Raw genomic sequence first — 49,013 nt, forward strand, 5'->3', positions numbered from 1 at the left:
GATATAAACCGCCGTTTAGTCACATACGAATGACAGGCTGGAGAAGCTCTGCGAGTCCGTTATCGAGCTACGCTATGACAAATCAATGGTTCAATGAACTTGGTTTAGTCAATATTGAACATGTTGTGACAGGGCATGTGTTCAGCACTTACGCTGAATGGAAATGTACATGAGCCGTATACGAGGTCCGTACGTACGGTTCTGTGAGAGGGATGAGGCGGCGACGCCTCACCCTACTCGATGTTCACCGTTAAGATCTGATAAGCTAATACCCTGATTTCACCAGTTTAAGCGTTATGGATACCAATCTCTCAGGCCAAGAAAATCCGTTGATCTGGCCGTTATTAAGCTTGCTTCAACGACAGCCATGCGGCTGGAAAATCCACACCCTCGCAACGGCATTAACTGAGCAAAATATACTCAAAACACTCAGCGCAGAGCCCAGCCAGGATCTCTTCAAGAAAAACTTTTTACTGATGAATGGGTTATACCAGCTTCAAGCAATGCTATTACCTGAACAATGGTTAAACGTTGTCGCGATGGATATCAGGTTAATTAACAACCACAATGGGTTAGTGCAGATTACTTGTGAAGACCCACTGCGTGACTACTATCTTGATTGGCAGCACTTTAGCACTAAAGCATCGGAAATCGACGCACTCTTAACAGCGTTTTGGCAACGCTATCGCGGCATTATCGGAAATAGCAGCCAAGAATATTCTACCCGTGCAGAAGATCTCGCCCTGTTCGGGCTCAACACAGAAGCTTCTCCATCTGCTATTCGACGCCAATGGCGACAATTAGCCCTGCGTTGGCACCCAGATCGGCCAAAGGGTAATGCCGATCGTTTCCATCTCTTGTGTAATGCGTGGCAACGCCTGAAACCGTAATCCACTTTTTAAACACGGCGATGAACAGCCCCTAAGCAGACTTAATACAGGGATGATTCACCTTCTGGCCGAGTTTTAAAGCGTCGATGTAACCACATGTATTGCTCTGGCGCTTCCATTATCGAGCGCTCGATGGCTTTATTAACATAACGGGCTGCTGCGTCAGGGTCATTGTGTGGAAACGCATCCAATGGAGGGAAAACCTTTAACGTGTATTGACCTGAATCTGTGTTGCGGACCATCGCAAACGGCACAACCGCACAGTCAGATGCATCGACCAGCAAGCTGGTTCCTGTCGTGGTACACGCCTTTTCAACGGCAAATAACGGCGCAAATGTTGATCGTCTACGACCATAATCATGATCAGGGGCGTACCATACCAGCTCCCCTTTACGTAACGCACGTAGCATGCCTTTTACATCTTTACGATCAATCATATACCTGTTCGAACGGATACGGCCATTAAATTGGAAATAATCAAAACATGGATTATTATTCGGACGATACACGCCCACACCCGGTGTCTTTATACCGAATGCCCTTGCACCAAGCTCTAAATTTAAAGAGTGAATGGCAACAAGCAAAACGCCTTTTCCCTCCTCCTCTAGACGCTTAATATGCTCAAATCCCTCATACTGAACATGACGCTCCACACGAAGATCTGGCCAAAACCACGCCATACTGGTCTCAAACAGCGCAAGTCCGGTATTGTCGATATTCTTCTTGGTGATACGATCACGCTCCTCCTGCGTCAAATCAGGGAAACATAATTTAAGATTGCGAATAATTGTCAGCTTACGCTTTTTAACAATAGACATGCCTAAACGGCCAAATAACTGCCCCAATCTGAACTGAATAAAATAGGGAAGCCAACTGATCAGATACATCAATCCAACCATCAGCAGTGTCAGCCAATAGCGCGGGTGCAAGAGAGACTTAGTGAAAGTCGGCGCAGTGAATTTACTCATACGTATTAGTATCCCGTAACATTACTATTCCGTTTTTAATTCTTTTTTCAATGCGTTACACGCAAATTTTGATCTACAAAATTTATTTTGAACAGTGCATTCTATTGCCAGAAAAACAGTGAATCAAGCGCTGTGGTCGCCGTCTTGTCAAAATTCAGCATACATTAAGCCTGTGATGAGATATTCAGCAAATAATGAGACGATTATTGTAAGCACTGATCAAGTAAAGCAATTAGGCAATATACATGCTATTTGAGTATAGTAATGTATAGCTAAGCTATCTCAAAATGCATGATTCGGCATTGATGGTAGGGAAAGCGAGGAGTAGTTGAAGAATTGGCTTGCTGGTAAATAAAAATGGCGCTAATGCTTTCATTAACGCCACCTTAACACTACGCCGTGTGTGTTGTTAGATCAGCTTGCTTTGCATACAGCGAAGCTTCACCGTCTGGACGAGTCTTAAATCGACGGTGCAACCACATGTATTGGTCAGGCGCTGCCATAATCGACGTTTCTACCACTTTATTGACAAACGCGGCAGCTTGTTCAGGATCATTACGTGGGAAATCCTTATACGGTGGTGTGATACGAATTACATATTGACCAGAATCAGATTCTCTTATCATCGAAAAAGCCAACACCTCACAGTCACTGTTATCAACCAACAAGCTGGTTCCTGTTGTTGTACAAGCCTTCTCTACAGCAAAAAGAGGGGCAAATGTTGAACGACGCTTACCATAGTCGTGATCAGGGGCATACCAAACACGACCACCAGTACGCAATGTATGAAGCATCCCTTTTACGTCTTTACGATCGATCAATGTTCGATTTGAACGAGAGCGTCCCTTATACTGAACATAATCAAAACAGGGGTTGTTATTCGGACGATAAACACCACAACCTGACTTATGAATACCAAATGCCCTTGCACCCAGTTCCAAATTCAGCGAGTGGACAGCAATAAATAATCCACCTTTCCCCTCACGCTCAAGCTGTTCAATATGCTCTAAACCTTCAATTCGCACGTGACGCTTAACCCTGGCATCAGACCAAAACCACGCCATACCGGTTTCAAACAGGGCGAGGCCGCAGTTATCAATATTGCTGACAATCATCGCATCCCTTTCTTTAGCATCCATTTTTGGAAAACAAAGTTCAAGATTACGTTCTATAGTAAACCGTCTCTTTTTCATCAACCCTAAGGTTAAGCGGCCTATCCCTTTTCCCAGTAAACGCTGGACAACGTATGGAAGCCAACTAAGCAAGTACATTACACCGATCAGCAATAATGTTGGCCAGTAACGAGGGGTAAGAAACTTCCAAGAGAAGCGCGGTGCAATTATTTTGCTCATAAAAAAAGAGGATCACTCATTGAAGTCAACATTTTCTAGCACGTTGAAACGTAGGAATACGAAGCAGAATCATACGCCGAGAACCGCCAAAAAAATAGCTAATTTACTGTCAAAAGTTTTTTTTCTGACGATAAAGCTACAAATAGAATAATTATCAAATAACCACCTGAAAATAGAGACTTTTACTCCAGCGCCGTTCACAGCAAAAGAGACAATATTGACCCTATATTCACCGCGCAGTTTCATTTCATTATTAAAATCCAAATAAATCGCGAACAAACCAACTCAAAAATGAACATTATGATCAAAATACAAGCAATAAGTTGAGCGCCGCCTAGAACAAAATGTGATATTTAATGCATATCATAGTGAAAACAAAAGGCGTAATTATTATCGTATTGTGGATTGAGAGGCGATCAACAGAACGTGGATCGCCGATAAGCAAATAACATTAATCAATTGCTGAATTACTCATAATCCAGCAATAGCGGAGATGAATTATTTTTTCTTATCCATCATTGCCTTGAGGTCCGCAAACGGATTAAAGGTCGCTGCTTTATGGTCATTTTCACCCGCTTTCACCACGCTACCAAGCTGGTTGTCGTGCTCAGTGTATTTTTCATGTTCATGATCGTGACAAAACAAACACAATAACTCCCAGTTACTACCGTCAGCGGGATTATTTGTATGATCATGATCGACATGGTGGACCGTCAGCTCACGCAAGTTCGAATAGACAAATTCTCGAGAACAGCGGCCACATACCCAAGGGTAAATTTTCAAGGCTTTTTCTCGATAACCTTGCTCTTGACGGGCATAGGCCGCACTGGTTCCGTTGTAATCTGATGACATTTTCACACCTAAATAAACAGTATTGATCTCGGCGAGTGTAACCAATTTCTCGGCGGTTCGCCCTAACCTTGCAATAATTTCATGAATAATCTCACCAAACCAGCAAAGTTGCGCTAAAAATGAAAGACACCGTTGTAAAATCACGAGGATAACAAACGATCGTAGTTTCCTATTCATGATCCCACAATCGTCTTACGACAGCTCTGTGTCAGGCCTATGACAGAGTCATGTCAGACTTGGTTGCCTGATAATTAACCGACAAGAAAGTTAAATGCTTCAATTCGGGCAAAAAAATGGGAGGCTTAGGTGTAAAGCAATTTGATTATGATAATATTCGACATAATTTGTGAATAAATATCTCACTGGTATAGAGAAGACGGAATATGGCGTTTGATTTTTCTAAATTGACTGTAGATTTATCGGCGGTGCCGACAACGATTGACATGGGGCATGCGTGGCTTGGCGGTTTACTGCTTATCATGCTTGTGCTTTATGTCACGAAAAAAGGCAAACCGGTAGAAATCGAAAAAGTTGTCGAGAAAGAAGTCGAGAAAATTGTCGAGGTTGAAAAACCTGTCGAGAAAATCATCGAAGTTGAAAAGGTTGTTGAAGTCGAAAAAATCGTCGAGAAGATCGTTGAAGTTGAACCAAAGCTGAAAACATCAACGCCAGACTCTGCGCTTCAATTGCTTTCATTGCTTCAGCAAGAAGCTCGCTTTATTGACTTCATGCAAGAAGATCTCAAAGGCTTCGCTGATGCCGAAATTGGTGCTGCTGCCCGTGTAATCCATGAGGGAGGCCATAAAGTGCTAAACGAGTACTTCGCCTTTGCACCAATACGTAGCGAAGAAGAAGAAACCCGTATCACTTTGCCACAAGGCTTTAATCCATCGGAAGTACGCCTTACTGGTAATGTCGTGGGTGAAGCACCTTTTACCGGAACCCTAATTCACCGTGGCTGGAAAGTAACAGACGTTAAGCTACCTAAGTTAGCTGACGGTCATGATACACGAATTGTTGCGGCCGCTGAGGTTGAACTGTAATGCAAGAGACACAAGAACATCGCTACAGTGTTGGTATCGATTTAGGTACTACTCACTGCGTTTTATCCTACGTTGATCTACAAGACGAAACGACACAAGTTACCGTCATGCCCATTGCACAGCTAACAACGCCTGGCAATGTGGAAGAGAGAGATCAGCTACCGTCATTCATGTACCAAGCTCATGAATCTGAGCTAGCAGAAGGTGATACCGCTCTACCTTGGAGCAGCAAGCCGAATGCTATCGTTGGTGCTCTGGCCCGTAACTTGGGAAGCAAAACCCCTATCCGGCTTATTTCGAGTGCGAAAAGCTGGTTATGCCACGGTGGTGTCAACCGCCGCGACGCGTTTTTGCCGTTAAACAGCCCAGAAGAAGTTGCAAAGGTTTCACCTGTTGAAGCCACTCGTCAATACTTAGCACACCTTGCTAACGCTTGGGATTTCCAGCACCCTGACACACCGCTTTTCGAACAAGATGTTACCATCACGGTACCAGCCTCTTTCGATCCAGCGGCACGTGAACTGACAGCTGAAGCCGCACGAGAAGTCGGCTTCAAACACATGACCCTGCTTGAAGAGCCACAGGCGGCTGTCTACAGCTGGCTAAAGAACAACGAAGAGACCTGGCGCGATCAAGTTACCCTTGGTGACGTGATCCTTGTGGTGGATATCGGTGGTGGTACCACTGACCTCTCTTTGGTGGCGGTCACTGAGGAAGACGGCAACCTGACACTGAACCGTGTCGCGGTTGGCGATCATATCCTACTTGGTGGCGACAACATGGACTTGGCTCTAGCCTACCGTCTGAAGATGAAGCTAGCCCAAGAAGGTAAGCAACTTCAACCTTGGCAGATCCAAGCTATCACTCATGCCTGCCGTGATGCGAAAGAAGCACTACTTAGTGATTCAGAATTGCAAGCAGTGCCGATTGTTGTACCAAGCCGTGGCTCGAAGCTATTAGGTGGCACGCTACAAACAGAGCTGACTCAAGACGAAGTCCAGCAGACACTGGTTGAAGGTTTCTTCCCTCGCACTAGTGTCGAACAACACCCTGTTGAAATGCAGCGCGGTGCCCTAACACAAATGGGTCTGCCATATGCACAAGATGCCGCTGTGTCACGCCATGTCGCAGGTTTCTTAAGCCGTCAGTCTTCTGCTGTTGACGAGCTATTTGAAAAATACGACCAATTGCATGAGGGCTTTATTCGCCCGACTGCAATCTTGTTCAACGGTGGTGTTCTGAAATCAGATCTGCTGTCTGAACGTCTGCTTTCTATCATTAATAGCTGGCTGACAACAGCAGGAAGCCCTGAAGCGAAACGTCTGCAAGGACTGGATCTTGATCTAGCAGTTGCCAGCGGTGCTTCTTACTATGGTTCGGTCCGTAAAGGTAAAGGCGTGCGTATCCGCGGTGGTATCGCAAGCAGTTACTACGTGGGCATCGAAAGTTCTATGCCCGCTATTCCAGGTATGGAACCACCGATGGAAGCCCTGTGTGTGGCACCATTTGGTATGGAAGAAGGCACACACGCTGACGTTCCAAGCCGTGAATTCGGTTTGATCATTGGCCAGCCTGTGCAGTTTAAATTCTTCGGTTCAACGGTTCGCCGCGAAGATCCAGCGGGTACCCACCTAGATTGGTGGCAACCTGAAGAACTGGAAGAATTACCGGCTATTCAGGTTACCCTACCGGTTGCTGAAGGTCGTCAAGCCGGTCAAGTTGTTCCGGTACGCCTAGCCTCACGCGTCACAGAGCTTGGCACTCTTTGCTTAGAAGCCATTCCAACAGATGGTGGCGAAAAATGGCAAGTTGAATTTGATGTCCGTGACAATTAATTCATCTTCAAACGGCGCTTTATAGCGCCGTTTTTATATCCACCTGACTGAAATTAAATTCAACCAGCACAAGCCAATCTTGTGATGGTTCTCTTAATCAAAAACAAAATACGATCTGCACTGGAGTAATGCATGTCTTCCCCTCGCTATCTTGTCGGCATTGACCTCGGGACTACCCACACTGTTGTTGCCTATACCCCTATATCCGATGATCTCGAATCAAGCCCGATCAAGATATTTGACATTGACCAGCTCATCGCCCCCGGTGAAGTTGCTCGTAAGCCCCTACTCCCCTCTTTTCGCTATCACCCATCTGAAGGTGAAATAGATCCATCGCAGCTGGTTCTCCCTTGGGAGATAAAACCAGTTAATGGCGACATAGAACATGCCATTATTGGTACATTGGCCCGTGAACTTGGCGCAAAAGTCGAAGGTCGCCAAGTGGTCAGCGCCAAAAGCTGGCTCTCACATACTGGGGTAGACCGCAGCGAAGCGATTCTGCCATGGTCTGCCACTGGCAATGTCAGTAAAGTGTCTCCCGTTGTCGCCAGTGCCAGTTATCTCAATCATGTTCATCAAGCATGGGATTATCACCACCCCAGTGACAAACTTAATGATCAAGAAGTGGTTATCACTGTCCCTGCATCATTTGACGAAGCAGCACGCGCACTGACACTAGAAGCGGCCGCACTGGCAGGGCTTGATAACATCTTACTGCTAGAAGAGCCACAAGCCGTTTGCTATGACTGGTATGCCAATAATAAAGACCACGCCGAAGCATTACTAAAAGACATTCCCCTACTGATGGTTTGTGATGTCGGTGGCGGCACCACTGATTTAAGTTTGATTAAAGTCGGTACTCAAGACGAGAAACTGACTCTGGATCGTATCGGTGTCGGTGACCACCTTATGCTTGGTGGCGATAATATCGATTTAGCCTTAGCGCATGTAGCAGAACAACGCTTACATGGTAGCACGAAGAAACTCAGTGCGTCCGGTTTATCAAAACTTATTCAGCAAACCCGTAAAGTCAAAGAACAGCTATTATCAGGCAATGCACCTGACACCGCGAAAGTCACTATGCTTGGCGGCGGATCACGACTAATTGGTGGTGCAAAAAGTATCGACTTAACCCGTGACGAAGTACATAACATTGCACTTAATGGCTTTTTTCCACAAACCGCGTTTGATGACCAACCCAATCAGCGTCAGGCTGCCGTGGTCGAGTTTGGCTTGCCCTATGCGGCTGACCCAGCAATCACTAAACACATGGCTCAGTTCATTGAACTGCATGACAGCGTGTGTCGAGAGTCTTTTGCTGCACAGGGAATTACCTTATCTCCGAAGCAGCCCGCGATACCCGTTGCTGTACTGCTGAACGGTGGTGTATTTAACAGCCCATTACTCTCTGATCGCGTTCTGTCTACCTTTACACAGTGGCGAGGTGACACGGTCACAAATCTGCTTAATCCACACCCAGACCTAGCAGTTGCCTTTGGTGCCGTAGCGTATGCCAAAGCGCGTCATGGTGCCCAACTTAAAATCGGGGGTGGTTCTGCACGCTCATTCTTCTTGATGCTAGAAGACAAAAAGAAAAACCAGCAAGGCCTTTGTATTCTGCCCAAAGGCATTGATGAAGGAACTGAAATCCGCCTCAAAGACCGGAAATTCGCCCTCACTCTTGGCGAACCTGTTCGGTTCAATCTTGTCTCATCAACCGATGATAACCATACTCAAGCCGGTGAGCTATTTAGCCTTGATAATGACTGTTTTATTTCTTTGCCTCCATTTATCGCAACGCTAGATAGTGAACGAGATCGCGCTGAGCTTGCCGCAAACCAAAAAGATCGAGAAGAAGTCACTCTAGCCTGTCAACTCACAGAAGTCGGTACCTTACAAATAGAGTGCGTAAGTGTGAATGATGAGTCAAAACGCTGGAAAGTCGAATTTGCTATTCGCAAAGACTTAGCCAAACTCAATCAAAACAACGGATCTACGTTGGCAGAATCCGCATTGCCTAGCCGGATGGATGATGCTATCGCTCTGATTAAACAAGCGTATGGTGGCAGCACAAAGCATACCGACCCAACCACAATCAAAACCCTACGTAATACATTGGATAAAATGTTAGGCAAGCGTGATAACTGGGAGACTCCTTGTCTACGTGAACTCGCTAACTCGCTGCTAGACAGTAAAAAACGCCGACGTCGCTCCGACATCCACGAGCGTAACTGGCTGAAGTTAACAGGGTTTACCCTACGTCCAGGTTTTGGTTATCCATCCGATGAATGGCGAATGGAACAAGTTTGGGCACTCTATCAACACGGTATCCAATTTGATAACAATATCCAAACCTGGAGTGATTGGTGGACATTCTGGCGTCGTATCGCAGGAGGGTTAAACCAGCAGCAACAGTTAGTGATCTACAAAGACATCGCTAAGTATATCAATCCAAGCGCAAGCCGTGACAGCAAGCTGGCTAAAGAAATGCAGGAACGAAGCTACGAAGATATGGTACGTCTGGCGGCATCATTAGAAAATCTGCCGTTTGACAAGAAACTACAGTTGATCGAATGGATTTTCGGTCGACTGCAGAAAACACAGTTCTCACAGGCACACTGGTGGGCAATAGGCCGCATTGCTACCCGCTCGCCATTTTACGGTAGCGCACATAACCTATTAACACCGCAGCATGTGGCATTTTGCTTACCTGAACTCATGACATTTGATTGGCGAAAAGATCCCAATATTGCGTTTGCCGCCGTGATGATGAGCCGAATGACAGGCGATCGAACTCTTGATCTTGATGATACCAATAGAGCAATTGTCTTAGATAAACTGAAAGCCAGTAAGGTGCCGGAAAGTTGGATAGAAATGGTCGCTACCGTAAAAGTACTCACAGAGAGTGAAACGAAACGTGTCTTTGGGGATGCACTACCAACGGGATTACGCTTGCTTGATTAAGGTTCTGTTAGGGTTCAACTGGTAATCTTTTTAGTATCAATGATAACGAGTATTTATTCCTTTATGGCCTCATTCGGGAATACTTTGCCTAGCGAGAATTTACATATGAACCAGTCACAATATCAAATTATTGCGCAGCGGATTTTCAAATCTGATAACCAGCGGGTAGCAGTGGAAGCCGTTATCTTTGAAGGTCTGTCAAGTTACGAAGCCGAAAAACGTTTTGAAGTGCCCAAAGGCACCCTTTCGCGCAATGTTCGTAAGTACAAACGTGAAATTGAATACCTTCAATCAGTCGCAGCCGCATAACACGGTTTGATATTGACGAGAAATGAAAACGGAGAGTCTTGGAACTCTCCGTTTTGCTATCATGCGCCAATAATCGCAGTGCTATATCATTCTTGATGCGTCGTCACGGCCTCTCAGCCAACAGCTAAACAAATACATTAAGACACCGATGGTTAATAAGCTTACATTCGATAACAGACCAAAACTCAAGTAGACCACCATTGGCGATGATCCCGTCAGAATAGAGACAGGTAACCAATAAATATCAGAGAACATGCTCCCCGCGGCTCCTGCCCCTGTCGCTTGGAATAGAGCAATCTTAATGAGTACAACACCCATAATCACGGTCAATAATGGGTAACGCACTAACTGCGAGATAACTAAGAGAATGCAAGCCAGAGGAAAGAGTGCCAAACTCATGATTGATAAACGACCGATAAATTCAACCCAATGCACCATAATACCTGACAATGAAATCCCCATGGATGCCATCATGTCACCATGCAACCAGAATGACGCCATTAACCAGACTATAAAATCCGAAAATAAGAGTAATAATGATGCAATAAATGGCACTATCACTAAAACAAAGAGCAATTTAGCGAAAATCATTAAATGATCGGATACCGGAGCAGAACGCCAAAACAATAAGGTTCCCTCTTGTTTTTCCTTACGCAACGTCTTGGGTACATATATCAGAAACAGAGTCAGAGACAAAATACCAGCAACTATCTCATTCAGTTTGCCAATCAGCCCTGCGAACTGATCTGAGTTACCCCCCCAGTCAATCACCCCATTACCTGTTGACTGAATAGAAACTGATACGTTATCGCCACTCATTACAAGCATAAAATTAACGACAGCAAACAAGGCTAGAAATAACGGTAGTTTGATAACGATGCGGTATTCAATGAATTCTTTTTCAAGTAAAGTCAGTAACGTTTTCATTATGCCCCCTGCTGTAGCGCAACAAATACTTCTGCCAATGTGGGGGTTGATACCTTACCTAACGCCGCTAACTTTGTTACATCAATGTTATCGTAATATCCCACCATTTCGTTCACTCCAGATTGGACATACAGTGGTTTTGTTGCTTCAGCCGATTTTCGTTGCTCCGGTGCAATAGTGACTTTGCTAAATCGTGTTTGTACCTTTTCTATCTTGCCATCAAACACAGGCTTACCTTTTTTAAGGATAAGCACATCGGTTAGCAGATGAGCGATCTCATCGACTTCATGGCTAGCAATAATCAACGCTCTGTCACCTTGCTGAAACCATGCCATTAATTGCTGGTAAAATGTTTCTCTAAACATCAGATCCAGCCCCAATGTGGGTTCATCAAGGATCAAAATCCGCGCATCAGTTGACATGATCAATGCGAGATGAAGCTGCACTTTCATCCCCTTTGATAAACGAGATATTTTTGTTTGCTGTTTGATATCCGTCTGAGATAGGAATTTCGCCATTCGCTCATCATTAAATCCAGAATGAACACCTGCACTATACTTAATAATCTGCTTCACTGTCATCCATTCAGGAAGTACAGCAGCATCAGAAATATACGCTAAATCACGAACAATATTGACCCGATTTTTTTGTGGTTCTAATCCGAATATCGATAACTCACCATCATAGTCATGCATGCCGAGCAAGCATTTGATCAGTGTTGACTTACCTGCACCATTATGACCAAGCAAACCGAGAACTTGACCCGATTCTAATTGAAGATTGACCTCCATCAGCGCGCGAAAGCGACCATAAGATTTCCCTAGCTGATGCGATTGAACCAAGGTTTCCACTATTTTAAGCCTTTTAATTTTATGAACTGAAACAAGGAGGCATATTCTGGCCAATTAAAACTTATGACCTGCAATATCACACACTGAGGCCTACATTGCTCGTCAGTTTAGCCAAGCAGCCACAAAGAACCAAACTATACCATATCAAGCTTTAACGAATGGGGAGAGAGTGAGAAAATGATCGCTCAATTTCATATTAATTTAACAATAAGAAAGTACGCCAGATATTTCTAGCGCACTAAAGAGGCAGGATAATTACACTCTGTACTAATATAGAGTGATTTTCAGTAAAAACTGATTATTACAACCGAATACGACGATGCTCAATGTACAATCGACTTCATTTCTCAATTCAGCCTCGTATCAACAACCAGCATGCATACGTTTTAGATTATTCACTTTGTTCCATTAAATCTTCAGGGTGAACACCGTCTTTTTCCATTAGGGCTAGAATCTCGGTCATTCGAACCTGACGCGCTTCATCTTTAAATTCATGAAGTACTGCGATCAAATTATTAATCTTATGCAATGGCATACGCTTGATAACAGCCTTCTGACGACCTGGCACTTCATCAGCAAAATCAATTAGAATCTGACGATAATCAACACGCTCTTCTTTCACTGAACCTGTTTTTGTATCAACACTTTTTAGCATTGCTGATAACGCTTTTTCAGCAGCTGCAAAATTATCCATGAATATTACCTCTTAAACCGAATATCATGATTCGAGGTGCGATAAGTACGAATGACTAATAGTTGCAGTCTCTCGGTCATGATATGCGAAAATGAACAACGAATTTAAATATCTCAATGAAGAGATAAAATCTCTGTAATATTGAACCACATACGATGCAGATCACTGATTCGTTTTAAAGCAAAGATAGTGGCAATAGCTGAAGACTACATAAGGCAGTTGCGCTGATAATACCTCTTGTTCCTGATTATGTGAACTTAAATTTAACTGTAATTCGCACTTATTACGCATTTTTTGGGGAATGAGCACCTTACAATCAGTTTGGTTCAGAGTGAACAGTTTCGCAACTATCAAAACATTGCTTTTCTATTTTATAGTCAATCCAGCTTAAAACGGTTTTTCTGTGTAAACTACTGGCATTAATCAGGCCGCGTTTCAATAACATAGTTGTTCAGCATTTTGCAGCGGCACGATCAAAGCTCCTCATACAACGCGCCTCTGAGTGCACACAAACACCCTCAGCTCCCACATAGCGAGACAACGTGGGGATAAACGCCAGTCATTATTCCAACGCTTGTTTTTCATGGCTTGCCAGTATATAAGGGGGAATCTTATTCCTTTTTATCAACGCTTATGCCATTTCACAGAATACGCCGAATATCTGCCTATCTGCTACTCACAGCATGCTTACTCACCTCTCTTCACAGCGTTGCAGCCGTCAAGATAGAAGGAACATTTATCGCCACGCAATCCTGCCCGGCTTTCCAATCCATAAAAAAGAAAAGTAATCCAGGGCAACATAAAACAACTGTCGGCGAAAAATATCAAGCACGACTGTTAAACAAACCTAATGGCGATTGGGTACAACTGTCTATTCCTAATGCAAAACCATCATTGCGCTGGGTGAATATTCAGTGTGGTAAACAACCGTTATCACTGCACTCTACCACCGTCCCTACACCAAAGAAACAAACAGACAGCAAGCAGTGCCAAACTGCAGGTTTGTATGATTCATACGTTCTCGCGGTCAGTTGGCAACCTGGTTTTTGTGAACACGGTAAGTTTAAAACTAACAAACCGGAATGTGCAGCCATAAAAAACGCGCAACGTCCTGTTCATAACCTAACCTTACATGGCCTGTGGCCAAACCGACGCCAATGCGGTATCCAATATGGTTATTGTCGACCAGATAATAAGATGGAGCTATCCCAATCAACCATTGAAACTATCGCACCATGGATGCCCAATTTTTACTATCAGACAGATTTCGGCCAATACCAATGGAAAAAACACGGTTCTTGTCAATCTCGCCCAGATGACGAATATTTCCTTCTGGCGACAAACCTTGTTAAGCAAGTAGATAGCTCCCCGATTGGTGACTATATTAAAGGCCATATCGGCCGTACTATCTCCATTGCTAATTTCGAAAAAAATATGGTTCAAGCACTGGGTCAACAAGCAACTAAACGAATTCAATTGTCGTGCTTAAAAGGGCGATACTTACAGGAAATTCGATTTAACCTTGCAGAGGATTTTGAGAAATCCCCATCTTTGCGAGCAAAACTCGAAGCTGGTCCTCAAAGTCGATCATTCAAAGGCAATTGTAAGGCCTCGATACACATAGAAGATTGATTACTTTTTCAGCGTTTGAGTGCAGCAAATGTGTGAATATGGGATCGCACTAAAACTTCTGCTCTTTTGCTACTTGTTTTCTTCTCTAACTTTTGTAAACTGGCTTTGCATTCATAGTTAACATAATGAATACAAAGCTTTTTGGCGGACATTAGCGCAGTTTGGTAGCGCACTACTCTGGGGGAGTAGGGGTCGCTGGTTCAAATCCAGTATGTCCGACCAAAAGGTTTTAGTAATCCTCTGCTTTTCACTTCGATGTGCCACCTCCCTGGAATGAATATCAAACAATATCAGTGTTGTAGTTGGTAAATATTGACGTTATTTTTACATAACATTATCAATTAATTAAGGTATTATACTTTAGCTTGAATTACTTATTGTCTGCTTTTAGGTCTGTATGAAACTGCTGAATTTTTTCCGTATAAGCGCAGTTGTCTGTATCGTGATAATCTCATCCATCCTGCTGCTCGACCGCTGGTTGTCTGCGCAGGCAGCCTCCCGTATCTTTGATACGGCATCAGCGATACCACCACGTTCAATTGGGTTGGTGCTTGGCACCAGTAAATACATCGCAAAATCCCTCAATCCGTTTTATCAATACCGTATGGATGCAGCACTTACGTTATATCAGCAAGGTAAAATTGATGTGTTGCTACTCAGTGGTGATAACGCTCACCGCTCCTACAATGAACCCTGGACGATGAAGCGGGATTTGCTTAAAGCTGGACTACCAGAGCAAGACATTGTTTTAGATTATGCAGGGTTTCGCACGCTTGACTCTGTCGTTCGTGCGAAAAAGGTATTCGCGGCCGATCACTTTGTCATCATCACCCAACGCTTTCATTGTGAGCGAGCACTGTTTATTGCCGATCGCAATGATATTGATGCCATTTGTCTCGCGGTTCCCTCCCCCAAAGGGCTGTCTGGTTTAAAAATCAGAGCCAGAGAAGTACTCGCTCGCGTAAAGGCCATACTCGATCTCTATATTCTAAATATGCAGCCTAAATTTTCTGGCCCTAAAGAGCCGATCAGTCATGAATATCATGAATTAGAGGGCCCTAAGCGCCCTCATTAATCTATGCCCATTTTAACCATCCCCTGCCCCTCAGCTCAAGCATGCGCCCCTGCTGACAGATAAAAAATCGCAGTTAATGTCGGCTCATTCAAGCTTATTAAAACACGTGCTGACTACGTTATGACTTTTAATGTTTAACAGCTAGTTATCGAAAAATGTCACCTTTGTCTCGAGCCTTTTTCTTACGCTATTTATGATCACTTACTAACGGTGATTAGTATGAAGCGAACATCTTGAGGTTGCTTAGGTACCAGTTTACACGCCTGATAATTCGCCCATTTAAAGAAGATTCTGTGAGCTCGTCGATATTAACAAAAACAAAACAACTGTTAACATTGGCGCAAAGTTAGTGCTCAACTGACTGGAATATAACTAGAATCAAATTAAAGGAATGAATATGGCAGCCTTATCAATGACTCTGAGAAAGTGGCTTCTAGATCGAAACAGTCTAATTCTACTGGCCGACATTGCGCTTTTTACCCTTCTTCTAAATACCTTACCTTTTGAGAATGATGTTGTTATTGGTTTAAGCATACTGATTTTTGTCGCGGTTCTGTGGTTAACGGAAGCCCTTCATGTCAGTATTACCGCACTGCTTGTGCCAATTATCGCAGTAGGATTTGGTGTATTTGAAACGCCTCAAGCACTCAGCAGTTTTTCTAATCCCATTATTTTCTTATTTCTCGGCGGCTTTGCACTAGCGGCTGCATTACATAGACAAGAACTCGATAAGGCAATTGCAGATAAAGTCCTGCTCATTGCACAGGGGCGCATGTCTGTGGCTGTGTTTATGCTGTTTGGCGTCACAGCAGCGCTATCAATGTGGATCAGTAATACCGCAACAACAGCGATGATGTTGCCGCTTGTGCTGGGCGTGCTTAATAAAGTCAACGCAAAAAAAGAACGAGGTACATTTGTTTTTGTCTTACTCGGTATCGCTTATTGCGCCAGTATCGGAGGAATAGCAACGATTGTTGGCAGCCCGCCAAATGCGATTGCGGCGGCGGAAGTGGGCTTGAGTTTCACTGAATGGATGGCATTTGGCCTCCCTATTTCGCTGACTTTGCTCCCGATAACGGTTGGCTTACTCTACGTCATGCTTAAGCCTAATCTAAAACATACCTTTGAGTTAGACCATCAACCTGTTGAATGGAGTAATGGTAAGCTGATCACTCTGATGATCTTTGCTGTAACCGTATTACTCTGGATATTCAGCAAACCCATTAATGCCTACATCGGCGGATTCAGCAAATTTGATAGCTTAGTAGCATTAGCCGCAATCGTAATGCTTGGCGCTTCTCGTGTCGTTGAATGGAAGGATATTCAAAAATCCACCGACTGGGGCGTACTGTTACTATTTGGTGGTGGAATATGCTTAAGTAACATCCTAAAGGCAACGGGAACCAGTGTATTCCTTGCACATAGCTTAAGTGGTTTTCTTGAACAAGCGGGACTCTTTTTTACTATCTTGGTCATCGCGGCCTTCGTCGTGTTCCTCACAGAATTTGCCAGTAACACAGCCAGTGCTGCGCTCTTAGTGCCCGTTTTTGCAACGGTTGCTGAAGCGCTCGGTGTATCCCCGGTACTCTTGTCGGCACTGATTGCCGTCGCCGCATCTTGTGCCTTTATGCTTCCTGTTGCCACGCCGCCAAATGCGATTGTTTTTGGCTCTGGTCATATTGAGCAATCTGAAATGATGAAAGCGGGTATTTACTTAAACATGACATGTATCGGTGTACTAACCGTTTTCGCATACCTGTTTTGGTGATTCTAATTATCTCATTTCCATAAAAAAGGTGATCATCATGATCACCTTTCTACAAATCTACTCTGTGAGTTTCATCTTTAAACGAATACCCGGTTAGTGTTGGTCTGCCGGATAACGGACACCAATAATTTCACGGGCTTGGGTAATAATGGCACTCACAACACGCGTTCTATGCAACCCACCATATGCCGTATTGCTGGTTATAATAAGATCCGCAAACATGTCGGCCTCATAACGCATCGTGTTTTCATCTTGATCAACAGTTAGATCAACCACAGGCTCATCCCGACGATAAAGCCTAACCCCGCGACACTCTGAAATAAAATCAATCAGTAGTGTCCCCTGCTCACCTTGTATTTCACTCGGGATCACGCCATCACTTACTTTTGAATGGCTAATTGTGACATCAAAATCACGATAGTGGAGAACCAAGGTTCCATGGGCATCGACCCCCGAGTCAAGTAATACGCCCTGAGCAGTCATACTGTTCGGCTCACCGAACAGTGAGATTGCACAACTCAATGGATATATGCCGATATCCATCAATGACCCATTTGAAAACTCAGGATTAAAGGTATTAGGGTTGTCTCCATCAAGGTATTTCTGGTAGCGAGATGAATACTGACAATAGGTAAAATGTACTTTGCGTAATCGCCCCAGCTTGTCTAATGCGCGTTTTACTATGGCGAAATTAGGGGTATAAACCGTTTTCATCGCTTCAAACAATATCAGCTGCTTTTGCTGTGCCAATTCAATAAGTTCTTCAACTTCTGTATAGTTTGAAGCTAATGGTTTTTCACCAATCACATGCTTGCCTTGCAGCATAAACAATTTAGCTTGGCTGGCATGTAAAGAGTTTGGACTCGCAATATAGATCGCATCAAGCTCATCAGCCCGAGCCATTTCCTCGAGGGAATCGTAGCAATGACGTACCTGATACTTGGCAGCAAACCGCTCTGCGGTATCCAACTGCCGAGAATACACTGCAGTCAACTGATATTTTCCCGTTGACAACGCAGCGGCAATAAATCGGTCGGTAATCCAATTGGTCCCAATAACACCCAAGCGAATCATATTTTTATCCTTATTGAATTTTAGATTCAATCTCTACCCGATTACGCCCTGATCGTTTAGCTTTGTACAAAGCACTGTCCGCTCGCTGAATAAAAGAGTCAATACTTTCATCAGGCTGATATTCTGCCACACCGATACTACAGGTGATGGCTAAATTATTCCGCCACTGATAACTTTCAATGATCTCTCGAATCAGTTCTGCAAACTCTCTCGCACCACGCAAATCAGTGGCAGGACAAAAGATAATAAACTCTTCGCCCCCCCAACGCACAACGACATCTGTTTTACGGGAACGCAAATTTAAAACGCGAGCAAACTCTTTTAGTACCTCATCGCCCCCATGGTGACCTAAGGTATCGTTAATTTTTTTAAAGAAATCAATATCAAGATATACCATGGAAAACGCATGACAGTTCAATCGTGAGAACGAAATAATATCATTAAGCCAACTGTCTACCGCATGGCGATTTTGCGCTCCCGTCAAACTGTCTGTATAAGCCATTTCTTCGAACACTAATGACTGCTGATAAAGACTATCATTCACATCTTTTAAGTATTCGGCCTTAGCAACCACTTCCTGTAGCTGGTGATCTAATCGGCGTCGCTCTATCACAAGAAAGAAAACCGCCGCTAACATCCAAAGCATCATATTAATACGTAGCAGCATAGATTCCGTCATCCACTGCCCGTAGAATACTAACTTATTCAATCGCATGGAATATTTTGCATGCTTAACATAACTGCCTGTCGCAATTTCGATTTGCAAAATATTGTCTAACTGTGGCCCAGCCTTTTCTACTGGCAATTTATATTCAGCAATCCACCATGATAAAACCTGAAAAGACTTCAGGGGTATAATATGTAAACCATCACCTGGCGCATACTCTATAGCATTAAATTTAAGTGAAACAGGATCATCAGAACTAGAGTAGCTTGGGTCAAAGTTCCGTAGATAAATACGAAGGCGTTCACCCTCAACAGGGCTGAAGTAGTCAATGTCAATACCAACTGAATGGTAATTTGTCAGATCTAACCCCTTCATTTTTTTACTTAAATCAATAGCTATTTCGCAAAATGGCCAGCGTCCTTTATCTTTAAGCTCACAATTGAGAACAATAGAATGACCACTGATATCAATTTCAGATACAGAGTTGCCACCTTGAGAACTGTCATCGATACTGGAAAAATATGCATTTTTAGCATCAATAGTATATTCAGTATTAAACCCACCTAACGCATAACATAAATAAGAAACAAACGAAAAAGATAATAATGCGTATGCGGTATATCGTAACCGTCGCCTCAATTGATCCACGAAAACACCTATGAATAATAAAAACAAATCACACCGAATAGCTTTTGCTATAAAATTCAATTTATTCGATTGAAACCAGCGCCTTAGATACATTTTGAAACATTATCAGAATGCTATTCTAAGACCAAGCTGTATTTTATTAATGAAAAAGCCAGTTTATAAATCCATTTAACCTATCACATTTTCTGCAAATTAACGCAAATTTAATGTTAAGCATCATTATCAATGATGCTTAACATTTGTATTCAAATTGTCGCTAACTACGTCGTCCTCGGTTCTTATGTATTTTATGTTTTGCTTTAGCCCGACGTTTTTCACTAGAACGTCCACGTCGCAAATGATCTGGAGGGGCAATGGTTGGATCAGGCTCATACCCTTCCAACCATTGTTGAGGCAATTTTTTATCCAGTAAATCCTCAATCGCTTTTAATGCCCACTCTTCGTCGATACTCATCAACGAAATAGCATGACCCGTAAGACCAGCACGACCTGTTCGACCAATACGGTGAACATAATCTTCCGCTTTAAATGGCATGTCAAAATTCACGACATACTCTAGCTGTTCAATATCTAAACCACGTGCAGCAACGTCAGTAGCCACTAAGACGCGTACCTTACCTGATTTAAAATCATCCAGAGCGCGTTGACGAGCACCTTGACTTTTATCACCATTAATAGAGGCAGCTTTGATACCATCTTTACCCAGCTCTTTAGCTAATTCGTCAGATCCTTGCTTCGTTTTGGTAAAAACTAAAACCTGCTGCCAGTTTCTTGAACCAATTAAATAAGCCAGTAGTTCACGTTTACGATGCTTATCAACCGGATACACCATCTGTTCAACCGTAACTGCCGTTGTGTTAGCGGGCGTAACTTCAATTAACTTTGGTTCAGTCAAAATATCATAAGCCAGCTTCTTCACCTGCTTACCAAACGTTGCAGAAAAAAACAGGGTTTGGCGCGTTGTTTTCATCCGACGCATAATACGCTTTATATCATCGATAAAGCCCATATCAAGCATACGATCAGCTTCATCTAAGACCAAAAACTCAACATTTCGTAAATCCACCGTGCCAACATGGGCATGATCAAGTAAACGCCCCGGTGTAGCAACTAAGATATCCGCACCGTCACGAATGGCTTTAACCTGCACATTCATGCTAGTACCGCCATATGCTACCGCGGGTTTTATATCTAAATCTTTGCTGTAACTGCAAAGGGTATCAAACACTTGCTGAGCCAGCTCACGAGTTGGGGTCAGAATAAGCGCCCGAATCTGCTTATTACTTCGCTCTGCTAATGGCTTTTCAAGTAGCTGCTGGATAACAGGAAGGCCAAATGCAGCTGTTTTACCGGTTCCCGTCTGAGCCCCAGCCAGCACGTCATGGCCAGCAAGTATCATAGGAATCGCCTGTTGCTGAACAGGGGTTGGCTCTTTAAATCCCAAATCGGATACAATATCAACGAGTTGGCTTTGTAAGCCTAAAGAGAGGAAAGACATGAATGGTTCCGGCATTATATTAAGAGCCCGGATTCTATCAAATTTATCTATATCCAAGCTAGCTCAAGATTAACGTGCGTCTTGCGGTCGCTGAGGTATATTCATGAAAAAGAAAAAGCACCGCACAATGGCAGTGCTTTTCATCATAAACGCTATTATTGCTTAGTGATATTGAGGAATGCCGCGCCGCGTACCCCTCCCGCATCACCGTGTTTGGCTTTTAATATTTTTGGCACACGAGCAACAGAAAGCAAATGCTTAGGCAAGCGTTTTGGTAACTCACTGTAAATAAGCTCAAAATTTGATAGACCACCGCCTAACACTACAGCGTGAGGGTCAAGACCCGTTAGCAAGTTCGCTAAACAAATGGCTAATAGCTCCATAAAGCGATCAACATGCTCAACCGCTTTGGCTTCACCTTCTGCATGTCGCTTAATGATTTCAATGGCTTTCAGCTTCTCACCATAGTAGTGCGCATATAACTGCTCAAAACCACGACCGGATAAATAGTTGTCAATACACCCTTTCTGCGAACAGCCACAATCAAATAACGGTGCATTCTCACCTAAGTGAAACCATGCATCAATCGGTAGTCGCGCATGACCGAGTTCACCAGCAACGTGATTTTTACCAGAGAAAACTTGCCCATCAAACACAAGGCCACCACCAAATCCTGTACCAAGAATGAGCCCTAGTACCGATTTTTCACCTTGAAGACTCTCATCCCACGCTTCAGATAACGCAAAACAGTTGGCATCATTATCAATTTCAACACGGCGGCCTAATCGAGCTTCAAGATCTTTACGAAGGGTTCGTCCCATACCCGCAGGAATATTAGACGTCAGCAACGTACCATCTTCCGCATCTTCAATGCCAGGGATGCCGATACCAACATGACCCTCACAAGAAAACGCTTGATCCGCTTTTTCAATAATAGAGACTAATACATCGACTAACTGGTCGTAATCATCACCCGGAGTAGGAACACGCTCCGTCGCTACTCGCTCCAGTTTCTCATTAAACGCACCAAATTCAATCTTGGTGCCTCCTACATCAAAGCCGTAGTACATCCTGCACTCTCCGAAAATCAAACAAAAACAAAACTGAAAAAATTATCCACACATCTACACCTACAGACTGTGATGCAAGGCCAATTTAAAAGGGTTTAGCTGATGAATATTCGAGTTTGTTGAAATAGCCACCAAAATACGATGAAATATTACGTATCAAGGTGGTCTGTATCTACTATTAAAGCCAATATTTGCTTAATAATTAACCATGTACGTACGAAGTTGTTCTATTGAACTCTCTTCCGGCAATAACCGGTTCATTTTGCCTGTAATGTAATTTTCACGAAACACGTCAAACCACAAATCAAGCACATCTGCATTTTTCTGCTCACCATAAAGATCGATAATACGTGCGGCCACTTCGGCTGTACCCAGCTGATTTTCTTTCGAGGCTTCACGTACTTTATAGCGTGATGGTTTCTCAGGATTGATTGATAACACAGGGAAATGGTTAATATATGGGCTCTTGCGAAACATTTTCTTTGCTTCTGCCCAGCTACCATCAAGCATAATAAATAGCGGTCGCTTACCACTTTCAACTTTAACCTCTGCCGCAACACGCTCTGGCTCTGCATATTCGGCAGGAAAGACAACATAGGGCTGCCATTGAGGATCCGCTAATAATGTCAGCATTTCGGCATTGGGCTCAGTTCGAGACCAAATGTAGGCGTACGTATCTTTGAAGAGATCGGCGATTAACCGGCCTGTGTTACTCGGTTTCAGCACTTCATCATCGTACATCACCAGCAAAAAGGCAGCATTTGAATCGATGTCAGGTTTATTGGCACAGATGCACAAATGTGTTCGCAACATGCAGTACCCACAGCGCTCAACTTTCCCCCCGCGCGCAAGAAAAGGACGGGTAGAACGAGCTAAACGCTCATCGTATAATGTATGAACAGCATGAATACGCATAACAACTATAACCTAATAACAAAAACGCCAGCATTGTACTGGCGTCATGACTGGTTGCAATCATTATCGATAAACGTGTTCAATTGATCTGCAATCAGAGGGCGTTATTGAATATGTTGACTAATCGCACTATCAAACAGGTTTTTAACCAATCCTACATAATCTTCTAGAAAAACAACTTGTTCATTTGTTGGGCTACGTGTCCATGCACTCGCCAGCACTTCGTTCAGATCATCCATCACAGAATCCGCTTCTTGCAACAACTTAAAACGGAAATCGGAATCTAAATCAGGGTTTTGAGAAAACACCGCCATCAAATTAGTTGCAATCATATCTGTTACAACGTCTTCAACCGTTTCGTTACAGCTTTCTGTCGCTGCCTTCTCAAACAGAGATAGATGCTCAGTAAAATACTCGATTAGGGCGTGATAACCTTCAGACTCTACAACCATAATGTTATTAACTCGTATTGAATATAAAAAATCAATCGGGTTCTGGCAACCATGCCAAGCAAACCCTCAAGGTATATACCTTGATATCCATGATCCCAACATTCTAAAATAAATCGCTAAAATTACAATGCTCTATCGTGTCTATACCAAATTATCATCTACACCAACTCGTTATCATGCTGATTTTATATACCAGAATGGATGGGCTGATATACGGTGCATCGATTGCGTCCTTTTTGTTTTGATTGATACAGCGCATGATCAGTACATTCGAGCCACTGCTCATAGCTCTTCATCCAGGGCGCCCACTCACAAATTCCAAGGCTAATTGTCACAGTAACCGGCTTGGTATCTACTGTGACTATCGATGCTTCGACCCTTGTACGTAACCTGTCCGTAAAGTATTGAGCATGATCTGAGGAGGTGGCAGGTAAAATGACACCAAATTCTTCACCGCCATACCGTCCAGCCATATCACTGTGCCGCTTGGTTTTGCGCAGTATGTTGGAAATATTTCTGATCACTGCATCTCCTATCATGTGACCATGAGTATCATTCACTTTCTTAAAATGATCGATATCTAACATCACCAGGCTGGATGGCTGAGAAGTCTGGCGACAGTGATCAAAACCGTCTGAAAGACAACACTCCCAATGACCTCGGTTATATAATTGCGTGAGGCGATCCATCATGCTCAAATGAGTCAACTGCGCATTTGATTCACGCAGGTGGGTCTTATTTTTTGCTATATCTGACACATCAGTTAACGTTAAACATATATGGCTATAATCACCATTAAGAGATTTCAATGGTGTCAAAATTAAGTTCTGGTACATATTTGTTGAGCCACCCGTTACAGGGCTAAAATTAGTAAAATTAAAGATATTTGGCCGATCTTCCCAGCAACTAAATGATCGCATCCCTAATTTAAATGTTGACTCTATTTTACTCTTCAGCCATTCAGCAGGTAGTTCAGGGATGACTTCAAACAGGTTTTTACCCATAATTTGATCAACTCGAATCCCACTGTATGCCTGCATAAATGTATTCCATGACATTACCTGATAATTCCTATCAAGCATCACAACACCGGCATCAATATTATCAATGACCTGCATAGTTAAATGAAAATCCGTTAAATTCTCAGGGCTATTCAATACAAGGTCTCCATAATACGTTTTAGTACCAGTGTTGAGTTATTATCCATCATAAACAACACATCACAATCAACATCCAGTAATTCAGATTTATAACGATACTCAACGGTAAACAGCGCCTCTTGCTCACATTCACGCTCTTTCAGTACCATATAGTCTTCCATTAAAATAGGTTGGCGAACTGAAAATGGAATATTCATTTGTTCTGATAATGAGACAAGAAACGACGAAACCATGAGATTGGCAATATCAATCACAACTTCACTTTTTTGTTCATCCACTTCGCTAAAACCAAGTCGGTGTCCAAACGTTTTAATATCTTCACCATGCAGGCATACTAACGCTTCGCCATGAATACCACCGCCAACAAAACGCTGAGCTATCGCGGCTGAATTGTTTTTTTCTTTAATCGCATTAATTGCCATCGCTAACTCACCCGCTGTAAGCATCGCTACATTGGGTAATGGCATTTTAATAAATTCACCGAAGTGATCAGAGATAATGGCGGCTCCGCGCCCTAGGGCGACATTCGCTATTTCCTTAAACGCTGTCAGATAATGATCACGATCTGAATGAACAAAGAGCTCATCGCTATCATTGAACAAATCAATGCTATTTACCTCTTTTTGATAAATACCAAAATGTTCTAGCGTATTAAGTAATTGACTTTGATTAAAAGGCTTCGGCAGGAAGTGATTAGCACCGTATGAAATACAACGCTCTATTGCTTGTTTCTGAACATCAGCTGATAAAACAATCACTTCCGTTGAATGGGCATTCTCCGGAATCTGCTGCAATACTTCAAAACCATCCATAACTGGCATGGTAAGGTCTAAAAAAAGCACATCTATTTTTCTTGCTCTCAAGAAATCTATAGCTTGCATACCATTTTCAGCAAAATACAACGTTGCGCCATCAAGGCATGCAAGGTACTTGGACATTGCTTTGTGGACTAACGGTGAATCATCACAAATTAGAATGGCTTTGTTTTCCAGCACGGCCTAATGCCTTTTCAGTCAATAAATCGCATCAATGATAATGAATTTGCAGAATATTTACATTGAGAGTCACTCGAAATTACTGACTAAGTGAAGTAGATCGTCTTTTTAATAAATAGTTGCATTGCTATTACCGCCATCCCATACCCTTGCAACAACCAAGGTCCGATTATCTATTAGTACTCAACATTATTATGCCATATACCCAAGTTAGCTTGAGATCTCTTGGTCAGCTAAATTCGCAATATCAAAGCGTTTAAGGTATTTTGTGAATAAAATCACTATAAGGAAGTCTCAATATGACGTTTATCCGACTGGTACTTGGAAAGCTGATCTTACTTCTCAATGCTCTTTTTTCACCTAAGGCACTTCAGCGGGAAGCTCAAGAACAACAGCGGGTCAATCAAGCACTACAAGCCATCACACTCTACCAGTTTGAATCATGCCCATTTTGCGTAAAAGTCCGTCGAGCCGCAAAACGACTCAACCTGCCTTTATCGACTGTCGATGCGAAGCAAAATGAACATGGAAAAGCCCTAGTTGAAGGAGGGGGTAAACGTAAAGTCCCTTGTCTTCGTATTCAGCAAACATCAGGCGAAGTAACATGGATGTACGAATCCAATGATATTATTGCCTACCTCGAAGAGCGATTTTCACATTAACTATTCTAAATCTCCTCGAATAGATTACAGCTAGTATCGATGCATTAAATATCGGAGTGTGGTGTCGCATCACACCTCCATTACCATCATACCGCATCAAACGCTATGCATTGTTTCTTACCTGTACATCAAAAATACTCATATCCCCACATTCACCATTTCCGACGAATGTGATCTCTCTTTCAAACAATGACATATATCACTTTATCTATATCAAGTTAACACTGTCCCTTATTTTTTCATTTTCATGCTGCAGCGACGAAAATCACCTTTTATCATCGACTCTAGGCCTGCTTGATAGAGCTCGCTGAGTAATTTTGTTCGCTGTCACATTTTGTAAAAACTTAATTTGAAAATATTCTCCATAGAAATAATAATCATGATGAAGATTTTCTTCACATGGAATAAAAATTAGTTTCAACCATGGAATTCCGGTATAGAACGACAAAAGGGATGAATATGAAAACTATCAATAAAATAACCATCGCTATACTGACTGTCGGATTTACTCTGTCATCGCAAGCTGAAACAACGCTAAAAATGGGCCTTCAAGCTTCCGTTGGTTCCGTTGAGTATACCTCTGCCAAATTACTTGCTGATACAGTGGCAGAAATGAGTAACGGCGAAATGAATGTCGCTATTTACCCAAGTGCACAATTGGGCGATGACCGTGCAATGATGCAGCAATTAACAATGGGAGATTTAGATCTGACCTATACCGAATTTGGTCGATTGGGGCTTTGGATCCCTCGAGCAGAAGCGGTCGCACTTCCCTACGTTGTTAAAGATTACGAACACATTACGCGTATTTTTAATTCACAATTCGGCCAAGATATTCGCGAGGAAATGTTAGCCAAATTTAACTGGCGTGCATTTGATACCTGGTACAACGGGACTCGTCAAACCACCTCTAACCGCGCACTTGAAACCATCAGCGACTTTAAAGGCCTAAAACTTCGCGTACCTAACGCCAAGCCCAATTTGAATTATGCAAAACTGTCTGGTGCATCACCGACGCCCATGGCATTTTCAGAGGTATACCTAGCCTTGCAAACCAATGCGGTTGATGGTCAAGAAAACCCATTGCCGACCATCAAAACGATGAAATTCTACGAAGTACAAGACAATCTCGCCCTCACTAACCATATCGTGAATGATCAAATGGTGCTGATAGCGGAAACAACCTGGCAAAAACTGACACCAGAGCAACGCGATATCGTTACTCACGCCGTCAATAAAGCGGGGGCAGCCCATACTGCATCAGTCAAGAAACAAGAAGCGGAATTAGTCGCCTTCTTTGAAGCTGAAGGTATCACGGTAACAAAACCGGAACTGACCCCATTCCGTCAAGCTATGGAGCCTTTATACCGTGATTTTGATAAGAAAGTCGGCACGCCTTTGGTGAACAAACTCGCGAATATGTAACCTGAATATGGCTGGCCATTTTGTGCCAGCCTTGGAGCCTCATTATGCTGCGTAAGATTATTGATAATATCGAAGAGATCATTACTGTACCGTTAATGGCAATATTGCTGGCTATTTTAACCTGGCAAATTGGCACGCGCTGGCTGTTAAATGATCCCTCACTGTGGAGTGAAGAACTCGCTCGTATCCTTTTTTTGTATATGTCACTCATTGGTTGTGCCATTGCAATCAAGAAAGGATCGCACGTCAACATTACATTTTTCTCCGACAAGCTACCTGTAAAAATCCGAATTGCATTGGTATTTGCCTTAGAGTGTGCAGTATTAATTTCTATATTCGCTATCATTATTCTCGGATATCAACATGTTCAACGAACCGCTTTTTTTGAATTAATCACACTTGGCATCTCCAATAAATGGATGACTTACGCCTTACCGATAGGTGGCATATTCATGATGTTCCGTCAGCTTCAAAAACTATTCAGTATTGCTAATGAGTTCCGTCAGTGTAATGAGGAAACGACAACTCAAAGCCCTCAAACTATTGAAAGGTAGGATTCGTTATGACAGGGTCAATTTTTGGCTGGTTAGCACTTCTCTTTGCGGGAATGCCCGTTGGTTTCTCTTTAATTTTTGTTGCATTGGTCTTTTTATTAATCACAGGAAGTACCGGGATTAACTTTGCTGCTCAGCAAATGATTGGCGGTCTGGATAACTTTACGTTGCTGGCGGTGCCTTTTTTCGTCTTAACTGGGCATTTGATGAATAGTGCGGGGATCACTGAGCGTATATTTAATTTTGCTAAAGCTATGGTAGGCCATATCACGGGGAGCCTTGGTCATGTAAATATCATGGCAAGTTTGCTCTTTTCTGGCATGTCAGGATCTGCGCTCGCGGATGCAGGTGGTTTAGGCCAGTTAGAAATTAAATCCATGCGTGATGCAAAATACGATGATGATTTCGCTGGAGGCTTAACCGCGGCATCTTGCATCATTGGCCCACTGGTTCCTCCCTCTGTTCCATTGGTCATTTATGGCGTGGTGTCGAATACGTCGATTGGTGCGCTATTTTTGGCAGGGGCCATTCCCGGTCTATTATGCTGTGTCGCATTGATGATCATGAGTTATTTCATTTGTAAAAAACGGGGCTACATGACTTTGCCCCGCGCAAGTCGACGTGAACAACTTAAATCTCTCAAAGAAGCATTTTTGTCGCTTTTAACCCCGGTAATCATCATTGGTGGTATTTTCTCTGGAAAATTCACCCCGACTGAAGCGGCTGTCGTCTCCTCTCTTTATGCACTATTTTTAGGCACCATCGTCTATAAGCAGCTGACATTTTCGGGGTTTGTTGAAATCTTAAAAGAGACCGTAAATACCACTGCCGTTGTCGCATTGATGGTCATGGGAGTGACGGTTTTCGGCTGGATTGTCGCCCGAGAGCAACTCCCTCAAATGCTGGCTGACTACTTCCTGACTATCAGTGATAACCCTCTGATCCTTTTGCTGCTGATTAACTTACTGCTGCTTTTTTTAGGCACCTTTATTGAATCTCTGGCCCTTTTACTCTTATTGGTTCCATTCTTGGTTCCCGTCGCTGCGGCAGTTGGTATTGATCCGGTTCATTTTGGTGTGATGGCCATTCTTAACTTGATGATCGGTATCTTAACCCCCCCTATGGGGATGGCCTTATATGTTGTCTCTCGAGTGGGTGATATTCCATTCCATGTACTCACACGCGGGGTGTTGCCATTACTCGTACCACTCTTTATCGTGCTTGCCCTGATTGCCATTTTCCCGCAATTCACTCTGTTCCTACCACAAATGCTGTTAGGTTATGGTCTGTAATGCATCTTTGTCAGCCAGTGCATCATGTTCTGGCTGACAACATCACAATGTGGTAGCGCAGGGCCGTTAATCGTATTTGCTTCAAGTAACTGTAAATATTACTGCAATCGCAGGTAAATGTGTAAAAACTACACCGACTTTGATATTTTTGATCCAGCATAGAAAAATGAGATGAGGCTGTATATGGGCTCGCCAAACAATCTACTGGTAAGATTACGTTCGAATATCGAACCACTCAGTAAAAAATTACAAATTGTTGCAAACTATATCCTTGAAAATGCACATGAAGTGCAATTTCAAACCATTACTGATCTGGCTAGAAAAACAGAGACCAGCGAAGCAACCGTCATTCGGTTATGCCGAGATATGGGTTACAAAGGGTACTCTGATTTTCGTATGGCGCTTGCCATTGAGCTGAGCCAAACAGCCAGTGTAGAACGTGATGTTACTGAAGGTGATATTTGCGACATCTCTGCTCACAATGCGATAGCCAGTTTGCAAGACACCGCAAAACTGATTGACCGTAAGTCACTGGAGCGGATCTGTACCTTGGTACATGAGGCTAAGTTTATAAGCTGTGTTGGAGTTGGGGCATCAAGTATCGTTGGGCGCTATCTTGCCTTCAGATTGATCCGTATTGGCAAGAAAGTCACCATGTACGAAGACACGCACCTTGCCGCTATGAATGCCGTGCGTGGTGGAGACGGTGATTTGTGGTTTCCTGTCTCCAGCTCAGGATCAACAAAGGAAGTCATTCATGCGGCGAAACAGGCTTTTCGCCGCAATATTCCAGTGGTCTCACTAACAAACATTAGCCACAGCCCGTTATCGGCCATTTCAACGGAAATGCTAGTCGCTGCAAGGCCAGAAGGCCCGCTAACCGGTGGAGCATTTTCATCGAAAGTTGGGGCGTTGTTACTCGTTGATGTATTAATCAATCGCCTACTTGAGCGCTACCCTGAATATTCTGAATCAGTATTAGAAACAGCGGAAGTTGTTATGCCACTACTGACTAATTAAGACTGACAACATGGCAATAAATGACCCACCACGGCGTGGGTTTTTTAAACAACACCCATGAAGATTATTTTCACCAACAATATATTTTAGGAGAATTTTATTTTTTTGCTGTGTCATACATAAATGGCGATTCTCAGCCATTCATTTATATAAAGGAATAACAATGATGTCTAAGAAATATGTCAATAAACTCATTACACCGATAATGACGGCCTCTTTGATTTTAAGTGCTTCCGTATATGCCCAGACTCAATGGCCAGATTTACCCGTAGGATTAAAAAATGGCGTCAGTGCTCAAATCGGCGACACTTTATTTGTTGGATTAGGCTCAACAGGCAATGACTTCTATATGCTTGACTTAAATGCCCTTGATAAAGGGTGGCAGAAGAAAGCCGACTTCATTGGTCAAGCACGTGATGGTGCGACAGCATCTGTCATCAACGATGACATTTATATTTTTGGTGGGTCTGGCAAAAAGTCATCTACAGACCTCTCCCCAATCGTATTTGATTCAGTATACCGATATAGCGCATCATCGAATAAATGGGCGGAGTTACGCACAACCTCACCCGTCGGATTACTGGGGGCCGCCTCCTATTCACCCAATAAAGATGTCATTGTTTTCTTTGGTGGCTATAACAAAGCCTATTTTGATCAATATCTCTCAGATATCATCACGACAGATCAAAAAGCACAGCCCGAAAAATGGCAAAAAATTGTTGATGATTATATGGGAATGAAGCCTCTTGATTATAAATGGAACCGTGATGTTATTCGTTATAACCCTGAAAAAAATCAATGGGATATTATCGATTCATCACCTTATATACCCAATTGTGGTGCTACGTTAGTATCAACAGGGACTGATGCAACATTGATCAGCGGTGAGATCAAACCAGGATTGAGAACCGCAGAAGTCAAACAATATCAATATGGTCAACCTCAACCATGGCAAAGTTTACATGATCTGCCAGCCCCTAAATCCTCATCGATTCAAGAAGGCGTTGCAGGGGCATTTTCTGGTCTATCAAATGGCGTTATTATCGTCACTGGCGGAGCTAATTTCCACGGTGCAAAGGGCGCATTTGAGCAAGGCAATATGTTCGCGCATAATGGATTTAATAAATCATCCAATGCGGAAACCTATGTATTAAAAGATGGGTTGTGGTCGCAATCGACCTCGCTGTCTGAAGGTCTCGCATACGGAGCTTCCTTTACAACCCCACAAGGGGTATTAATCGTAGGCGGAGAAGACAATCAACGCCAAGCGCGTAATGGCGTATACATGTTGACGTGGAATGGCAAAACTGTCGACATTATCGATTAACAAGAAAAATAATATAACCACGCCCAAGCGATCTCAAAATACCAGTATTTACGATACGATTGAGATCACTTGGGCAAATACACATCAATTCATCGATAAAGTGAGCCACATCGACTCCCAGCCCGATCTTTTGTGCATTTTAGATCATTTAATGACACACTATGTAATTCCATAAATAGAAATCAGAACATCATGAAAAAAACCAAAACAATCACGACTGACGATATTCTCCTCAAGCTGTGCCAATCACTCTCGTCCGTACTCTCCACAGCGACAGGCAGCAATGTGGCTTATTCTGCGATGGTACAAAAAATCAACAAAACCAGTCTAAAGCCGGACATTGGTTGCTTTGTTCTGTTTGATGGCGGTTTTACTGGCCTAGTGGTGACAAATTTCTCTCAACAAGCCGCTTTAGAGCTCTACCAAGATTACATGTTAAAAATGGGTATATCCCAGGATGAATTAGCCATTCACCATACTTCTGATGAAGTTGCCGACATTCTGGGTGAGCTCATGAATCAGGTTGTTGGTGATTTCACCCGCAAGATTCGCCGAGAATTACAAGTTTCAATCACCCAAAACCAACCTAAAATGCTTGCTTTAAACAAGCAGATTTTATTATCTGTTGATACTAACCTTGATCGCCCACAAGCGCGTCGAGTCAGCTTTACCACCGCAAAAAACAATATCTTCTACCTTGAATTAGCCATGGATAAAACTGAATTTATTCAAATTGAAGAATTTGAGCAGCATGATGATGTCGACCCTGATAGCATCATTGAAAATACCCGTCGAGAGCAAGCACAACAGGTACAAAAATCTGCCGCAGCACCTGAAGTGGATCTTGACCTTCTGGATCAGCTCGGTCTGTAACTCACAGGCTCTGCCTTCATAGTTAGCTATCAACAGACACCAAACCTCGCTTGGTGTCTGTTGAACATATTCGTACACTCATTGATGAAACATCACCCTAAATAGGTTTTTGCTAAACTTCGAACATCCATGGTTCAACGAGGCGAAAACTATGTGCTGTCAGCCAAAGATCTCTTTATCTGCACTAGGAACACTCCTGCTATTGCTCCCTACCCTCTCTCTGGCTGATAAGATCGCCTACAGCGAGCTCAAACAAGGTGATACCATCACCGTTCCGCTTGATCTACTCCTACCGACACAGGCCGTCTTAGACTACGACGCGGAATATGCTAATTTGCAGCGTTATGCTGAAAATACCAAACAGATATACAACGACTTGTGCCGACTCAATGGCGCTAAAGGCGTCAAAAAATGGAATGATAAATCGACACCGACAGATCCAAAAAGTTATACCTGCCTCGCTAAAGCAGGTAAACACACCGATGCCCTGAGCAGTGTCGTGATCGCCCCGGAAGAAAATACCCTCTACTTAACCAGTAACTTAACCATACTTTCAAGCTTTTGGGATATGCCTAATGGCGGCACCAGCGTACCTGTCATGGTAAAAGTCAGTCACAACTTATCAAACAGCGGTGACGACTTTTGGACAGAGATGAAGAACAACCGAGATGTGTGGCTAGTGAACGCAAAAGGCGAAGACATAGAGTCTGATGATTTACCGGAATATATCGGGTTAAAGCAACTTAAGGCAGATAAATACCTGTCACTGGTTCATCTTCTTAATGGAATTAGCTACGCCCCCCCTACCACCAAAGACAATGAACATGCCCCCATCCCTCAATTTGCCTTAAACTGGGCACTTGAACTGCGCACTCGTATGAAGATTAAGGATTATAACCTTAATGATACGGAAGAGTACGCCACCGCCCTGACTGAAGCCGCCACCATCATGACGGATTTGCCGGATGACGAGATTATTGGTAATTCTGATCTCAGCGCAAAAGCAATGGGACAATTGGATCAAGTAAACAGCAAAAAACTTGAAAAACTATTAACGACGAAAAACTCACCGTTCGGACTTGCGATGGCTTATCGGATAGCCAAAAAAGAGAAAACCACCCCCAAAGCATTATTAGATAATGACAAAGCAAGTGATAAAGTAGAGGATAAAAAAGAAGCCAACGAAAAACAGAAAGAGAAGCAAAAGGATCAACCCAATGCAATTAATGAAAGCCTTAAGCCAGAATAAACCAATATAGCCAGCACCGTCTGCTGACTATATTGCTGAGACCATTAAAGGGCTCACTTTTTGTGATGGCGCGCGATAAACGTATCAAGTTTATTGGCAAAATTCTGTCGGTCGGCTTGGCTTAGTGGTGCAGGGCCGCCGGTTTGAATTCCGCTGCTGCGCATGGTTTCCATAAAAACAAGATAAAATACATAAATTCAACAACTTAATCACTTATTTGCTAATGCCGTTCTAGTTATAACTTATTGAATTTTAACCACATGAAATCGTAGTATTAGCAAAATTTCAGGCTATGCTAAACGCTCTCTGTTTTAAGAGCTTGTCCAATTTACAACTAGAACAAGCCAAAGCTGTTAAAACAAGCACTTATTACTGATTCGGTGATTTATGGAAATTATCATATCAGCACTATCAATAGAAAAGGCCCCAAACAGGACCTTTTTATCTGAATTGAGATTAGTTGCTCACAGGTAAATCACTCTGACACTTAGGACACTTGACGGCTTTGGTACTGATAGAGCTATCGCAGTAAGGACATTTCTTTTGAACCAAAAACGAAACCATCCAAGTAGATAGGAGATAAACGAGAATACCAACAAGCACGCTACCCCATAGAACTCGAACACCATTAGAGCACCGAAAATGAGTGCAATAACGATAAACTGGCTAGGTTATGAAACCAAGTATCTAATACATTGTTTTTAAAGGTTAACTTTCATATCAAATCATCGCAGGACACATCCTAAGATTTAGGTTGTTGATTTATCAAATTTAACAGCACGAAACATAACAAATATGGCTCTATTGACTTATTCAAAATACTGCCGACTTATCAGGCATTACGTTTATATCAACAAAGCCATTAACATTAATTAAAACTGCTCTCCCATTTCCCACTCTGACACTTTATAGAAAACGATAGTATCCACCTTATGTGCATTAAAAATATCTACTATTTTTTGATGAACAAAAACTTCTTCAACATCGGCACCTGATGGAATAAAAATCAAACGCTCTTCTTCAGGAATAGCATCAAGAACCTCATTTGAAAGAGAATATTTATCAACTGAGTGTTCTTCATTAGATGGGTCATAATCATCAATTACACTATTTTCAAAATCAATCGCAGGTAATCTATCATAATAATTAAAAAACCAATAACCATCATGGTGGTTCTCATCATCGTCTATTATTACTGATGGATATAATTGGAAATTACGAATATCAAATTGCACTAAATCCCTATATAATTCAGTGTTAACAATTATTCGTCCAAGGTTCATATGTGCTTTTGATGGTAATATCTTGACACCTTCTAATTTATCGTCATTTTTATATGCATTTTGGAAAAATAAAGGCTCATCACCAAATGTTAATTTAACTCTACCAGGGCGACGTAATGTTGATTTTCTTAAAGTCTTAAGATACAGGGTTTCATTGTCGTAGTTATTAAAAGCAATATAATATTGCTCATCATATTTTCTCATTTCTTAACCTCCGGAACCCATGTCCCTATAAATGTTATTGTTTTCTCATTTCCTGTAACATCTGAATCTTGATATCGTTTATCAATCCCCAATCGCTGTGATGTTCTATAATGTTTTCTCTTTGATTTGCACTTATATCCAGATAGTTCAGAGTCATTAACATCAAAATGATTACCACAGCCGATCACACTGTCAGGATGAAAGTTTTTATAAATTTTCGTTATTGGTAATTTAAACTTGTTTATTTTTTCTAGTATTGCTACAGACATAGGGTCTAACAGTTTATGAATCTCGGTATTTTTCTCTCTTACTTTTGTCCTACCATAACAGTTAAGAATATTATCTTCCTTTTTTAATAATAATTTTGCCACATGTTCATGGTATGGTCTTTCTTTTGGCCGAGCATATGTATGATCACCTCGATGTAATTGACACTGAAGTTGACATGCTGCAGGCAGTGTAGCGGGTAAACCAACTAGATTTTCTAATAAATTAATGTTGTAACCCTTCCTTATTAAATCATCACCAAGATCTGATTGATTAACAGCTTCGGCAGAAATAATATGGTGAGTATCCATGTGGATACCATGATTAAAAGGGTGTTCTGCATTTTTTGCTTTTTTTACTTCACGAACCCAACGTTGACGGTACCCTTTTTTTTCAATTGTTCCATCGATAACGTCGCTCTCATCTCTATCTTGACTTGAAATAACTCCTGATTTTGTCTTAAACATAATTCACTTCCCCCATTAAACTTCGAGGCGTAGCATGATCTGCCTGACACAATCTACAATGCTTGTCTCTCTTTATATTATCCTTTCGTATATCAAGAGTATCATCACTTGGTGAAGTGAATTTTCCTATTGGTCGCTTAGCCATTAACACACCGACATTTTTTAATTTTTTATTTGATTTGTTAATTGCTTCTATTATTGAAATAAACACATTTAGCGCACGCGCAGAATTTGGTATTGACTTAACTTTACTTGCTGTCGTTGCCATTCTTGAAAACTTAGCTGACCAATTTGCAGCTTGAGCTGCTGCGCCTACACCAAGTGTTAAAAATGATAAAATCAAAGTTAAAATTAATTCTATACAAATATATGCCCCCCCTTTACCGGCATAATAAACATAGAAACTAGGAGGAATTCCCTCAATAATAAGATCGATATACGCAATATAGGTTAATGAGACATTATGATCTTGTAATAATTGCATAATGATTGGGTAGTTTTCATTTTCCTTAACTTCTTTCGACCAATCAGGATCAATATCAAATAGAACAGTATCAATAAACCTTTCAATTCCATCTATATCTCTGCTAGTAATTAGATTTGGAAGATTTAAAATTTCTTTTTGATATTTTATAATTATTGCAGTTTTTTCTCCCAAGTCTGAAAGATCATCAAATTTATCGTCTATATATCCATTCGCATTAAGAATTTCTTGACGTATGTCTGCACTCAGTTTATTTAATAGCCAAGAAGGTGTTTGTAATCTCCCCTCACTATCAAGGATATATTCATTAAGATCATCGAATCTATCTTTTGCATAGTTATGCAAAAAATCAACACTCTCATCAAGGGCACTGTCGAGAATATTACCGATATTTTCCCAAGTTTCTAAGTCAAATAGATCTTTCGTATCAGATGCCCAAGCTTCGCCTCCGGCTTCAATACCATCGACAAATGAAAGAACCCCCCTCTCGTCCCAAAGTTCTTGAAAGCCTGTCATGCTATCAACTACATCTCTATACAACCCATCCATATCCGCTTGAAGAGAGGCCACTTCTGCTTGAATTTGTTGCTCGATACCACTTTGCCCATTTACTATTACAACAACTTTCGATGCGCTTGGAGGCAAATCTGGAATATAATATGTCCCAGCTTCGTGAGTTGTATTAGCAGCATCATCACGTGAGGAAGAATAACTACTTTTACTAACCCCTTTTTCAAGATTAATATCTTTTTTGAATGTATCCCCATCGACCATAATTTCTACGCCTTCAGCGTATATGGGGGTATCCCATAAGTCGCGATGACATGCACGCAATTTTATCCACTTAATTTCCTGCTTTACTTCATCTTCAGCGCACTGACCAACTGAATTTTGAGCTTCAGTACGCGCACTATCTTCTGCAATAGTATTCGCTGATAAGTTATCTGATTTAATGGAAGGTATAGCTATTGCTGCCATTTTAGTGGAACCTGAGGCAGAACTTGTTGCCATTTTAGCAGGGGCTGAGGTTATAGGAGCGGCATCACCAATAAGTACGGTCCCATTTCCAGAAATGATGATCCCCCCCATGCTCTGTAGAATCTCCCATTCGTGCAGCCGGTTTACCATTTATAAATACTGTTGCTGAACCACTTGCAATTTTATCCGGTGGCCCAATACAGACTAGCGTATCCCCAACTCGAGCAGCCGGCAGGCCACCAATAGTAACGTTTGGTGATCCTGTAATGATAGGGCCACCTACGTGAGGAACTTTTGACGTCACCTTTGGACACACATGATTGTCTGACACTCTTGCTGCTGGTTTTCCCATCTCCCCCCCCCCTAATAAGCCACACTATCTAATCTGGATTAATGTTCTTATTTATATTCGAAATCAATTAATAAATAACAATGCCATATGCTGATTTCCTATCATATAGCCGAAGAATTTCATGCGCACTTGAACTTTTTCACTTTCAGAATCCATTTCATATCTTTGTGCAAAATGTAGCTATGACTAAACACTATTACGGAGTCGGATTCAGAGGTTATTAAGCACGCACAATTTATTTAAAATACACGTATGCACAATTCTCATAATTTAGTTCAATCAATTGTTACGCATAACGCTCTACCCCTCCACCAGCGGGAACTAGGTAATTCGCCAAGCCCGGTGGTGGTGACCAAGGCGACCAAAAAATTTTTATTCCCCGTGGGTTACCCTCGTTTGCAAACTTTTAGCACTCAGAAGAACCTAACATCATGACATGAAGACAATTTTGCTGTTGATGCTGATTTGCTATTCATTTGTAATCTCACCTTCCTTTACCAGATAAACAAAAGGCCTGCCACAGACAGACCTTTTGTTATGGAGTATAGAGCAGGCATGTAATGGCAAGCTTACTCACCCCCTCCCTTAATCCTACGATAAATCGACCTTAACAGCTCAGAGATTACCAAAAAGCTTCCCCAAGCAAACATGGCGTATGTAGGAGCTCCTTCGAAAAAATAATTTGCTCCGAAGATCACCACAGCAGCCAATATAGCGACAGCTATCAACGCCAATCTATCTTTAATCCACTCCATTAATTATTCGCTCTCAACATTTGCTCATTCTGCCGATAAGCATCATCTATCCAGCTCCCATCTAACCCCACCGAGTTAGCCACTTCCTTCAACTCTGGAATAGTGCATCGAGTCGCTCGCTTAGTCGCCATCACGGCAGAACCCAACACAGCACCCGCCCATCCAGCAGCCAAAACACCACCTGCGATGGTTGTTCCTCTGCTAATCGCAGACATAGGAGCAGTGGCCCCTTTCAATGCAATTGCTGAGTCTACCGCTTTCAACGCAGCAGTCACAGTCGCTGTCGCACCATATACCGATGTGATAGATGGAAATCCCATCGCTTCTAGGTTTGAATCTATGTTGTAACGAAAAGTCTCAAAGTGAAATGAGCAGCCCATAACTAGTCCTATGATAAATATACAAATTGTATCAAACTCTAAAATATTTCGCTTTAGGCAATTGGCAGGAATTACTAAGCATAACGACGTATTTCATTAAATATGAGCATCATGCGCCGAGTTTTAAATAATGAAACTCGATCCCTCCATTGAGCTGCGCCTTATCTGTTCTTTGCAAATAGCATTTTCCGGACAAGCAGCGAAGATTGGTACTTACCCAACTTGGTGACAGCTTACATCGCTCTGCTACCTGTCGAGCAGTCACCATCTCACCATCTTCTATAGCTGTTAATATTTTCAACTGTGTCTTACTCAACTTAACCAGGCCAACCTGATGTGGAACAGCACGTGCTGCATTTACCAAATGCGGGTCAATGAGGCCGCTTTGAGCCAAATTATTCATATTTTCTCTCATCCTCTGAGGTTTAGGATCGGATCAGCAAAGGATCCAGTGGTGACAAGGCTTAATGATGGGTTGGCTTTTCAATTGAGATAGGTAATAGCCAGTTGTACCAGCACGATTTTAGCCATTCATGGTAGGTATTGAGGGCATCTTTCTTCTGCAGTTCCATATGGGTGTGAATGTAGGCCTGATCAAGCTTGTCTCGGGCATGGTTCAGCAATGCTTCACAGACAATATAGTCTATACCCAGCTCAAGCCAGATTGTCCTCGCCCGCTTCCTAAGATCGTGAGCAGACCATTTTCTGGCTGAGAGTTCCCTCACCCATGCGCTAGCCGTTGTGCTGTGGATAGGCTTTCTGGTGTGTTTCGACAATGGGAAAAGCATGCCTGTTTGATACCCTGCCATAACTTGCCATGCCTGGTATGACCGTAACAATTCAACCATGCCGTCTGTCAGCGGATAGACGACAGCCTTACCGTTCTTGGCGTCTTCTGCAGGGATGGTCCAGCGTTTCTGGATTAGATCGATGTATTCCCACTTCGCTTTTCGTGTTTCACCAATTCGGGTACCGTGCGCAATGATCATTGTCAGCAATAATCGCTTTGCAGGATCGGCCTTTTGAATAGCAGCCAATCAAGGCTCTGATCTTTTCAACTGAATCATGGGCGCCGTATTGCAACCATTTTCAGCTAATATCGATGGTTTCAAGCGATCGCCCAGTCCTTTCAGACCGAGTATTGTCTATCAGAAACGCGCCAGGCGACGTGCGCTCAAACTTGGTTATAGGCGTTTTATCCCCCACCGAAAATACGAATTCACCAATCACTAAATGATGTATAAATTACCTCTAACTATCTCGGTCAATGGCGGCATAGCCTAATTGGGTTGTCAGCGGGTTCTCACCCATCATGTCGGGATCGCTACATCACAGACAAGGCAAAACAGGGAAAGAGCAGATCAAGATGTGGTCCCCTCGCCTTCGCGCGGCCATTGCTTTGTCAAAGAGTCTCAGCGAAACGCCTGCAATCTACGTGGTTTGCAATACGTTAGGAAAAAAATTCATGAACGTTCACTACAAGATTACTGGCAAGCAGCCAAGGATGCCGCCGTTGCCAATTTGGTATAGAAGCTGATTTCACATTCCACGATTTGAAGGCGAAAGGGATCTCTGATTACGAAGGAACCATAGCTGATAAGTAACACTTTTTTGGTCATAAAGAAATGAGACAAGTAAATACATATGACCGTAAACCTGACATCGTTCCGACAATCGGATCAAAGAGTATTAGCAATCGGTTAGCAAGCAAATTTGAGTTTGTTTGAATTTTAGATTTTTAGGGATTAAATTGCTGTGAAAAACAAGGGTGACAGCGAACACCGTCACCCTCATAAGCTATTGCTTTTTATGGTTTTTTGCAATAAACGTATCAAGTTTATTGGCAAAATTCTGTCGGTCGGCTTGGCTCAATGGTGCAGGGCCGCCGGTTTGAATTCCGCTGCTGCGCATGGTTTCCATAAAATCACGCATCTGCAAGCGCTGTTTAATCGTATCTTTGGTGTACATTTCACCACGCGGGTTCAGAGCATGTGCACCCTTAGTGATCAGCTCATCCGCCAACGGGATATCCGCCGTGATCACCAAATCACCGGCTTCTGACTGCTGCACAATATAATTGTCCGCTACATCGAAACCTGATTCTACCTGAATAGAACGAATATGCGGTGACGGTGGAGTACGAATATACTGATTCGCCACTAACGTTACCTGCACCCCAACCCGATCTGCGACACGGAATAAAATGTCCTTAACGACATTCGGGCACGCATCAGCATCAACCCAAATTTTCATGCATCCTCTCTTATTATCCCACTGCCTATTGCACTGAATCATCAACGCTGGTTTAGAGGGATACAAACATGTCCTAGAAAAAAGCCGCCTTAACGGCGGCTTTCATAATAATCAGCTTAAGCTAAAAGGCAATTAACCTTCTAAACCTTTCTTCGCTAGGTACTCTTCGTAAGTGCCGTGGAAGTCTTCCACGCCATCTTTGGTGATTTCGAGGATACGCGTCGCAATAGATGATACAAACTGACGGTCGTGAGAAACGAACATCAATGTACCTTTATAGTTTTCTAGTGCAAGGTTCAACGATTCAATCGATTCCATGTCCATGTGGTTGGTTGGTTCATCCATCAACAAAATGTTTGGACGTTGCATGATCAGCTTACCAAACAGCATGCGACCTTGCTCACCACCAGACAGTACTTGAACTGACTTTTTAATATCATGCTGAGAGAACAGCATACGGCCAAGGATACCACGAACAACCTGCTCGTCATCACCTTCACGCTTCCACTGGCTCATCCAATCAACAAGGTTCATGTCAGTATCGAAATCAGCGCTGTGATCCTGAGCATAGAAACCAATATTGTTGTTTTCTGACCACTTGATCATACCGTCCATTGGGTTCATCTGTCCCGCTAGCGTGTTAAGCAGCGTCGATTTACCAATACCGTTGGCACCGATAATAGCAACACGCTCACCCACTTCAACCAACATTTTTACACCATTGATCAAAATGTTATCGCCGTAACCTTGCTTCAGACCTTCTACTTCCAATGCATTACGGAACAGTTCTTTTTCCTGTTCGAAGCGGATAAATGGGTTCTGGCGGCTTGACGCCTTCACTTCATCAAGCTGGATCTTATCAAGCTGCTTCTGACGAGATGTAGCCTGCTTCGCTTTTGATGCGTTCGCAGAGAAACGGCTTACGAACGTTTGCAGTTCGGCCATCTGCGCTTTCTTCTTCGCGTTATCCGCTAGCAGACGCTCACGAGACGCTTCAGCCGCTGTCATGTATTCGTCGTAGTTACCTGGGAATAGGCGGAGTGCACCGTAATCCAAATCAGCCATATGAGTACATACGCTGTTTAGGAAGTGACGGTCGTGCGAGATGATGATCATGGTACAGTTACGTTCAAGAAGAACGCGCTCAAGCCATGCAATGGTATGAATGTCCAAGTTGTTCGTTGGTTCGTCAAGTAGCATGATTTCCGGATCAGCAAACAGAACCTGAGCCAATAGTACACGTACCTTCAAACCCGGAGCAACCGCACTCATTAGGCCAAAGTGCAGGTCTTCAGGAAGACCTAGACCAAGTAGCAATTCGCCCGCACGCGCTTCTGCTGAGTAGCCGTCCATTTCTGCAAATTCAACTTCAAGGTCAGCCACACGCATGCCGTCATCTTCAGACATATCAGGCATTGCATAAATGCGGTCACGCTCTTCTTTGATTTTCCACAGTTCTTTATGACCCATAATAACGGTGTCAATAACAGTGTATTGCTCAAAGGCAAATTGATCCTGACCCAGTTTCGCCATACGCTCATTAGGATCTTTTGAAACAGTACCAGAGGACTGCTCTAGCTCACCGCCAAGGATTTTCATGAATGTTGACTTACCGCAACCATTCGCCCCGATCAGGCCGTAACGGTTACCGTCGCCAAACTTAACTGAAATGTTCTCAAACAGAGGCTTTGCGCCAAACTGCATTGTGATATTAGCTGTTGAAATCAATGTACTGTTCCAATAATGATGACTATCAAGCAATAAAAAAGCCGCCATGAAGGGCGACTTCTTCGTGATGAAGGCCAAGTATAACAGTTTCTGTGAACTTCATCACCATTAGTTTATTCCACAACCTAACGTATGTGCTGGCTAAAGTAAGCCAAAGAAAGTGGCAACGCTGGAATACGCCAAGAAAAGGTTAAAAACCTCTTTCTCGGAACACCAAATCGGGTCATGTCGGATAGAAAAACTAATCATTAATGCCATTGCCGTTTGTTAACTCACGTTACGTGCAATCATCAACACTTCATCAGCAGAATATAAATTAGTAATCGTTGCTTCTACTTCTGCACCCAATGTTGATTTATATAATTCTTGAGCAAAATTATCAGCTCGCGTCGTAACAAAAATATGCTTCAGCACCGAATCGTTCTCTGCCAACTTGGCCTTTACCACGGGTAAAGAGTTTATGATTAAACTGCGCCCAATACCTTGTCCTTGATGCTCAGGCGAAACAGCTAATTGTTCAATTTCCAATACTACTTCTGGGCGAAAACCACTCTTCTGAGTCCAAATTATATAGCCCATAATCCCATCACTACCTTCAGCAACAAAGCATAAGACTCGTGGGAATGCATTGAAATTACAAACAAGCCATTCATAAGATTGTTTCTGCCTCACAAAAGCCAATTTATGCACTTCTGCTGTCTCATTTAAGTCAGATTTTTCCATCAACCTTATTTTCATTAGTTCCTCAACCCACAAGATAAATACAATAACTTCATTAAATTACCCATATCGACATCATGCATATACCACTTTATGACCTTAATATGCTCACAGTCTACTATGCCAATGGTTGATCTCGTTAAGGCAACCTAGAAACATTTCAGCTAAAACATATATATAATGATTTAGCCTTTTTCGTCTCATTTATTCACGAATAATTTGACATCGCACCCATACAAATCTCTCTTGAACTGTTTGTGCATCTAAAAATCTAATTAACTAGAAAAACAGCCCAAGAGCTTTCAACTCGTCTTCACATTGCGCTGAGTTTTCGAACTGAATTCCAACAATACAAATTGCCTTTGCACCTGCAGGACTGAACTGCATATCATCTATCAATACGGTTTCTGAAGCATCTGATTTACAAAGATGTCCTTCCTGACAAATGATCAAGCTAAGCTATGTAATATCTAATCACCCTGTCACAATCACTCTATAGAATATATTTAGCACCATACCAATAAGCAGGCTTCAGTATCGCTAGCAAAGCACCTACCAGCAAGGTATTGAACCACGATGACAGATCTAATTCTTAAACATTGAGTCGGTCTAGCGTTTGAACTCGTTTGCGCGCCACAACGTATTACAGTGATGTTAATACGTCTATTTTTGTTCCACGTAGATTAACTGCTCAACGGCAAAGCCATGTTTCTTTGCTAACCACTCAAATTTCGACTTAACCGCCTCACTCACCATTGGAGTTCGTGACAACAACCATAGGTAATCATTATTTGGACCCGAAACGAACGCATATTCATAGTCTTCATTTTCTAGCTCAAAAATCACATATGAGCCATAAAATGGACCGAAAAATGAAACCTTAAAATATCCTTCATCGTCGCTATTAACGAAATATGCCTTACCTTCTGCTACTTTCCACTCATTGGTATCAACAGAGTACCCCCGATTGACAACTGAAACACCACCATCAGAACGCATTGAATATTCCGCTGTAACGTTACTCAAACCTCGTTCGAAAGAATGATCTAAACGGGCAATTTCATACCACTTACCTAAATATTTATTTAATTCAAAAGGTTTGACTGGTTCAACTGTTTCTGGCATACCCAAGCAGCCACTTAGAGACAGTAACACTGTAAATAATAAGAATTTTTTCACAATCACCTCCATGTAAACCTAACGTCCTGCTTCGGGGGAGCCACATCATACTAATGCTACATCATTAAAATCAAAGCATAGTAAAAATACCACGCGTTGCGAATCCCTCTTGAGCAGGAAATAGCCTTGGGCGCTTTTTCTGGAAAACTGTACTGGGCCATAAAAAGACAGCTAAAACAGGACCAAATTGCCACTTCGCCTTCCACCCCATTCGCAATATTTACTTATATAAGGAGGCTTGGACTTCTTCAATCGAGTAGGAGGAGGTCTCACGACCTCCATCCTCTCACACCACCGTACAAGCGTGGGTCGCATACGGCGGTTTCGAATACACTTTTAATGCCTCATACCCATTGTGCAATGAGTACAAACCTAGTCCCGCAAATTGTTTATCTGGTAATGCTTGATGAAGTTGAGGGGTTCTCGATAGCTTCCACCCCCCCTTATCTGAGTGCGCGAGCTTCCAAGCATCGTGGGTTGTTAGGCCGGAATTAATGAGCCAAACCGCTATGCTGAATTTTCGCTTTCGTTGTTTAAGCTTGTAACACCTTAAACGACGCCGGATCCAACTATCAAGCCTTTTCATTCTATTCCCAAATAAAGCCAGCTTGTAATATGACTGCCAGCCCTTCAAGTATTGAGTAAGTTCTTTAATCACTACTGGAAGGCTTTTCGCTTGGTTGCGTTTGGTTATTTGACGTACTCGAATTTTCATCCTGCGATAAGCATCTTTTGTGATCCTTACCTCTACTGACTGCTTAAAGTAATGACCTAGAAAACATCGCTCGCTCACGCGGGTGGCTTTGCTTTTCTCTTGGTTTACTTTTAGCTTTAGCTTGCTTTCAAGAAAGTAACTAATCGAAAACAGCACTCTCTTTGCTGCCAGTTCGCTACTAACGTAGATTTGACAATCATCTGCATAGCGACAGAATTTATGTCCTCAGCTTTCGAGTTCCTTATCGAGTTCGTCTAACACAATATTCGATAACAGTGGCGACAATGGCCCACCTTGTGGCGTTCCTTTTTGTCGTTGTTCTGCTACCCCACCTCGCATCATGTCACTCTGTAAATAATGACGGATCAATTTCAGCACTCTTTTATCTTCAATATCTTGAGATAATCGGTTCATTAATCTGTCGTGATTAACTGTGTCAAAATATTTTTCCAAATCAATATCTACAACATATCCAAGCCCAGAGCGGATATATTCACTTCCTTGAGCCAAAGCATGGTGAGCACTTCTTCTCGGCCTAAATCCATAACTGCTGTTAGAAAATTTAGGTTCGTATATATCGGTAAGTGTATTGGAAATCGCTTGTTGCACGATCCTGTCTTGTACCGTTGGAATGCCGAGTTGACGAACTCCACCTTTGGCTTTGGGAATTTCTACTCCAAGTACAGGTTGAGGCTGGTATGTCCCATTCAGCAAAGACTGACGAAACTTATTCCCGTTATCTCCCTGTTTAAGCTTTTCGATGGTTGCCAAGATTGATAATCTATCAATACCTGCACAACCTTTATTGCTCTTAACTTACTTTAATGCCCTGTTTAGACTTTCAGAACTGAACATTATTTCTAGTAGTTGACTGGTTTGTATCAAGACTCGCCCTTCCTTTTACGCCACATACGCTTGTTACACTTCGCATCCATTAGATCGACTTACGGCTTCACCAATTGGATCGTAGGGATGGGTTTCATCATTACTGTTACACCACGTATCTGAGTTGCTGGTGACTGCTTCTTGATATATTCGATTCGGGCCTTCTCTTGAATGAGTTCACTTCAAGGTACTATGCCTTCTGCTGACTTCTTAATACCCATCAAAGCATATCACTACACTTTTAGTCCTAATGAACAGATATTAAGATCTCCCGAGGTAAGACGTTGCTCTTTCCTATGGCCGTGCCTGATTTACAAGGATGCCCTTCCTGTCGAATTATCGGGCTAATCTATATAGTGCTAGGTTACCCAAGTCATCATTGCCTACTATCAGATTTCTGTCCGTCACAACCATATTTTGCCATTTGCTTCCTTCAGATTTCACCTCACGGTGAACACCCTTGCATAGGCTAACGGTTCTCTTTCGACTGAGCCCGTAGAGGACTTTCACCTCCTAGATCAACGCCATGCTCGGTGCACACACTTCGATTAGGTGCTGGCTGCGCAGCACATAACCTTATTTGTTATGTGTGTCTATCAACCAGCACGTAACGCCAAGAGTTCAGGGATATTGTGAGTTTCTCTATACAACGAAAGACTCTTATCCTGAGATTCGATAGCTATGATGGACATCCTATCTGCTAACTCATTACCCTCAATGCCAACATGTCCGTTCACATGGTGAATTGTAATTTGAGACGATATTTCTTGGTAGATAGTATAAGCTGGCTTAATTATGTCCAAATTTTTAATTTCACCACCAGACTTAGTCCAACCTTTTTTCTCCCAACCACTAGCCCACTTTGTAATACAGTCGATAGAGTATTTTGAATCACAAAAGATACCAACTGAACTTCCTGTTGCTAATTTTTCCTTAGCAAGTAGTAATGCTTGATTGAGTCCATGGAGCTCGGCTGTATTGTTAGTACCGAATGATTGGTACAAGCCATACCATAGTTCAGTTAGCTCGTTGCTCTCATATACCGCAAGCCCTGTTCCAGCTTCTCCGGGGTTCGGCTCACAAGCCCCATCAGTGTAGATTTTCACTTCAAATGGCATTGCATCTATTTGTTCCTGAGATAAGGGAACAGATTTTAATTTGCTAGACTTTTTAACTATCTTAGCTTTGACCTTCGGTGCTGTTGATTTTGGTTTTTCACCAAATGCAGACTCTGCTTCTTCAAGAGTTGGAAACGACTTAAACCTTGCTCCAGCAAAACCATCGACTAGTGACTTGCACTTTGCCCAAGTAGTGAAAATACCTGCCTCTCGACCTTTCCAAACAACATAGTATTTTTTAGCCAATTTAAGCTCCTAACCAAGTTTGAACACTGTAATAGCTCAACCACTACCACTACCTACAACTTACAACTTACAAACAAAATAATTGCATATAAATTATGTGCATATTACATTATTCCGGTAATTAGCACATGAAAATAAAGGAACACTTCTATGAGCACACTCAAAATTAGCAAGACTGATTTGACAGCTGTTCGCAACCTACTTATGGGTTCACCATTTAACTGTGAAGAGAGAACGATAAACTACGGTGTACAGTACACTTGCGAAAGTGGAATCAAATGCAACATTCATTATTCTGACAAAAGCCCAGAGATCTTGAAAGCCACAATCCAAAATGGTGAGAAGAACCTAGAACAAAAACAGTTACTTGAGTTCCATTTATCCAGCTTTGCACTAAGCAACGCTTAATAACACAACAAATGCCAGTTTCCATAGCTGGCATTTTCACAATCGTGGTAGAGCGGCCTGTTACCAGACCGCCCCCACACAGATCCGGACGTGCGGAACTACCGCATCCGGCTCTTCAGTTATACGTTCACTCGTGTAAAACACGACCCTAATACCAATCAACAACCACAAATCGCTTGCTGACTTTCGGTTGCACAATATTGAAATACCCTAACATCTTCTTGAAATTACTCCAGTTATAACTTCGCCTTCCGCTGCGTCGGTTCAGCCATTTGTATAAACTATGCAGCACATAGTCATAGACGTATGACATGCTTCGGCTATTGTCTGGCAGTCCGAAATAATTCCTAAACCCGATCAACTTGCGTTTTARCTGGGGCAGCCATTCGCTCAGTTTTAATGAACGTTTCGCTTTGATCCATAAGTAGTATTCYCTGAGGGTCGCTTTCTGCTTCTTTACGGCAGTTCGCCGYCTAAGCCGCGCTTTCCCCTTGGAATCCCTACCCCAGTAAAACTCGAACCCGAGAAAAACAAAGTGACGCTTTCGACC

At 42.5% G+C, this 49,013-nt stretch carries 46 protein-coding genes, 1 tRNA gene and 1 pseudogene; 18 read left to right on the forward strand and 30 right to left on the reverse strand.

Annotation, left to right across the window (positions count from 1 at the left end; translation table 11 throughout):
• The first annotated feature begins 296 nt into the window (after positions 1-296).
• On the forward strand, positions 297-890 hold the full coding sequence (locus L4D12_RS21725) for a DNA-J related domain-containing protein (protein WP_428449923.1): 594 nt from the start codon (positions 297-299) through the stop codon (positions 888-890).
• 41 nt (positions 891-931) lie between these two features.
• On the opposite strand, the gene lpxL is transcribed toward L4D12_RS21725, so the two are convergent.
• From lpxL to L4D12_RS21740, 3 genes are all read right to left on the reverse strand, one after another.
• Positions 932-1,858 (reverse strand): LpxL/LpxP family Kdo(2)-lipid IV(A) lauroyl/palmitoleoyl acyltransferase, encoded by a 927-nt coding sequence (gene lpxL / locus L4D12_RS21730; protein WP_428449924.1) that lies wholly within the window; start codon positions 1,856-1,858, stop codon positions 932-934.
• 392 nt (positions 1,859-2,250) lie between these two features.
• Entirely contained in the window at positions 2,251-3,210 is a 960-nt protein-coding gene (locus L4D12_RS21735; protein ID WP_428449925.1) for an LpxL/LpxP family Kdo(2)-lipid IV(A) lauroyl/palmitoleoyl acyltransferase, read from the reverse strand.
• Between the two features lie 498 nt (positions 3,211-3,708).
• Positions 3,709-4,062 (reverse strand): YajD family HNH nuclease, encoded by a 354-nt coding sequence (locus L4D12_RS21740; protein WP_428449961.1) that lies wholly within the window; start codon positions 4,060-4,062, stop codon positions 3,709-3,711.
• A gap of 404 nt (positions 4,063-4,466) precedes the next feature.
• Here L4D12_RS21740 and L4D12_RS21745 point away from each other — a divergent pair, with 404 nt between their 5' ends.
• The 4 genes from L4D12_RS21745 (at position 4,467) to L4D12_RS21760 (ending at position 10,213) form a co-directional block, all read left to right on the forward strand.
• Positions 4,467-5,105 carry a DUF2760 domain-containing protein gene (locus tag L4D12_RS21745; protein ID WP_428449962.1) on the forward strand — a complete coding sequence of 213 codons (639 nt, stop codon included), beginning with the start codon at positions 4,467-4,469 and terminating at the stop codon, positions 5,103-5,105.
• On the forward strand, positions 5,105-6,940 hold the full coding sequence (locus L4D12_RS21750) for an Hsp70 family protein (protein ID WP_428449926.1): 1,836 nt from the start codon (positions 5,105-5,107) through the stop codon (positions 6,938-6,940). The genes L4D12_RS21745 and L4D12_RS21750 overlap by 1 nt, the downstream gene beginning before the upstream one ends.
• 132 nt (positions 6,941-7,072) lie before the next feature.
• Positions 7,073-9,904 (forward strand): Hsp70 family protein, encoded by a 2,832-nt coding sequence (locus L4D12_RS21755; RefSeq protein WP_428449927.1) that lies wholly within the window; start codon positions 7,073-7,075, stop codon positions 9,902-9,904.
• A gap of 105 nt (positions 9,905-10,009) precedes the next feature.
• Positions 10,010-10,213, forward strand: a complete 204-nt coding sequence (locus L4D12_RS21760; RefSeq protein ID WP_428449928.1) for a helix-turn-helix domain-containing protein — start codon at positions 10,010-10,012, stop codon at positions 10,211-10,213.
• A gap of 81 nt (positions 10,214-10,294) precedes the next feature.
• Here L4D12_RS21760 and L4D12_RS21765 read toward each other — a convergent pair whose 3' ends face one another.
• The 3 genes from L4D12_RS21765 to L4D12_RS21775 all read right to left on the reverse strand — a co-directional run bounded on the left by L4D12_RS21765 (position 10,295) and on the right by L4D12_RS21775 (position 12,685).
• Positions 10,295-11,140: an ABC transporter gene (locus L4D12_RS21765; protein WP_428449929.1), complete on the reverse strand. Its 846-nt coding sequence runs from the start codon at positions 11,138-11,140 to the stop codon at positions 10,295-10,297.
• Positions 11,140-11,991, reverse strand: coding sequence for an ABC transporter ATP-binding protein (locus L4D12_RS21770; protein ID WP_428449930.1), 852 nt, complete (start codon positions 11,989-11,991; stop codon positions 11,140-11,142). Before L4D12_RS21770 ends, L4D12_RS21765 begins: the two co-directional genes overlap by 1 nt.
• A 391-nt stretch (positions 11,992-12,382) precedes the next feature.
• A complete protein-coding gene (locus L4D12_RS21775) occupies positions 12,383-12,685 on the reverse strand; it encodes a hypothetical protein (RefSeq protein ID WP_428449931.1) in 303 nt (100 codons plus the stop codon).
• Between the two features lie 633 nt (positions 12,686-13,318).
• Here L4D12_RS21775 and L4D12_RS21780 point away from each other — a divergent pair.
• The 4 genes from L4D12_RS21780 (at position 13,319) to L4D12_RS21795 (ending at position 17,160) form a co-directional block, all read left to right on the forward strand.
• Positions 13,319-14,317 (forward strand): ribonuclease T2 family protein, encoded by a 999-nt coding sequence (locus L4D12_RS21780; protein WP_428449932.1) that lies wholly within the window; start codon positions 13,319-13,321, stop codon positions 14,315-14,317.
• 145 nt (positions 14,318-14,462) lie between these two features.
• Positions 14,463-14,539 (forward strand) — tRNA-Pro (locus L4D12_RS21785).
• 175 nt (positions 14,540-14,714) lie between these two features.
• Positions 14,715-15,392 (forward strand): SanA/YdcF family protein, encoded by a 678-nt coding sequence (locus L4D12_RS21790; protein ID WP_428449933.1) that lies wholly within the window; start codon positions 14,715-14,717, stop codon positions 15,390-15,392.
• A gap of 397 nt (positions 15,393-15,789) precedes the next feature.
• Positions 15,790-17,160, forward strand: coding sequence for an SLC13 family permease (locus tag L4D12_RS21795; RefSeq protein ID WP_428449934.1), 1,371 nt, complete (start codon positions 15,790-15,792; stop codon positions 17,158-17,160).
• 93 nt (positions 17,161-17,253) lie between these two features.
• On the opposite strand, the gene L4D12_RS21800 is transcribed toward L4D12_RS21795, so the two are convergent.
• The 8 genes from L4D12_RS21800 to L4D12_RS21835 form a co-directional block, all read right to left on the reverse strand.
• Positions 17,254-18,234: a Gfo/Idh/MocA family protein gene (locus L4D12_RS21800; RefSeq protein WP_428449935.1), complete on the reverse strand. Its 981-nt coding sequence runs from the start codon at positions 18,232-18,234 to the stop codon at positions 17,254-17,256.
• Between the two features lie 10 nt (positions 18,235-18,244).
• A complete protein-coding gene (locus tag L4D12_RS21805) occupies positions 18,245-19,549 on the reverse strand; it encodes a GGDEF domain-containing protein (RefSeq protein WP_428449936.1) in 1,305 nt (434 codons plus the stop codon).
• 256 nt (positions 19,550-19,805) lie between these two features.
• Entirely contained in the window at positions 19,806-21,062 is a 1,257-nt protein-coding gene (locus L4D12_RS21810) for a DEAD/DEAH box helicase (RefSeq protein WP_428449937.1), read from the reverse strand.
• Between the two features lie 140 nt (positions 21,063-21,202).
• Positions 21,203-22,117, reverse strand: coding sequence for an N-acetylglucosamine kinase (nagK, locus tag L4D12_RS21815; RefSeq protein WP_428449938.1), 915 nt, complete (start codon positions 22,115-22,117; stop codon positions 21,203-21,205).
• Between the two features lie 195 nt (positions 22,118-22,312).
• A complete protein-coding gene (locus L4D12_RS21820) occupies positions 22,313-23,032 on the reverse strand; it encodes a tRNA-uridine aminocarboxypropyltransferase (RefSeq protein WP_428449939.1) in 720 nt (239 codons plus the stop codon).
• 104 nt (positions 23,033-23,136) lie between these two features.
• Complete coding sequence (locus L4D12_RS21825) at positions 23,137-23,484, reverse strand: DUF3802 family protein (protein ID WP_428449940.1); 348 nt, start codon at positions 23,482-23,484, stop codon at positions 23,137-23,139.
• A gap of 185 nt (positions 23,485-23,669) precedes the next feature.
• Positions 23,670-24,602: a sensor domain-containing diguanylate cyclase gene (locus L4D12_RS21830; protein ID WP_428449963.1), complete on the reverse strand. Its 933-nt coding sequence runs from the start codon at positions 24,600-24,602 to the stop codon at positions 23,670-23,672.
• Between the two features lie 35 nt (positions 24,603-24,637).
• A complete protein-coding gene (locus L4D12_RS21835) occupies positions 24,638-25,639 on the reverse strand; it encodes a response regulator (protein ID WP_428449941.1) in 1,002 nt (333 codons plus the stop codon).
• 299 nt (positions 25,640-25,938) lie between these two features.
• Here L4D12_RS21835 and L4D12_RS21840 point away from each other — a divergent pair, with 299 nt between their 5' ends.
• The 8 genes from L4D12_RS21840 to L4D12_RS21875 all read left to right on the forward strand — a co-directional run bounded on the left by L4D12_RS21840 (position 25,939) and on the right by L4D12_RS21875 (position 34,041).
• Complete coding sequence (locus L4D12_RS21840; RefSeq protein WP_428449942.1) at positions 25,939-26,301, forward strand: glutaredoxin family protein; 363 nt, start codon at positions 25,939-25,941, stop codon at positions 26,299-26,301.
• 459 nt (positions 26,302-26,760) lie between these two features.
• Positions 26,761-27,726, forward strand: coding sequence for a sialic acid TRAP transporter substrate-binding protein SiaP (locus L4D12_RS21845; protein WP_428449943.1), 966 nt, complete (start codon positions 26,761-26,763; stop codon positions 27,724-27,726).
• Positions 27,727-27,770: 44 nt separating this feature from the next.
• On the forward strand, positions 27,771-28,280 hold the full coding sequence (locus L4D12_RS21850; protein WP_428449944.1) for a TRAP transporter small permease: 510 nt from the start codon (positions 27,771-27,773) through the stop codon (positions 28,278-28,280).
• A gap of 8 nt (positions 28,281-28,288) precedes the next feature.
• Positions 28,289-29,572, forward strand: coding sequence for a TRAP transporter large permease (locus tag L4D12_RS21855; RefSeq protein WP_428449945.1), 1,284 nt, complete (start codon positions 28,289-28,291; stop codon positions 29,570-29,572).
• A gap of 183 nt (positions 29,573-29,755) precedes the next feature.
• Positions 29,756-30,592 (forward strand): MurR/RpiR family transcriptional regulator, encoded by an 837-nt coding sequence (locus tag L4D12_RS21860; protein WP_428449964.1) that lies wholly within the window; start codon positions 29,756-29,758, stop codon positions 30,590-30,592.
• 166 nt (positions 30,593-30,758) lie between these two features.
• Positions 30,759-31,919, forward strand: a complete 1,161-nt coding sequence (locus L4D12_RS21865; protein ID WP_428449965.1) for an N-acetylneuraminate epimerase — start codon at positions 30,759-30,761, stop codon at positions 31,917-31,919.
• A 192-nt stretch (positions 31,920-32,111) separates the two neighbouring features.
• Positions 32,112-32,792: a DUF3334 family protein gene (locus tag L4D12_RS21870; RefSeq protein ID WP_428449946.1), complete on the forward strand. Its 681-nt coding sequence runs from the start codon at positions 32,112-32,114 to the stop codon at positions 32,790-32,792.
• A 151-nt stretch (positions 32,793-32,943) separates the two neighbouring features.
• Complete coding sequence (locus L4D12_RS21875; protein WP_428449947.1) at positions 32,944-34,041, forward strand: ParB/Srx family N-terminal domain-containing protein; 1,098 nt, start codon at positions 32,944-32,946, stop codon at positions 34,039-34,041.
• A gap of 53 nt (positions 34,042-34,094) precedes the next feature.
• Here L4D12_RS21875 and L4D12_RS21880 read toward each other — a convergent pair.
• The 15 genes and pseudogenes from L4D12_RS21880 to L4D12_RS21950 form a co-directional block, all read right to left on the reverse strand.
• Positions 34,095-34,217: pseudogene (locus tag L4D12_RS21880) on the reverse strand (DUF188 domain-containing protein); the annotation flags it as partial.
• Positions 34,218-34,913: 696 nt separating this feature from the next.
• Positions 34,914-35,528, reverse strand: coding sequence for an imm11 family protein (locus tag L4D12_RS21885; RefSeq protein WP_428449948.1), 615 nt, complete (start codon positions 35,526-35,528; stop codon positions 34,914-34,916).
• Positions 35,525-36,262: an AHH domain-containing protein gene (locus tag L4D12_RS21890; protein ID WP_428449949.1), complete on the reverse strand. Its 738-nt coding sequence runs from the start codon at positions 36,260-36,262 to the stop codon at positions 35,525-35,527. Before L4D12_RS21890 ends, L4D12_RS21885 begins: the two co-directional genes overlap by 4 nt.
• The gene (locus tag L4D12_RS21895; RefSeq protein WP_428449950.1) at positions 36,255-37,835 is read right to left on the reverse strand and encodes a hypothetical protein; all 1,581 of its coding nucleotides are present in this window, start codon (positions 37,833-37,835) and stop codon (positions 36,255-36,257) included. Before L4D12_RS21895 ends, L4D12_RS21890 begins: the two co-directional genes overlap by 8 nt.
• Positions 37,789-38,076, reverse strand: coding sequence for a PAAR domain-containing protein (locus tag L4D12_RS21900; RefSeq protein WP_428449951.1), 288 nt, complete (start codon positions 38,074-38,076; stop codon positions 37,789-37,791). Before L4D12_RS21900 ends, L4D12_RS21895 begins: the two co-directional genes overlap by 47 nt.
• A gap of 754 nt (positions 38,077-38,830) precedes the next feature.
• Positions 38,831-39,211, reverse strand: a complete 381-nt coding sequence (locus L4D12_RS21905) for a hypothetical protein (RefSeq protein ID WP_428449952.1) — start codon at positions 39,209-39,211, stop codon at positions 38,831-38,833.
• A gap of 109 nt (positions 39,212-39,320) precedes the next feature.
• On the reverse strand, positions 39,321-39,614 hold the full coding sequence (locus L4D12_RS21910) for an ArsR family transcriptional regulator (RefSeq protein WP_428449953.1): 294 nt from the start codon (positions 39,612-39,614) through the stop codon (positions 39,321-39,323).
• 61 nt (positions 39,615-39,675) lie between these two features.
• Positions 39,676-40,248, reverse strand: a complete 573-nt coding sequence (locus tag L4D12_RS21915; protein ID WP_428449954.1) for a site-specific integrase — start codon at positions 40,246-40,248, stop codon at positions 39,676-39,678.
• Between the two features lie 760 nt (positions 40,249-41,008).
• Positions 41,009-41,464 (reverse strand): YaiI/YqxD family protein, encoded by a 456-nt coding sequence (locus tag L4D12_RS21920; RefSeq protein ID WP_428449955.1) that lies wholly within the window; start codon positions 41,462-41,464, stop codon positions 41,009-41,011.
• A 132-nt stretch (positions 41,465-41,596) separates the two neighbouring features.
• The gene (locus L4D12_RS21925) at positions 41,597-43,192 is read right to left on the reverse strand and encodes an ABC-F family ATPase (RefSeq protein WP_428449966.1); all 1,596 of its coding nucleotides are present in this window, start codon (positions 43,190-43,192) and stop codon (positions 41,597-41,599) included.
• A 267-nt stretch (positions 43,193-43,459) separates the two neighbouring features.
• Positions 43,460-43,915 (reverse strand): GNAT family N-acetyltransferase, encoded by a 456-nt coding sequence (locus L4D12_RS21930; RefSeq protein WP_428449967.1) that lies wholly within the window; start codon positions 43,913-43,915, stop codon positions 43,460-43,462.
• Between the two features lie 660 nt (positions 43,916-44,575).
• Positions 44,576-45,091: a lipocalin family protein gene (locus L4D12_RS21935; protein WP_428449956.1), complete on the reverse strand. Its 516-nt coding sequence runs from the start codon at positions 45,089-45,091 to the stop codon at positions 44,576-44,578.
• Positions 45,092-45,377: 286 nt separating this feature from the next.
• Entirely contained in the window at positions 45,378-45,806 is a 429-nt protein-coding gene (locus L4D12_RS21940) for a group II intron maturase-specific domain-containing protein (protein WP_428449957.1), read from the reverse strand.
• Between the two features lie 225 nt (positions 45,807-46,031).
• The gene (locus L4D12_RS21945) at positions 46,032-46,577 is read right to left on the reverse strand and encodes a reverse transcriptase domain-containing protein (RefSeq protein ID WP_428449958.1); all 546 of its coding nucleotides are present in this window, start codon (positions 46,575-46,577) and stop codon (positions 46,032-46,034) included.
• 710 nt (positions 46,578-47,287) lie between these two features.
• Complete coding sequence (locus tag L4D12_RS21950) at positions 47,288-48,055, reverse strand: ribonuclease H1 domain-containing protein (RefSeq protein WP_428449959.1); 768 nt, start codon at positions 48,053-48,055, stop codon at positions 47,288-47,290.
• Positions 48,056-48,205: 150 nt separating this feature from the next.
• Here L4D12_RS21950 and L4D12_RS21955 point away from each other — a divergent pair, with 150 nt between their 5' ends.
• Positions 48,206-48,463 (forward strand): hypothetical protein, encoded by a 258-nt coding sequence (locus L4D12_RS21955; protein WP_038887134.1) that lies wholly within the window; start codon positions 48,206-48,208, stop codon positions 48,461-48,463.
• 148 nt (positions 48,464-48,611) lie between these two features.
• Here the strand turns inward: L4D12_RS21955 and L4D12_RS21960 are convergent.
• A partial coding sequence (locus L4D12_RS21960) for a group II intron maturase-specific domain-containing protein (protein ID WP_428449960.1) occupies positions 48,612-49,013 on the reverse strand: 402 nt, incomplete at its 5' end.

The organism is Photobacterium nomapromontoriensis (assembly GCF_050336815.1).
Lineage (GTDB): Bacteria > Pseudomonadota > Gammaproteobacteria > Enterobacterales > Vibrionaceae > Photobacterium > Photobacterium nomapromontoriensis.

What these genes read in the sequence shown, in the direction of transcription:
- L4D12_RS21775 (WP_428449931.1), bottom strand. Translation starts at nt 12,685, where the DNA reads ATGGATAATTTTGCAGCTGCTGAAAAAGCGTTATCAGCAATGCTAAAA.
- L4D12_RS21755 (WP_428449927.1), top strand. Translation starts at nt 7,073, where the DNA reads ATGTCTTCCCCTCGCTATCTTGTCGGCATTGACCTCGGGACTACCCAC.
- L4D12_RS21810 (WP_428449937.1), bottom strand. Translation starts at nt 21,062, where the DNA reads ATGCCGGAACCATTCATGTCTTTCCTCTCTTTAGGCTTACAAAGCCAA.
- lpxL (WP_428449924.1), bottom strand. Translation starts at nt 1,858, where the DNA reads ATGAGTAAATTCACTGCGCCGACTTTCACTAAGTCTCTCTTGCACCCG.
- L4D12_RS21790 (WP_428449933.1), top strand. Translation starts at nt 14,715, where the DNA reads ATGAAACTGCTGAATTTTTTCCGTATAAGCGCAGTTGTCTGTATCGTG.
- L4D12_RS21905 (WP_428449952.1), bottom strand. Translation starts at nt 39,211, where the DNA reads ATGGGCTGCTCATTTCACTTTGAGACTTTTCGTTACAACATAGATTCA.
- L4D12_RS21820 (WP_428449939.1), bottom strand. Translation starts at nt 23,032, where the DNA reads ATGCGTATTCATGCTGTTCATACATTATACGATGAGCGTTTAGCTCGT.
- L4D12_RS21900 (WP_428449951.1), bottom strand. Translation starts at nt 38,076, where the DNA reads ATGGGAAAACCAGCAGCAAGAGTGTCAGACAATCATGTGTGTCCAAAG.
- L4D12_RS21750 (WP_428449926.1), top strand. Translation starts at nt 5,105, where the DNA reads ATGCAAGAGACACAAGAACATCGCTACAGTGTTGGTATCGATTTAGGT.
- L4D12_RS21765 (WP_428449929.1), bottom strand. Translation starts at nt 11,140, where the DNA reads ATGAAAACGTTACTGACTTTACTTGAAAAAGAATTCATTGAATACCGC.
- nagK (WP_428449938.1), bottom strand. Translation starts at nt 22,117, where the DNA reads ATGTACTACGGCTTTGATGTAGGAGGCACCAAGATTGAATTTGGTGCG.
- L4D12_RS21855 (WP_428449945.1), top strand. Translation starts at nt 28,289, where the DNA reads ATGACAGGGTCAATTTTTGGCTGGTTAGCACTTCTCTTTGCGGGAATG.
- L4D12_RS21845 (WP_428449943.1), top strand. Translation starts at nt 26,761, where the DNA reads ATGAAAACTATCAATAAAATAACCATCGCTATACTGACTGTCGGATTT.
- L4D12_RS21875 (WP_428449947.1), top strand. Translation starts at nt 32,944, where the DNA reads ATGTGCTGTCAGCCAAAGATCTCTTTATCTGCACTAGGAACACTCCTG.
- L4D12_RS21930 (WP_428449967.1), bottom strand. Translation starts at nt 43,915, where the DNA reads ATGGAAAAATCTGACTTAAATGAGACAGCAGAAGTGCATAAATTGGCT.
- L4D12_RS21800 (WP_428449935.1), bottom strand. Translation starts at nt 18,234, where the DNA reads ATGATTCGCTTGGGTGTTATTGGGACCAATTGGATTACCGACCGATTT.
- L4D12_RS21735 (WP_428449925.1), bottom strand. Translation starts at nt 3,210, where the DNA reads ATGAGCAAAATAATTGCACCGCGCTTCTCTTGGAAGTTTCTTACCCCT.
- L4D12_RS21850 (WP_428449944.1), top strand. Translation starts at nt 27,771, where the DNA reads ATGCTGCGTAAGATTATTGATAATATCGAAGAGATCATTACTGTACCG.
- L4D12_RS21780 (WP_428449932.1), top strand. Translation starts at nt 13,319, where the DNA reads ATGCCATTTCACAGAATACGCCGAATATCTGCCTATCTGCTACTCACA.
- L4D12_RS21910 (WP_428449953.1), bottom strand. Translation starts at nt 39,614, where the DNA reads ATGAATAATTTGGCTCAAAGCGGCCTCATTGACCCGCATTTGGTAAAT.
- L4D12_RS21870 (WP_428449946.1), top strand. Translation starts at nt 32,112, where the DNA reads ATGAAAAAAACCAAAACAATCACGACTGACGATATTCTCCTCAAGCTG.
- L4D12_RS21740 (WP_428449961.1), bottom strand. Translation starts at nt 4,062, where the DNA reads ATGTCATCAGATTACAACGGAACCAGTGCGGCCTATGCCCGTCAAGAG.
- L4D12_RS21795 (WP_428449934.1), top strand. Translation starts at nt 15,790, where the DNA reads ATGGCAGCCTTATCAATGACTCTGAGAAAGTGGCTTCTAGATCGAAAC.
- L4D12_RS21840 (WP_428449942.1), top strand. Translation starts at nt 25,939, where the DNA reads ATGACGTTTATCCGACTGGTACTTGGAAAGCTGATCTTACTTCTCAAT.
- L4D12_RS21940 (WP_428449957.1), bottom strand. Translation starts at nt 45,806, where the DNA reads ATGAAAATTCGAGTACGTCAAATAACCAAACGCAACCAAGCGAAAAGC.
- L4D12_RS21890 (WP_428449949.1), bottom strand. Translation starts at nt 36,262, where the DNA reads ATGTTTAAGACAAAATCAGGAGTTATTTCAAGTCAAGATAGAGATGAG.
- L4D12_RS21885 (WP_428449948.1), bottom strand. Translation starts at nt 35,528, where the DNA reads ATGAGAAAATATGATGAGCAATATTATATTGCTTTTAATAACTACGAC.
- L4D12_RS21825 (WP_428449940.1), bottom strand. Translation starts at nt 23,484, where the DNA reads ATGGTTGTAGAGTCTGAAGGTTATCACGCCCTAATCGAGTATTTTACT.
- L4D12_RS21860 (WP_428449964.1), top strand. Translation starts at nt 29,756, where the DNA reads ATGGGCTCGCCAAACAATCTACTGGTAAGATTACGTTCGAATATCGAA.
- L4D12_RS21725 (WP_428449923.1), top strand. Translation starts at nt 297, where the DNA reads ATGGATACCAATCTCTCAGGCCAAGAAAATCCGTTGATCTGGCCGTTA.
- L4D12_RS21830 (WP_428449963.1), bottom strand. Translation starts at nt 24,602, where the DNA reads ATGCAGGTCATTGATAATATTGATGCCGGTGTTGTGATGCTTGATAGG.
- L4D12_RS21955 (WP_038887134.1), top strand. Translation starts at nt 48,206, where the DNA reads ATGAGCACACTCAAAATTAGCAAGACTGATTTGACAGCTGTTCGCAAC.
- L4D12_RS21865 (WP_428449965.1), top strand. Translation starts at nt 30,759, where the DNA reads ATGTCTAAGAAATATGTCAATAAACTCATTACACCGATAATGACGGCC.
- L4D12_RS21760 (WP_428449928.1), top strand. Translation starts at nt 10,010, where the DNA reads ATGAACCAGTCACAATATCAAATTATTGCGCAGCGGATTTTCAAATCT.
- L4D12_RS21895 (WP_428449950.1), bottom strand. Translation starts at nt 37,835, where the DNA reads ATGGGGGGGATCATCATTTCTGGAAATGGGACCGTACTTATTGGTGAT.
- L4D12_RS21920 (WP_428449955.1), bottom strand. Translation starts at nt 41,464, where the DNA reads ATGAAAATTTGGGTTGATGCTGATGCGTGCCCGAATGTCGTTAAGGAC.